37 protein-coding genes and 2 pseudogenes are annotated in these 51,101 nt (G+C 71.5%); 20 read left to right on the top strand and 19 right to left on the bottom strand.

The window, feature by feature from the left end:
- Positions 1-38: 38 nt before the first annotated feature.
- Positions 39-842, bottom strand: coding sequence for an IclR family transcriptional regulator (locus ACFWEE_RS28515; RefSeq protein WP_386893381.1), 804 nt, complete (start codon positions 840-842; stop codon positions 39-41).
- A 186-nt stretch (positions 843-1,028) separates the two neighbouring features.
- Entirely contained in the window at positions 1,029-2,054 is a 1,026-nt protein-coding gene (locus tag ACFWEE_RS28510) for an acetylxylan esterase (RefSeq protein WP_386893379.1), read from the bottom strand.
- A gap of 606 nt (positions 2,055-2,660) precedes the next feature.
- On the opposite strand from ACFWEE_RS28510, the gene ACFWEE_RS28505 reads away from it, so the two are divergent.
- From ACFWEE_RS28505 to ACFWEE_RS28470, 8 genes are all read left to right on the top strand, one after another.
- A complete protein-coding gene (locus tag ACFWEE_RS28505) occupies positions 2,661-3,680 on the top strand; it encodes a LacI family DNA-binding transcriptional regulator (protein ID WP_386893378.1) in 1,020 nt (339 codons plus the stop codon).
- Positions 3,681-3,765: 85 nt separating this feature from the next.
- On the top strand, positions 3,766-5,064 hold the full coding sequence (locus tag ACFWEE_RS28500) for an extracellular solute-binding protein (RefSeq protein WP_386893376.1): 1,299 nt from the start codon (positions 3,766-3,768) through the stop codon (positions 5,062-5,064).
- Positions 5,061-6,059: a carbohydrate ABC transporter permease gene (locus ACFWEE_RS28495; RefSeq protein ID WP_386893375.1), complete on the top strand. Its 999-nt coding sequence runs from the start codon at positions 5,061-5,063 to the stop codon at positions 6,057-6,059. Before ACFWEE_RS28500 ends, ACFWEE_RS28495 begins: the two co-directional genes overlap by 4 nt.
- Position 6,060: 1 nt before the next feature.
- Complete coding sequence (locus ACFWEE_RS28490; RefSeq protein ID WP_386893373.1) at positions 6,061-6,981, top strand: carbohydrate ABC transporter permease; 921 nt, start codon at positions 6,061-6,063, stop codon at positions 6,979-6,981.
- Positions 6,982-6,988: 7 nt separating this feature from the next.
- The gene (locus ACFWEE_RS28485) at positions 6,989-8,065 is read left to right on the top strand and encodes a glycosidase (RefSeq protein WP_386893371.1); all 1,077 of its coding nucleotides are present in this window, start codon (positions 6,989-6,991) and stop codon (positions 8,063-8,065) included.
- On the top strand, positions 8,062-9,306 hold the full coding sequence (locus tag ACFWEE_RS28480) for a Gfo/Idh/MocA family protein (RefSeq protein ID WP_386893370.1): 1,245 nt from the start codon (positions 8,062-8,064) through the stop codon (positions 9,304-9,306). Before ACFWEE_RS28485 ends, ACFWEE_RS28480 begins: the two co-directional genes overlap by 4 nt.
- Positions 9,303-10,958 carry an alpha-amylase family glycosyl hydrolase gene (locus ACFWEE_RS28475; RefSeq protein WP_386893368.1) on the top strand — a complete coding sequence of 552 codons (1,656 nt, stop codon included), beginning with the start codon at positions 9,303-9,305 and terminating at the stop codon, positions 10,956-10,958. Before ACFWEE_RS28480 ends, ACFWEE_RS28475 begins: the two co-directional genes overlap by 4 nt.
- Positions 10,942-12,327: a phosphomannomutase/phosphoglucomutase gene (locus ACFWEE_RS28470; protein WP_386893367.1), complete on the top strand. Its 1,386-nt coding sequence runs from the start codon at positions 10,942-10,944 to the stop codon at positions 12,325-12,327. The genes ACFWEE_RS28475 and ACFWEE_RS28470 overlap by 17 nt, the downstream gene beginning before the upstream one ends.
- A 591-nt stretch (positions 12,328-12,918) precedes the next feature.
- Here the strand turns inward: ACFWEE_RS28470 and ACFWEE_RS28465 are convergent.
- Positions 12,919-14,631: an MFS transporter gene (locus ACFWEE_RS28465; RefSeq protein ID WP_386893366.1), complete on the bottom strand. Its 1,713-nt coding sequence runs from the start codon at positions 14,629-14,631 to the stop codon at positions 12,919-12,921.
- 474 nt (positions 14,632-15,105) lie between these two features.
- On the opposite strand from ACFWEE_RS28465, the gene ACFWEE_RS28460 reads away from it, so the two are divergent.
- Positions 15,106-15,921, top strand: a complete 816-nt coding sequence (locus tag ACFWEE_RS28460; protein ID WP_386893364.1) for a TetR/AcrR family transcriptional regulator — start codon at positions 15,106-15,108, stop codon at positions 15,919-15,921.
- 96 nt (positions 15,922-16,017) lie between these two features.
- On the opposite strand, the gene ACFWEE_RS28455 is transcribed toward ACFWEE_RS28460, so the two are convergent.
- Positions 16,018-17,487, bottom strand: coding sequence for a non-reducing end alpha-L-arabinofuranosidase family hydrolase (locus ACFWEE_RS28455; protein WP_386893363.1), 1,470 nt, complete (start codon positions 17,485-17,487; stop codon positions 16,018-16,020).
- A gap of 627 nt (positions 17,488-18,114) precedes the next feature.
- On the opposite strand from ACFWEE_RS28455, the gene ACFWEE_RS28450 reads away from it, so the two are divergent.
- The 3 genes from ACFWEE_RS28450 (at position 18,115) to ACFWEE_RS28440 (ending at position 22,553) form a co-directional block, all read left to right on the top strand.
- Positions 18,115-19,578, top strand: a complete 1,464-nt coding sequence (locus ACFWEE_RS28450; RefSeq protein WP_386893362.1) for an endo-1,4-beta-xylanase — start codon at positions 18,115-18,117, stop codon at positions 19,576-19,578.
- 227 nt (positions 19,579-19,805) lie between these two features.
- Positions 19,806-21,335, top strand: a complete 1,530-nt coding sequence (locus ACFWEE_RS28445) for a glycoside hydrolase family 43 protein (RefSeq protein WP_386893360.1) — start codon at positions 19,806-19,808, stop codon at positions 21,333-21,335.
- Positions 21,336-21,497: 162 nt separating this feature from the next.
- Positions 21,498-22,553 carry a LacI family DNA-binding transcriptional regulator gene (locus tag ACFWEE_RS28440; RefSeq protein WP_386893359.1) on the top strand — a complete coding sequence of 352 codons (1,056 nt, stop codon included), beginning with the start codon at positions 21,498-21,500 and terminating at the stop codon, positions 22,551-22,553.
- 114 nt (positions 22,554-22,667) lie between these two features.
- On the opposite strand, the gene ACFWEE_RS28435 is transcribed toward ACFWEE_RS28440, so the two are convergent.
- From ACFWEE_RS28435 to ACFWEE_RS28415, 5 genes are all read right to left on the bottom strand, one after another.
- Complete coding sequence (locus ACFWEE_RS28435) at positions 22,668-24,461, bottom strand: CocE/NonD family hydrolase (RefSeq protein ID WP_386893357.1); 1,794 nt, start codon at positions 24,459-24,461, stop codon at positions 22,668-22,670.
- The gene (locus ACFWEE_RS28430) at positions 24,458-25,957 is read right to left on the bottom strand and encodes an alpha-N-arabinofuranosidase (protein WP_386893355.1); all 1,500 of its coding nucleotides are present in this window, start codon (positions 25,955-25,957) and stop codon (positions 24,458-24,460) included. Before ACFWEE_RS28430 ends, ACFWEE_RS28435 begins: the two co-directional genes overlap by 4 nt.
- 102 nt (positions 25,958-26,059) lie before the next feature.
- On the bottom strand, positions 26,060-26,950 hold the full coding sequence (locus tag ACFWEE_RS28425) for a carbohydrate ABC transporter permease (protein ID WP_386893354.1): 891 nt from the start codon (positions 26,948-26,950) through the stop codon (positions 26,060-26,062).
- Positions 26,950-27,972, bottom strand: coding sequence for a carbohydrate ABC transporter permease (locus ACFWEE_RS28420; protein WP_386893353.1), 1,023 nt, complete (start codon positions 27,970-27,972; stop codon positions 26,950-26,952). The genes ACFWEE_RS28425 and ACFWEE_RS28420 overlap by 1 nt, the downstream gene beginning before the upstream one ends.
- Positions 27,973-27,982: 10 nt before the next feature.
- A complete protein-coding gene (locus ACFWEE_RS28415; RefSeq protein WP_386893351.1) occupies positions 27,983-29,275 on the bottom strand; it encodes an ABC transporter substrate-binding protein in 1,293 nt (430 codons plus the stop codon).
- A gap of 391 nt (positions 29,276-29,666) precedes the next feature.
- Here ACFWEE_RS28415 and ACFWEE_RS28410 point away from each other — a divergent pair, with 391 nt between their 5' ends.
- On the top strand, positions 29,667-31,232 hold the full coding sequence (locus ACFWEE_RS28410; protein ID WP_386893350.1) for a xylan 1,4-beta-xylosidase: 1,566 nt from the start codon (positions 29,667-29,669) through the stop codon (positions 31,230-31,232).
- Positions 31,233-31,574: 342 nt separating this feature from the next.
- Complete coding sequence (locus tag ACFWEE_RS28405; RefSeq protein ID WP_386893348.1) at positions 31,575-32,294, top strand: class I SAM-dependent methyltransferase; 720 nt, start codon at positions 31,575-31,577, stop codon at positions 32,292-32,294.
- Between the two features lie 817 nt (positions 32,295-33,111).
- Here the strand turns inward: ACFWEE_RS28405 and ACFWEE_RS28400 are convergent.
- Entirely contained in the window at positions 33,112-34,014 is a 903-nt protein-coding gene (locus ACFWEE_RS28400; RefSeq protein WP_386893346.1) for a helix-turn-helix transcriptional regulator, read from the bottom strand.
- A 163-nt stretch (positions 34,015-34,177) separates the two neighbouring features.
- Between ACFWEE_RS28400 and ACFWEE_RS28395 the strand changes: the two genes are divergently transcribed.
- Positions 34,178-35,584, top strand: a complete 1,407-nt coding sequence (locus tag ACFWEE_RS28395; RefSeq protein ID WP_386893344.1) for an MFS transporter — start codon at positions 34,178-34,180, stop codon at positions 35,582-35,584.
- A gap of 496 nt (positions 35,585-36,080) precedes the next feature.
- Complete coding sequence (gene panD, locus ACFWEE_RS28390) at positions 36,081-36,506, top strand: aspartate 1-decarboxylase (RefSeq protein ID WP_386893342.1); 426 nt, start codon at positions 36,081-36,083, stop codon at positions 36,504-36,506.
- Positions 36,507-37,027: 521 nt separating this feature from the next.
- On the opposite strand, the gene ACFWEE_RS28385 is transcribed toward panD, so the two are convergent.
- The 6 genes from ACFWEE_RS28385 to ACFWEE_RS28360 form a co-directional block, all read right to left on the bottom strand.
- A complete protein-coding gene (locus ACFWEE_RS28385; RefSeq protein ID WP_386893340.1) occupies positions 37,028-38,449 on the bottom strand; it encodes a diaminopimelate decarboxylase in 1,422 nt (473 codons plus the stop codon).
- Between the two features lie 98 nt (positions 38,450-38,547).
- Positions 38,548-39,960, bottom strand: a complete 1,413-nt coding sequence (locus ACFWEE_RS28380) for a tetratricopeptide repeat protein (RefSeq protein ID WP_386893339.1) — start codon at positions 39,958-39,960, stop codon at positions 38,548-38,550.
- Positions 39,961-40,117: 157 nt separating this feature from the next.
- Entirely contained in the window at positions 40,118-40,915 is a 798-nt protein-coding gene (locus ACFWEE_RS28375) for a family 1 encapsulin nanocompartment shell protein (protein ID WP_386893338.1), read from the bottom strand.
- The gene (locus tag ACFWEE_RS28370) at positions 40,915-42,009 is read right to left on the bottom strand and encodes a Dyp-type peroxidase (protein ID WP_386893336.1); all 1,095 of its coding nucleotides are present in this window, start codon (positions 42,007-42,009) and stop codon (positions 40,915-40,917) included. The genes ACFWEE_RS28375 and ACFWEE_RS28370 overlap by 1 nt, the downstream gene beginning before the upstream one ends.
- 287 nt (positions 42,010-42,296) lie before the next feature.
- The gene (gene gndA, locus ACFWEE_RS28365) at positions 42,297-43,754 is read right to left on the bottom strand and encodes an NADP-dependent phosphogluconate dehydrogenase (protein WP_386893335.1); all 1,458 of its coding nucleotides are present in this window, start codon (positions 43,752-43,754) and stop codon (positions 42,297-42,299) included.
- A gap of 145 nt (positions 43,755-43,899) precedes the next feature.
- Positions 43,900-44,475 (bottom strand): DUF5709 domain-containing protein, encoded by a 576-nt coding sequence (locus ACFWEE_RS28360; RefSeq protein ID WP_386893333.1) that lies wholly within the window; start codon positions 44,473-44,475, stop codon positions 43,900-43,902.
- A 573-nt stretch (positions 44,476-45,048) separates the two neighbouring features.
- Here ACFWEE_RS28360 and ACFWEE_RS28355 point away from each other — a divergent pair.
- The 3 genes from ACFWEE_RS28355 (at position 45,049) to ACFWEE_RS28345 (ending at position 47,950) form a co-directional block, all read left to right on the top strand.
- The gene (locus ACFWEE_RS28355) at positions 45,049-46,674 is read left to right on the top strand and encodes a carboxylesterase/lipase family protein (protein WP_386893332.1); all 1,626 of its coding nucleotides are present in this window, start codon (positions 45,049-45,051) and stop codon (positions 46,672-46,674) included.
- 126 nt (positions 46,675-46,800) lie between these two features.
- A complete protein-coding gene (locus tag ACFWEE_RS28350; protein WP_386893330.1) occupies positions 46,801-47,397 on the top strand; it encodes a DinB family protein in 597 nt (198 codons plus the stop codon).
- An 85-nt stretch (positions 47,398-47,482) separates the two neighbouring features.
- A complete protein-coding gene (locus tag ACFWEE_RS28345) occupies positions 47,483-47,950 on the top strand; it encodes a DUF5959 family protein (RefSeq protein WP_386893328.1) in 468 nt (155 codons plus the stop codon).
- Here ACFWEE_RS28345 and ACFWEE_RS28340 read toward each other — a convergent pair.
- From ACFWEE_RS28340 to ACFWEE_RS28330, 3 genes and pseudogenes are all read right to left on the bottom strand, one after another.
- Positions 47,932-48,121, bottom strand: a pseudogene (locus tag ACFWEE_RS28340) (hypothetical protein); the annotation flags it as partial. The gene ACFWEE_RS28345 and the pseudogene ACFWEE_RS28340 sit on opposite strands and share 19 nt — an antisense overlap.
- Positions 48,122-48,349: 228 nt before the next feature.
- Entirely contained in the window at positions 48,350-49,336 is a 987-nt protein-coding gene (locus ACFWEE_RS28335) for a GNAT family N-acetyltransferase (protein ID WP_386893326.1), read from the bottom strand.
- A 42-nt stretch (positions 49,337-49,378) separates the two neighbouring features.
- Positions 49,379-49,669 (bottom strand): annotated as a pseudogene (locus ACFWEE_RS28330) (transposase); the annotation flags it as partial.
- A 234-nt stretch (positions 49,670-49,903) separates the two neighbouring features.
- On the opposite strand from ACFWEE_RS28330, the gene ACFWEE_RS28325 reads away from it, so the two are divergent.
- Complete coding sequence (locus ACFWEE_RS28325; RefSeq protein ID WP_386893325.1) at positions 49,904-51,064, top strand: S1 family peptidase; 1,161 nt, start codon at positions 49,904-49,906, stop codon at positions 51,062-51,064.
- The last annotated feature ends 37 nt before the right edge of the window (positions 51,065-51,101 follow it).

Genomic DNA, 51,101 nt, shown 5'->3' with positions numbered 1-51,101 from the left:
GCCCCCGCCCGGCCGCACCGCCCCCTTCGCCGTGCCCGTCAGAGCGCGCCGAGCGCCTGACTGATGGCGTCGGCGGCCTCGATGACCTCGCGGACGAGGGCGAGACGCTGCCCCTCGGTCCGCTGCCCCGCGGCCTCGGAACGCTCCCCGAGCAGCGAGGCCGGACCCCACAGGGAGATGGCGGCGACCACGTCACCCGAAGCGTCACGGACGGGCGCGGCCAGCGACGCGCGGCCCAGGGCGCGCTCCTCGGCCTCGACGGCGTACCCGGTCCGCCGGACGGTCTCGATCTCGGTGTCGAGGAGGTCGTGACTGGTGGTCGTGTACTCCGTGTGCGCGTCGAGAGGATCGCCCAGCAGCCTGCGGCGCTCCTTGGGGGAGAGACCGGTGAGCAGGCACTTGCCGATGCTCGTGGCGTGCAGCGGGGCGGTGTGTCCCGCCTGCGTGTACGACTTCGGGGCGCGGGGGCCCTCGAAATTGCCCAGGAACATCAGCTCGCCCCCGCGGCGTACGGCCACGTTGGCTCCGAGCCCGGTGCTGGTGGCGAGGGCTTGGAGCACCATGCGGGCCGCCCGGTGCACGGGGTGCCGGTTGGTGGCGGTGGCGGCGAGGGGGAGCAGGCCGAGGCTGAGCCGGTAGAGGTTGCTGACCGGATCGCGTTCGACCATGTCGAGGCGCTCCAGGGTGGACAGCAGTCGAGAGGTGGTCGACGAGCCCAGCCCGGTCAGCTCGGCGACGTCGGAGACACGGAGTTCGGGCCGTCCGGAGTCGAGTGCGCGCAGCACCGAGACCGCTCGTTCGACACTCTGGTTCGTCCCGGCGTCAGTCCCCCGCGTGGCCATGACCCTCCTCGTTTTGCAAACGGCTTGCACTATCTGCATCAGCATATCGCGCATGATCGAAGCCCGTACGTGGAAACGGCGACCGCGTCAGTTCCGCCGCGCCGGGCGGAGCCCACGCCGGCGGCGTCGCGGAACTGCCAGGTCGCCGGGCGAAGATGTCCGGTCGGCCGGACCCGGTGAGCGCGGTCAGGCGGCGGGGTGCGGTGCCTCCGTCCGGCCCGCCGTCGACAGGAAGTGCCGCTGCGCCTCTTCCAGGGCCGCTGTCTCGGCCCGCTCGCCCGGGTGGTCGAAGTGGCCCGCCCGCAGGACGAGGAGCTCGCGCGGTCCTGCCAGTGCGTTGTGGATCGCGAACTGCCCCGGCGGGGGTACCGACGGATCGAAGAGGGCGGCGGCCACATGGACCGGGATGCGAAGGTGACGGGCGGCGGTCGCGGCGTCGAAGTACGCCAGGACGTCCAGCACCGCGGGGTCCTCGGCGAGTCGCGTACGCACCGACTCTCCGCTGCCCGTGCACGGCAGCGTCACCCGTAGCGGATGGTTCCCGAAGGTCGGCACCGTGAGGCCCGCCGCATGGAAACGGTCGTCCCAGGGAAGCGCCAGCGCCCCGATGCCGCCGCCGAAACTCGTGCCCAGGTAGGTCAGCCGCGCGGCGGCCTCGGGCACCAGCCGCTGCAGCGCGGTGGCAGCGCACCAGACGTCCGCCACGCACCCGCCGATGAGATACGACTCCCGGGAGCCGATGCCCTGCAGCACGTGCCCGGCCGAGTTGGGGGGCACGCCCGGCAGCAGGCTCCGCGTTCCGAGCCCGCGCAGACAGGGCCAGATGGTCGCGGTCCTTGCCGGGGCCTGCCAGGGGTCCGGCGCCTCGCGGCCTCCGTAACCGTGCGTCGACACACAGCCCTGCGTGACGCCTCCGTCGGCCGGGACGGTCAGCCAGCCCCCGATCCGGATGCCGTCGGTCGACAGGTACGAGACGTCGGCGATCCGCACACCGTCCACCGTGGTCCAGGGCCCCTCGATCCGGGGATCCGGGTCGACGCCCAGCGCACGCGCGTGGCGCTCCCGCCAGAAGCCGGCGAAATCGTCCGGCCCTTCGGGAGCCTCCACCGCGAGGAGGCGCGGCAGGTCGTGTCCGTGGGTGGGGTCGAAGGGGAAATCATGCTGGAGCGGGCTGAGTTCACCGTCGTGCGAATTGAGCGGATGGGTGGGCACGATCTCTCCTCGTTCGGTGTGCGGTGGCCGGCACGCCGTTCTGGAACGGTTCCCGGCACGACGTGCCGTGGTCGGCGGACCCTGGTCCCCGGTACGGGCCGCGCCTGCCGGCCGGGTGGTCACGGCGTTCGTTCCGGCGAGGACGGCGGCGAGTCGGCCCCGGGGCGGCCCTTCGGGGTGGCGGAGCGGGGGAGGACCTCGCGATGCCCGCCGGCGCGATCCCCGTTGCGATGATCATCGCCCGCGCGACCATACGGCGGCCCACCAGTACCCCGCAACAGGTCGTGGCCCGGTTTTCCGGGCGGACTTCTCCCTGTGTGCTCATCGGCGCGGCTCGACGTGGTGCGACGCGACGTCCCGCACCTGCCCGCCGTTCGCGCACCGGTGCGCGCTTCCTTCGCCGCCGCCTCGCGCGCATACCCGAAAGACGCGTCGCTGCGGTAGGGCGTAGATCACCCTCGCAGGGCCATTGACGCCCCTGACTCAAACCGGTTTAGTGAGGGCCAGTTGATCACTTAAACCGGTTTAGAGGCCGGATGATCCGATCAAAAACACTTCAACCCGCTTTGCCCGCTTGCCGGGAAGGCGGAGAGCGGAAGGCGCGCCATGGCCCGCAGGCCCACCATCGACGACGTCGCACGGCGTGCGGGTGTCTCGCGCAGTTCCGTCTCGTTCGCCCTGAACGACCGGCCCGGGATCGCCGAGGAGACCAAGGCGCGCATCCTCGCCGCCGCGGCCGAACTCGGCTGGACGCCGAGCCGCCCGGCGCGGGCCCTCTCGCTCGGCAAGGCGGGTGCCTTCGGGCTCGTCCTCGCCCGGGAACCCGACCTCATCGGCGCCGACCTGTTCTTCCCCGCGTTCATAGCGGGTGTCGAGGTGGTCCTCGGGGAGCGCGGCGACGGGCTCATGGTGCACCTCACCACCCCCGAGCGGGAGCGGTCCGTGTACGAACGGCTGGCCGCCGACCGCCGGGTGGACGGGGTGCTCCTCACCGACCTGCGCCACGACGACCCCCGCCCCGCCCTTGTCCACCGGCTCGGACTGCCGGCCGTGGTGGTCGGGCAGAGCGAGTGGAGCGACGGCCTCAGCTCGGTGAGCCTCGACGACCGGCCCGCCTACGTGGAGGCCGTACGGCGCCTGGCGGAGCTGGGACACCGGCGCATCGCCCACGTCGAAGGACCCCAGGAGTTCCGCCACGCGCACCGGCGCCGGGAGGCCTGGCAGGAGACGCTGCACTCGCTCGGCCTGCCCGAAGGGCCCGTGCGGTCCGGCGGTTTCACGGCGGAAGGCGGTGCGCGGGCCACCCGCGAGCTGCTGGCGCTCGCCGAACCGCCCACCGCGATCGTCTACGGGAACGACCTGGCCGCCACGGCCGGGCTCTCCGTGGCCCAGGAACTGGGCGTTCCGGTACCGGACCGCCTCTCGGTCGTCGGCTACGACGACACCAGCCTCACCCGCTACACCCACCCGCCGCTCTCCTCGGCCCGCGCCGACGCGCGCGGCTGGGGCGAGGCGGCGGCCCGCGCCCTGGACCGGGTGCTGGCCGGCGGGGAGGTGGCGCACGTCGTGCTGCCGCCCGCCGAGTTCGTCCCCCGCGCCTCGATGGGCCCGGCGCCCCGTGCCTGACGGCCGGGCCGGCGGCCCGGTGGGGGTGCGGCAAGGAATGTCCGTCCGGCGACGAGGCCGGGCGTGAACAGTTCGGAGAGTTTGCATGCTGAGGAGAACGGCGTACTCGCTGCTCGTACTCGCCCTCGCGAGTGCCGCGACAGCCTGCGGCCGGTCGGCGCCGGACGGGGTGACCGCGGCGAACGCGCGCGGCCCCATCACGGTCTGGCTGTCCAACAACGCCCAGGAGGTGGCCTGGGGTGAGAGCATGGTCGCCGCCTGGAACAAGAGCCACCCGGACCAGCACGTCACCGCCCAGCAGATCCCGGCGGGCAAGACGTCCGAAGAGGCGATCAGCGCCTCGATCATCGCGGGCACCAGCGCCTGCCTGGTCTTCAACACCGCGCCGGCCTCGGTGCCGACCTTCGAGAAGCAGAACGGCCTCGTACCGCTCAGCGACTTCCCGGACGGCGACGCCTACATCCGGCAGCGCGGCGGCGCACTCACCGACCAGTACACGTCGCAGGACGGCAAGTTCTACCAGCTGCCGTGGAAGAGCAACCCGATCATGATCCTCTACAACAAGAAGATCTTCGCGAAGGCCGGTCTCGACCCGGAACACCCGCAGCTGGCCACCTACGGCCAGTTCCTGAAGACCTCCCGCACCCTCGTGCACAGCGGCGCCGCCAAGGCAGCGATCTGGCCCGCGCCCAGCAGCGAGTTCTTCCAGTCCTGGAACGACTTCTACCCCGCCTTCGCCGCGCAGAGCGGCGGCAAGCAGCTGATCGAGGACGGCAAGCCGCAGTTCGACTCACCGGCCGGCCGCCAGGCCGCGGCCTTCTGGCGCACGATGTACGCCGAGAAGCTGGCGCCCCAGGAGGCGTATCCCGGTGACGCCGTGAACGACGGGAAGGCCGCCATGGCCACCGTCGGGCCGTGGGCGGTGGCCGCGTACAAGGACAGCGTCGACATCGGCGTCGTACCCGTACCGACCGCGGCGGGCACGTCGCCGGACGACACGTACTCCTTCAGCGACGAGAAGTCCGCCGCCATGTTCAGCGCCTGGCGCAACCGGGCCACCGCCTGGGACGTGCTGAAGTTCGCCACCTCCGCCCAGCAGGACGGGAAGTTCCTCGACGCGACCGGGCAGATGCCGATGCGCGAGGACCTGGCCTCCCGCTATCCGGACTTCTTCGCGGAGAAGCCCGTGTACACGGCGTTCGCACGGCAGGCCCAGCACGTCGTCGAGGTCCCCAACGTGCCGGGCTCCGTCGACATCTGGCAGGCGTTCCGCGACGAGTGGACGAAGTCCGTCGTCTTCGGCGAGGAACCCACCGGAACCGGACTGCGCAAGGCCTCGGACAAGATATCCAAGCTGCTCGACGAGTACGGAGACCCGTCATGACGAAGCTCCGTCCCACCGCGACCGCGACCGCGACCGCGACCGCCACCGCGACCGTCGGCCCTGGCGCGACCACGACCGTCCCCATCGGCGCGGGCGCCTCCGGCCAAGCGGCCGGAATCCGCCACCGGCGGGTGCGCTCCAGGACCGGCGCGCTCTTCGTGACGCCGTACGTCCTCTTCCTGGTGTTCGTCTTCGCGGTCCCGATGGTCTACACCCTGTGGATCTCCGTCCACCGCTTCTACTTCACCGCCCCCGGAACCCACGTCGACTCGCCGTGGGTCGGACTCTCCAACTACCGGGACGTCTTCACCGACCCGGTCGTGGGCCGCGCCTTCCTCAACATCGCCGTCTTCCTCGTGATCAACGTGCCGCTCACGGTGATCCTGGCGCTCGTGCTGGCCTCCGCGCTCAACTCCAAGATCCGCTTCCGCGCCTTCTTCCGCGCCGCCTACTACCTGCCGTACATCACGGCGAGCGTCGCGCTGGTCGCCGTGTGGCAGTTCCTGTTCGGCTCGGACGGCTTCGTCAACAACCTCCTCGGCTCGCACGCGCCGGACCCCTCGTGGCTGGTCAACTCGCACCTCGCGATGCCGATGATCGCCTTCTTCGTCACCTGGAAGCAGCTCGGCTTCTTCGTGATGCTCTACCTCGCCGCCCTCCAGAACGTCGGCAAGGAGCTGTACGAGGCGGCCTCCGTCGACGGGGCGGGCCGGGTACGGCAGTTCTTCGCGGTGACCGTGCCCGGAGTACGGCCCGCCACGACCCTCGTGCTGATCTACGCGATCATCACCGGCGCCAACCTCTTCAGCGAGCCCTACCTGCTGACCGGCGGCGGCGGCCCCGACCACGCCTCCACTTCGCCCGTCCTCCTCATGTACCAGAAGGGCATCGAACAGGGGCACCCCGACTTCGCCGCCGCGCTGGGCGTGGTCCTCGTCGCCTTCGTCCTCGTCATTTCGCTGGCCGCGCGCAAACTCTCCGAGAGGGGCAACTGACATGAGCGCCTCCCACCCCGCCACCGCCCCGGTCACCCCGGTGACGGACCGGCCCTCCTCGGACCTGCCGGACCCCACCGGGCGGACCGGCAGGCGCCGCCCCTGGGGAACGGCCGCCAAGTACACCGTTCTCTCGCTCGGTGCGGTCGCCTTCCTCTTCCCCTTCTACTACATGGTCGTCGGCTCGCTGCGGAAGACGACCACCGGCGACCTGTCCTCCGCCGTGCCGAGCGGGCTCACCGGCAGCAGCTACACGGCCGTCGACGGAGCGATCTCGCTGGGCCGTTCGCTGCTCAACTCCGGGATCATGACGATCGGCGTCCTGCTGTGCACCCTCGTCCTCGGGGTGCTCGCCGGCTACGCACTGGCCCAGCTGCACTTCCGCGGCCGGGGCACGGTCTTCGCCTCGCTGCTGCTCGTGCAGATGGTGCCCTTCCAGCTCCTGACGCTGCCGCTCTACGTCCTCGTGGTCCGCGACTACGGACTGGGCGACAACTACCTCGGGATGATCCTCCCGTTCGCGATCAACTCGACGGCCGTCTTCCTCTTCCGCCAGTTCTTCCTCCAGCTGCCGCAGTCCCTCTTCGAGGCCGCCCGCCTCGACGGCGCGGGCGAACTGCGCATCCTGTGGAAGATCGCACTGCCGATGGCACGGCCCGCCGTGCTGACGGCGATGCTGCTGACCTTCATCGGGCCGTGGAACGAGTTCCTCTGGCCGTTCCTGGTCACCAAGAACGCCGACATGCAGCCCCTGGCGGTCTCCCTCGCCAGCTTCCTGTCCAACCTCCAGGGCACGGTCGCCAACCCGACCGGCGCCCTGCTGGCCGGCGCCTGTGTGCTGGCCGCCCCCGCAGTGGCCCTGTTCGTCCTGTTCCAGCGCCACTTCACCTCGACCGACATCGACTCCGGAGTAAAGGGCTGATCCCCGCATGAGCACCACCAGCACCACCTCGGCCATCCCCTACCGCCTCGTCCGCAAGGGCCTGGTCATGTCCCCGCTGCCCGGCGAGGCCGACGAAGCGGAGGGAGTCCTCAACCCCGCGTCGGGACGCACCCCCGACGGCCGTCTGCACCTGCTTCCGCGCCTGGTCGCCGAGGGCAACGTCTCCCGCGTCGGCCTCGCCGAGGTCACCTTCACCGACGGCGTCCCCAGCGGCGTCGAGCGGCGCGGCGTCGTCCTCGCGCCCGACGAGGGCTGGGAGCGCGGCACCAACAACGCCGGGGTCGAGGACCCCCGCGTCACCTGGGTCCCCTCGCTCGGCAAGCACGTCATGTCGTACGTCGCCTATGGCCCCCTCGGCCCCAAGCCGGCCCTCGCCGTGTCCGAGGACCTGACGACCTGGACCCGCCTCGGCCCGATCCAGTTCGCCTACCAGCCTGACCTCGACACCGACCTCAACCTCTTCCCGAACAAGGACGTCGTCCACTTCCCGGAGCCCGTACCCGGCCCCGACGGCGAGCCCGCCTACGCGATGCTGCACCGCCCGATGTGGGACCTCGGCTGGTTCCGCCCCGGCGAGGGCGTCCACCTGCCCGCCGGGATCACCGACGAACGGCCCGGCATCTGGATCTCGTACGTGCCCGTCGCCGAGGTCGAGGCCGACATCCGCGCCCTGACCCGCCCGCGCGACCACCGGCTCGTCGCCCTGTCCGCGTACCCGTGGGAGGACCTGAAGATCGGCGGCGGCCCCGCCCCGATCCGTGTCCCCGAGGGCTGGCTCCTCATCCACCACGGCGTCTCCGGTCACATCGAGGACCCCTTCGCCCAGAACCAGAAGGTTTCCTACGCGGCGGGCGCGATGATCCTCGACCCCGCCGACCCCGCGAAGGTCCTCGCCCGCTCCGACGAGCCGCTGATGGCGCCCGAGACCGAGGAAGAGCGCTCCGGCACCGTCCCGAACGTCGTCTTCCCGACCGCGATCGAGGAGATCGACGGCGAGTTGTACGTCTTCTACGGCATGGCCGACGCCCACATCGGCGTCGCCCTCCTGGAACGCGCGGCATGACCTCGGCGCCGGCCCCCCTCGGCCTCGGACTGGTCGGCTGCGGCGGCTTCGGGACGTACGTCCTGGACGCCGTGGCCGGCCTGCCCGGGCTGCGCCCGGCCGCCGTCGCCGACCCCGACCCCGCACGGGCGAGGGCGCTCGGCGAACGGCACGGCGTCCCCGCGTTCGGCTCCCTGGAGGAGCTGCTGGAACGCGCGGACGTGGCGGCCGTCGCCATCGCCACCCCGCCGGCCGCGCACGCCGCGATGGCCACCGCCGCGCTGCGCGCCGGCCGGCACGTGTTCTGCGAGAAGCCGCTCGCCACCACGGCGCGGGACGCCCGCGCCGTGGCCCGCGAGGCCGAACGCGCCGGGCGGGCCCTGGTCGTCGACCACGTCCTGCGCTACAACCCGCTGCTGCGCGCCCTGGAACGGCTCACGGCCGAGGAACTGCTCGCCGCCCCGCACCGGTTCATGTTCGAGAACGACGCCTCCGACCAGGACCTCGGCCCCGGCCACTGGTTCTGGGACCGCGAGCACAGCGGCGGGATCTTCGTCGAGCACGGCGTCCACTTCTTCGACGCGGCGCGCGCCCTGCTGGGCACCGACCCGGTCAGCGTGCGCGCGACCGCCGTACGGCGGCCCGGCGGACCGGTCGACATGGTCAGCGCCGATGTCCTCCACCCCGGCGGCGTCCTCGCCTCCCACTTCCACTCCTTCACCCACGCGCACCGCTGCGAACGCCAGTCGATGCGCCTGGACCACGGTTTCGCCGAGACCAGGATCGAAGGCTGGATCCCGGTCCGCGCCGAGATCTCGGCCTGGACCGACGAGGCGGGCGCCCGAGCCTGGGAAGAACTGCCGGAGCGGGCCGCCGACCTGCTGCACGTGGACGGCTTCCGCCCGCACGGCGGAGAACGCGTCACCGTCACCGTCGAGCGCGACGCCGGGAACTCCGCCACCGCGAGCGGACGCGGAGAGGTACGCACCGTGCCCCACCACGTCCGGGCCGTCCTCGACCTCGGCGGCGAAGCCCGTAAACCGCACGCCTACCGCGAGAGCGTCCGCGCCGCCGTCGCCGACCTGGTCCGCGTCGCACGCGACGGAGGCACCCCGGTCGCCGACGCGCTCGCCGGGCTCACCGCCGTCGCCGTCGCCGAGGCCGCCACCCTCGCCGCCGACACCGGCACCGAACAGCCCGTACCCGCCCCCGGCATCGCCCCACGCCCCATCGCACCACCGCACCTCCAGGAGTCCTCATGAGCTGGTGGCAGGACGCCGTCTGCTACGAGTTGTACCCGCGCGCCTTCGCCGACTCCGACGGCGACGGCACCGGCGACCTCGCCGGAGCCACCGCCCGGCTCGACCACATCGCCGGGCTCGGCGCCGACGCCGTCTGGATCACGCCGTTCTACCCCTCGCCGCTCGCCGACGGCGGATACGACATCGCCGACCACACCGGCGTCGCCGCCGACCTCGGCAGCCCCCAGGACTTCGACGAACTCACCGCCCGCGCCCACCGCCTGGGCCTGAAGCTCATCGTCGACCTCGTGCCCAACCACACCTCCGACCAGCACCCCTGGTTCCAGGAGGCGCTGGCGGCAGGACCCGGCTCCGCGGCGCGCGACCGCTACCTCTTCCGCCCGGGCCGCGGACCGGCCGGCGAACTCCCGCCCAACGACTGGCAGTCGGCCTTCGGCGGCCCCGCGTGGACCCGCGTACCGGACGGCCAGTGGTACTGCCACCTCCACGCGGCCGAGCAGCCCGACCTCAACTGGCGTTCCCCCGAAGTGCGTCAGGCCTTCACCGGCATCCTGACGCACTGGCTGGACCGGGGCGTGGACGGCTTCCGCGTCGACGTCGCCCACGCCCTGTTCAAAGCCGAGGGCCTTCCCGACGCCGGCCCCGGACAGCACCGGGACCCGCTGCGCAACCACCTCATGCCCTACTACGACCAGGAGGAACTGCACCCGCTCTACCGCGAGTGGCGCACCCTCCTCGACACCCACCCGGCACCGCCCGGCGCGGTAGCCCCGCACGAGCGGGTCATGGTCGCCGAGTCCGCCGTCTTCGACCCGACCCGGCTCGCCCGCTACACCCGGCCCGACGAGATGCACCAGGCCTTCAACTTCGCGTTCCTCGAAGCCGCCTGGGAACCGGGCGAGCTGCGCCGCGTCATCGACGCCTCGCTCTGCGCACCCGGCGGCGGGGCCGTCACCTGGCTGCTCTCCAGCCACGACGCGGTCCGCCCGGTCACCCGCCTCGGCTCCGCCGCACGTGCGAGGGCCGCCGCCCTGCTCATGCTCGCCCTGCCCGGCTCCGCCTACCTCTACCAGGGCGAAGAACTCGGCCTGCCGCAGGCCCGCATCCCCGACGACCGCATCCTCGATCCGCTCTGGGAGCGCTCCGGCCACACCGAGCGGGGCCGCGACGGCTCCCGCGTCCCGCTGCCGTGGTCCGGCGACCGCGCCCCGTACGGCTTCACCACCGCGGACCCCGACCGCACCTGGCTGCCGCAGCCGGACGACTGGGCGCCCCACACCGTCGCCGCCCAGGAACACGACCCCCACTCCACCCTCACCCTGTACCGCGAGGCCCTGCGCCTGCGCCGCGACCATCCCGCGTCCGACCCGACGGCCCCGCCCCACTGGCACTCCGCGCCCGGCGACCCGTACCTCGCCTTCCGCCGCTCCGGCCTGACCTGCGTCGTCAACCTCGCGGACCGGCCGCTGTCCTGGACCACCCTCGGCGTGACCGGCCGCCCGGTCCTGGCCAGCGGACCGCTCGACGGCGACGCGATCCCGCCCGACACCGCCGTGTGGCTCCTCGACACCACCCCCGAACCGCAGTCCCTCGAAGTGCAGTCCCTCGAAGTGCAGTCCCCCGAAGGAGACGGCCATGGCCGCGCCCACTGAACCCGCCCCCCGCACCGACCTGTCCGGGCTCGTGAAGGCGTACGACGTACGCGGCGTCGTACCCGACCAGTGGGACGAGACCACCGCCGAGCTCTTCGGCGCCGCGTTCGTCCAGGTCACCGGGGCGCGTGCCCTCGTCACCGGCCATGACATGCGCGCCACCTCACCGGGCCTCGCCCGCGCCTTCGCACGCGGAGCCACGGCCCAGGGCGCCGACGTCACCGAGACCGGCCTCTGCTCGACCGACCAGCTGTACTACGCCTCGGGCGCGTTCCATCTGCCCGGTGCGATGTTCACCGCCTCGCACAATCCGGCCCGGTACAACGGCATCAAGATGTGCCGGGCGGGAGCCGCGCCGGTCGGCCAGGACACCGGTCTCGCCGAGATCCGTGCCCTGGTGGAGCGGTGGTCCGAGCACGGGGCGCCCGCGCCGGCCGCCGTCGGGGGCACGCTCACCGAGCGCGACACCCTCACCGACTACGCCGCCCACCTGCTCGGTCTCGTCGACCTCACGGCGATCCGGCCGCTCAAGGTCGTGGTGGACGCGGGCAACGGCATGGGCGGCCACACCGTGCCGACCGTCCTCGCGGGGCTGCCGCTCGACGTCGTACCGATGTACTTCGAGCTCGACGGCACCTTCCCCCACCACGAGGCGAACCCGCTCGACCCGGCCAACATCGTCGACCTCCGGGCCCGGGTCCTCGCCGAGCGCGCCGACCTCGGGCTCGCCTTCGACGGGGACGCCGACCGCTGCTTCGTCGTGGACGAACGCGGCGAGCCGGTCTCACCGTCCGCCATCACCGCGCTCGTCGCCTCCCGCGAACTCGCCCGCAGGCCCGGCGCGACCGTCCTGCACAACCTGATCACCTCGTGGTCCGTCCCCGAGGTCATCCGCGAGAACGGCGGCACCCCCGTCCGCACCCGCGTCGGCCACTCGTTCATCAAGGCAGAAATGGCCCGCACCGGCGCCGTCTTCGGCGGCGAACACTCCGCGCACTACTACTTCGCCGACTTCTGGAACGCCGACACGGGCATGCTCGCCGCCCTCCACGTCCTCGCCGCCCTCGGCGGACAGGACGGCCCCCTGTCCGCCCTCACCCGCCGCTTCGACCGGTACGCCGCCTCCGGCGAGATCAACTCCACCGTCACCGACCAGTCCGAGCGCTTCGCCGCCGTCCGCGCCGCCTGGCGCGACCGCGACGGGGTCACCCTCGACGAACTCGACGGCCTCACCGTGAGCGGCCCCGACTGGTGGTTCAACCTCCGCCCCTCCAACACCGAACCCCTCCTCCGCCTCAACGCCGAAGCCCGCGAACCGCACACCATGCGGACCCTGCGCGACGAGGTGCTGGCCCTCGTCCGCCGCTGAGACGGCGGGGACGGACTGCCCTTCTCCCGCTGTTTGATGAGGGAGCGAGTCCCCGGGGCGCGCGCTGTCATGGGGACCCCCTGCGCTCCCACGGGGGTCGGCGGCTGCGTTCCTCGGCAGGCTCCCGCGCGGGTAGTGCTTCGCGGCAGCGATCGGCCATGGGCCAGCGCGGTACGCTCCCCGAACTCCCGACCGGGCGTGGTGATGGGGAGCGACATCTACACCTATGCGGGGGGAGATGGGGCGGAGAGCGTGCGCGACGAGGATCGGCAAAGAGATTGCAAAGCCCTTGAGCCGGGCCAGGTCGCGAAGGGTCCTCTCCGCGCGAGCGGAGGTGAACCGCAGTCGAGGCGCGAGCAGCCACCCCCGATGAGGTCCTCTCCGCGCGAGCGGAGGTGAGCCGGTGAAGGAAGACCCCTTCAGGTCGCCGCGCCTGGTCCTCTCCGCGCGAGCGGGGGTAAACCCCGGTGCGCTCCCTGCACGTCGCGCACGAGCCACCACTGTCTCAACGCGCCCGTCTCGGTGTGGTCCCGCCGGAATGGAGCCTGGCCGGTCCGCCGCCGGGAGCAGCGGATCGGCCAGGCGGCCGTCTCAGTGGGCGGGGGTCTCCTCGGGGCGTGCGTGGCGGGGGAGCAGGAAGGCGAGGAGGAAGGTGAGGACGAGCATGCCGTCCACGATCCACAGCACGGTCTTCATCGCCGAGCCGAAGCCTCCGCGGAAGGCGGAGGACGCGGTGTCCTGGAGAACGGCGGGCACCTTGGCGGCGGCTTCGGGTGAAGTGACGGCGGAGCGGGCGTCCTTGTCCAGGCGGGTGCAGGAGGAGGGGGTCGCGGCGGAGTCCTTGGCGACGGCGCGGTCAGCGGCGCACCGGCGCAGGTCCGCGACGACACGGTCCTGGGTCGCGGGCGTGATGTGGACGGCGCTGAGCCGGTCGCGCAGACCGTCCGCCTGGTGGTCGACGGAACTGGCGATCGAGCCGCCCAGCAGGCCGAAGAACGCCGTACCGAGGATGGCGACTCCGAAGGCGCCGCCGAGCTGCTGAATGGCGGTCATCGTGCCGGACGCCGAGCCCGTCTCGTGCTGCTCGACGCTGGCGAGCACCATGTCGAAGAACGGGGCCATCAGCAGGCCCATGCCGGTGCCGGTCACGAGCAGGGCGGGCAGGAGCTGCCACGGGCCGACGCCGCCGCCTACGGCGTCGAGCGTGAGCCAGACACCGAACACGCCGAGTCCCATGACCAGCGCGCCTGCCTGCAGCACGGTCCGGCCGAACCGTGCCACGGCCTGGGCCAGTCCGAATCCGACGATCATGCCGCCGGACCAGGGCACCATCACCAGGCCCGCCTTGAGCGGTGAGTAGCCCAGTCCGATCTGGGTGTAGAGGTTGAAGACGAGCATGAAGCCCTGCATGGCCGAGAAGAAGACCAGCCCGAGGACCATGCCTCCGCTGAACCCGCGCTTGCGGAAGAGGCTCGGGACGACCAACGGGTCCCGCCCCGCCTTGCTGCGGCGCGACTCGTACAGGGCGAAGGCGACGAAGACGGCGACCGAGGCGGCCAGCATCGCGAACGTCCAGGCGGGCCAGTCGTACTCGCGGCCCTGCACCAGCGGGAAGATGACGAGCAGCGCGGCGAGCGAGACCAGGAGCATGCCGGGGATGTCCAGGCGCGGCTTGTCGCCGGCCTGGGTCCTGGGCAGGTAGCGCAGGGCGCCGAGGAAGGCCGCGGCGCCGAGCGGCAGGTTGATCAGAAAGATCATCCGCCATCCGGTGCCGAAGTAGTCGGCGTCCACGAGCCAGCCCGCGAGGATCGGCCCGCACACCGCGGACAGTCCCATGACCGGGCCGAACAGGCCGAACGCCTTCTGCGACTCCTTCGGCGGGAACATCTCCTTGATCATGCCGAGCCCCTGAGGCAGCATCACGGCGCCGAACAGTCCCTGGACGACCCGAGCCGTGATCAGCATGCCGGGCGAGGTGGCTATCGCACACAGCAGCGAGCCCGCGGTGAAGCCGGCGGCACCCACCAGGAACATCCGGCGGCGGCCGTGTATGTCTCCGAGGCGCCCGCCGGTGACCAGCCCGACGGCCATCGAGAGGGTGTACGCGGCGGCGAGCCATTGCAGCGTGGACGCGCCACCGCCCAGGTCGGCCCGCATGGAGGGACCTGCGATGTTGGTGACTACGGCGTCCAGGAGATCCATCACCTCGGCGGCGAGGATCACGAAGAGCGCGACCCAGCGCCACCGGTAGGGCGCCGGGGAGTCGGTGGGCGTCGGGGACGACGCAACACCGGTGGTGGACATCGGATCTCCTCGTGGAAGGGCAGCGCCGGTCACGGTCGGACAGGGCGCCTGATGGTCGTGCTGATGGCATGCCGCAGCGGAGAACACGGCTCGCGGGAGAACAGTGTTCAGTCAGAGAACGGCGTTCATTAAGATATAGCGCAACGGTCGGCCCCGGGACAAGATATATCGCGTTCTGTGGGCAGGGCGGGCGGGGCAGGGCAGGGGGCAGGTATGGGGAGTGGGTGAGGGTGTGTGCCGCCCGGCGGCTGCGCGCGACAGGGCCCGACGGCACGCGTTCGCGGCGCAGGCGGTCCCTGGTGGTCCGTCGCCACGCGGGCGTTCGCGCCTCTCCGGAACGCGGACCCGCCATGGTCTCGGTGGGGGGCTTCGGGGGGCTCCGTACCGTCCGGCGCGGCGATCGCGCGTCACGCGGCCGGGCGGGTTCCGCCGACGGAAACCCGTTCCGTCGCTCCCGGTGCCTAGGCTGTGTCCATGACCGACCCGGCCACCGGTACCCCCGAGCCTCCTCCGCCCTCTCCCTGGGAGCGTGGGCGTACCGCGCGTGCCCAAGGAGCTCCCGCGCGCCTGCCGCTGTCGCGCGACCGGGTCGTCGACGCCGCTTTCACCGTGCTCGACCGTGCGGGACTCGACGGCCTGTCGATGCGTCAGGTCGCGGCCGAACTGGGCGTATCGGCCTCGGCCCTCTACGCCCACGTCAGTTCCAAGGACGACCTCCTGGAACTGATGTACGCCCGCCTCTTCGACGGTTTCTCGATCCCCTCGCCCGATCCCGCCCGATGGCAGGAGCAGGTGCGTGACTACGCCCGGTCCGCACGGCAACGCCTCCTGGCCCACCGGGACATGGCCCGGATTTCGATGGCGCACGCCCCCTTCACCGCCGAACTGCTGCCGCACGTCGAAGCCGTGCTGGCGGTCTTCCGCGTCGCGGGCCTGCCCGACCGCATCGCGGCCCGGGCGGGCGACATCATCTCCACCTACATCGACGGCTTCGTCCTCGAGGAAGGCCTGTGGCGGGACCGGGATCGGAACCGGGACCGGGATCGGGGCGCGGGCCGCGAAGGTGACGACCCCTCTCCGGCCCCGTCCGACCGGCGCGAGATGGCGGGGGAGATGCAGACCTACTTCGCCTCCCTGCCGGCGGCGGAATTCCCCCATCTGCGCGCCCTGTCAGGGCTGCTGATGACGGACTCCTCCGAGGAGAGGTTCGACGTCGGCCTGGAGATCATCCTGAGGGGCCTCGCGAGCTACCTGCCGGACCCGAAGCGACGTCAGAACCCACAGGTTTAGTGCCGCGGACGGGCGGTGCTGCGCGGACGCCGTGCCGCCGCCCGGAGCCGTAGGCAGACCGGCCCGGTGCGTGACCGGGCCGGTCGCGCCGTCCGGTCAGTGCTGCAGGGTCAGCAGGCCCGGACGGTAGGGCAGGAGGCCGTAGTCGCCGCCGGAGCTGGGGCTGCGGCCCTGGTAGAGCAACTGCAGGTTGCAGGGGTCGACGGTCATGGTCTGATCGGCGCTCGTGCGGATCAGTTCGCCGTGGCTGATGTCGTTGGTCCAGGTGGCGCCGCTGTTGGCCTTACCGGCGAACGGGTTGCTCTCGGTCGCGGCCTGGGGTGTCCACGACCCGTTCAGACCGGTGGCCGTGAACGAGCGGAAGTAGCGGCCCTGCGAACCGATAGCCTCGACGATCATGAGGTACCGGTTCTGACCCTGCAGCTTGTAGACCTGCGGCGCTTCGAACAGGTTGTTCGTCGTGTCACTCATGACCACGGTGGAGGACGACCCGAAGCTGCCCGGGAAGTTCCCGATCGGCATGGAGGCCCGGTAGATCTTGCCGTTGTCGCCGGCGAAGAACAGGTACATGTTCGTCCCGTCACCGATGATCGTCTGGTCGATGGGTCCGGTCCCGGAGTCGCTGATGCTCCCGGAGAAGAGCACCTGCGGGGCTGACCAGCCGTTGGGGTTGGTGGGGTCGCTCGACGTCCGGTAGGAGAAGGCGGTCCCGCCCCACTGGTAGGTGAGCACCCAGATGCTCTTCGGCGCGAAGTAGAAGAGCGTGGGTGCGACGGTCGCGGACGACATCGTGTTCTGGCCGGCCGACGCCATGTCCGACCAGTTGGTGAACGGGCTGAAGTTCATCGAACCCCAGCTCGACCCGGTGTCGTGCGTCGTCGCGTAGACGAGCTGCTTGCCGTTGTAGGGGACGACGGTGAAGTCCTTGAGCGAGGCCCACCCCTGCTTGGGCTGCGCCAGAGCGCCCGTCGACGCCCAGCGGTAGGCCGACGGAAGGTCGCACGTGCCGGAGGTGTCGCCGCCGCCGACCTTGACCAGCTTCCACTGCTGGTTGGTGCCGCCCCAGTCGTCGTACTGGACGACGTTCGCGTTGTCGGCGGTGGAGGCGCCCTGTACTTCGAGAGCCTTGCCGCTGTGCCGCGAGATGAGCCTCACGTAGCCGTCGGAGCTGTCGGCCAGCTTCCACTGCTGGTTGGTGGCGTTCAGGTCGGTCCACTGGACGATCGAACCGCCGTTCGCGGTGGACCAGTTGTAGACGTCGAGCACCTTGCCCGAGTGGACGGACTTGACGCGGTAGTAGCCGTCACCGGAGTCGGTGAACTGCCACTGCTGCTGCTTCTGGTCGTTCCGGGTCCACTGGTCGATACGGGCGCCGTCCCCGGTCGCCAGGTTGTAGACGTCCAGGGCCTTGCCGCTGTTGCGGTTGACCAGTACGTACGAGGCGCCGGAATCGACCGTCGCCGCTTCGGCGGGCTGGGCCCCGAGGAAGCCGGCCACGAGCAACAAGGGTGCGAGGAGCGCGAGCAGGCGTTCCGGGCGGGCCGGGAACGCGTGGCGGAACCACATCAAAGGACCTCCTGGGAGGGGTCGGGGTGAGGTGACCCGACGGGCCGCGGTGCGGGTGCGGGAAGATCAAAGCTCTTTCGAAACATTGCGCAAAAACTTTGTTCTCGTGACGCCACAAGCTAGGAATGTGAGCGCTCGCAGTCAAGGTGTTGGGCAAATCTGTCTGGGATTCAGTCCGCCCGCGCCGGTGCGCACCGGTGTCGAACCTTGTGCGGAAAGCCTGTTGGCGGCCCGAGTCGGTCATGGGTGGCCGTGTCGGACGCCTGATGTGGGCTCGCTTATTGTGCGAAACTTTTCGAAGTGTTAGCGCAAACAATCTGTGCGCGAGGTATTGACGAGTCACCGTCAATACCTCAATCATCCCTGTCTGGGACACCGGACGTGGTTCGGCACGTCCCACCCCCGTCGGCTCCCGGCTGTCTCTGCCGTCCGGCAGATCCGCGCACAGCCGATCGGCGGATCCGGCACGACAGATCCGTGCACGACACGTACGACAGATCCGTGTACGACACGCACGACGGACGCGCGCACCCGCCGGTCTGCCCGTCCGCCGACCGCACGAGAGCGGACGACGCGGCCTTTGCGCTTCGTTCCTTCCGCAATCCCCCTATTTTTGGAGGCACAGCCATGGGCTCCTACTCCCTACCGAGATCCGCTCTCGGCCGGCCGCTCCGCGTTCTGCTGCCGGCGCTGCTCGTCGGCGTCCTGGGGGCGTCCGCCGCGCTGGTCGCACCGTCCAACGCGCACGCCGCCGAGACCACGCTCGGCACCGCGGCGGCGCAGAGTGGCCGCTACTTCGGCACCGCCATCGCCTCGGGCAGGCTCGGCGACTCGGCGTACACCTCGATCGCGTCCCGCGAGTTCAACGTGGTGACGGCCGAGAACGAGATGAAGATCGACGCCACCGAGCCGCAGCGGGGCCAGTTCAACTTCAGCAACGCCGACCGCGTCTACAACTGGGCGGTGCAGAACGGCAAGCAGGTGCGCGGCCACACTCTGGCCTGGCACTCCCAGCAGCCCAGCTGGATGCAGAGCCTGAGCGGCAGCTCGCTGCGCCAGGCGATGAACGACCACATCAACGGCGTGATGGCCCACTTCAAGGGCAAGATCGTCCAGTGGGACGTCGTGAACGAGGCCTTCGCCGACGGCAACTCGGGCGGTCGCCGCGACTCCAACCTGCAGCGCACCGGCAACGACTGGATCGAGGTCGCCTTCCGCACCGCGCGCGCCGCCGACCCGTCCGCCAAGCTCTGCTACAACGACTACAACATCGAGAACTGGAACTGGGCCAAGACCCAGGGCGTGTACAACATGGTCAAGGACTTCAAGTCCCGCGGCGTGCCGATCGACTGCGTGGGCTTCCAGTCGCACTTCAACAGCGGCAGCCCCTACGACAGCAACTTCCGCACCACCCTGCAGAACTTCGCCGCCCTCGGCGTCGACGTGGCCGTCACCGAACTCGACATCCAGGGCGCCTCGTCCACGACCTACGCCAACGTGGTCAACGACTGCCTGGCCGTCTCGCGTTGCCTCGGCATCACCGTCTGGGGCGTGCGCGACTCCGACTCCTGGCGATCGGGAGACGCGCCGCTGCTGTTCAACAATGACGGCAGCAAGAAGTCCGCCTACAGCGCCGTCCTCAACGCGCTCAACAGCGGCTCGTCCGGCGGTGGCGACGGCGGTGACGGCGGCGGTGACGGCGGCGGCCAGAGCGGACAGCTCAAGGGTGCCGGTTCCGGCCGCTGCGTGGACGTGCCCAACTCCGCCACCGCGGACGGCACCGCGGTCCAGCTGTACGACTGCCACAGCGCGGCCAACCAGCAGTGGGAGCTCACCTCCGCCGGTGAACTCCGGGTCTACGGCAACAAGTGCCTGGACGCCGCGGGCAGCGGCAACGGTGCCAAGATCCAGATCTACGGCTGCTGGGGCGCCGACAACCAGAAGTGGCGCCTCGGCTCCGACGGCTCCGTGGTCGGCGTCCAGTCCGGACTCTGCCTCGACGCCGTGGGAGCAGGCACCGGCAACGGCACGCAGCTCCAGCTCTACACCTGCTCGAACGGCAGCAACCAGCGCTGGACCCTGTCGTCCTGACACGGTCCGCCGCCGCCCTCCTCTTCCGAGAGGGACGGCGGCCGACCGCCCGGAGGGCCGCCGCCGTCACGGCGGCGGCCCGTACCGCGTGGACCGCCGCCCCGCCCGCGAAGTCGCCCCGGGGCGCGGCACGCGGAGCCCGGGACGGACGGACGAGCGAGAACCGAACCGCCGCCCGGATTGGCCTCACCGCGCCGGGCGGGCCGAAGGGAAGCATTTCTGTGCACATGTACGACAACCCGGTGATCAGCGGGTTCCACCCCGATCCGAGCGTGTGCCGGGCCGGTGACGACTACTACCTGGTGTGCTCCAGCTTCGAGTACTTCCCCGGGCTGCCCCTCTTCCACAGCAAGGACCTGGTGCACTGGGAGCAGATCGGCAACGTGCTCGACCGGCCCGGACAACTGCCCCTGCCCCTCCCCGGATCCAAGGCGTCCGGGGGACTCTACGCCCCCACGATCCGCCACCACGACGGCCGTTACTGGGTGATCAACACCAACATCGACGGGGGCGGCAACTTCGTCGTCTCCGCCGAGCGGCCCGAGGGGCCGTGGAGCGACCCCGTGTGGATCGACCTGACCGGGATCGACCCCGACCTGGCATGGGAGGAGGACGGCACCTGCTGGTGCGCCTTCTCCGGTCCCGAAGGCGGCATCAACCTGGCCAGGATCGACCCGGTCACGGGCGAAGTGCTGGAGGGGCCCTTCCCCACGTGGTCGGGGAGCGGCCTCAAGTTCCCCGAAGCGCCGCACCTCCACCGCGTCGGCGACTGGTGGTACCTGCTGATCGCCGAGGGCGGCACGGAACGCGGCCACAGCGTCTCCGTCGCCCGCAGCCGCTCGCCGCGCGGCCCCTGGGAGGGCGCGCCCGGCAACCCCCTGCTGTCCCACAGCGGCACCGCCCGCTCCATCCAGAACACCGGCCACGCCGACCTGGTGCAGGCCCCCGACGGCAGCTGGTGGATGGTGCTGCTGGGCGTCCGCCCCCGCGGCTTCACGCCCGACGTGCACGTGCTCGGCCGCGAGACGTTCCTGACCCCCGTGGAGTGGCACGAGGACGGCTGGCCCGTCGTGGCGCCCGTTCCCGAGCGCCACGCGGCCCCGGGCGGCGCCTGGCACCCCGTACCGGCCCCGCCCGCCCGCGACGACTTCGGCGCGGGCGTCCTCGCGCCGCACTGGATCTCGCCGTTCGCCCGCCCGGAAGGCTCCTGGTCGCTCACCGAGCGATCCGGCCATCTGGTCCTCCACGCCACCGGTCCCACCCTGGACACCCCCGGGTACACCTTCGTCGGCCGCCGCCAGCAGCACCACGACTGCCGCGCCGGCACCCTGACCGACCCGGGCACGGGACGCGGGGGACTCTGCCTGCGCCTGGACGAGGCCCACCACTACGAACTGGAGGCCGGGGACGCGGAGGTCACCGTCGTCGCCCGCATCGGGCCGCTGCGCCAGACCCTGGCCCGCAGGCCGGTCCCGGCCGGGCCGCTGCACCTCACCGTGACGATCCGGACGTCCGACCTCATTCCCGCGTCGCCCCACCTCACCGACGGCGGCACCACGGGCCCCGACACCATCGGCTTCTGGCTCGGCGATCCCGACGCCCCCGGCGCCCGTCCGATCGCGGAACTGGACGGGCGCTACCTGTCCACCGAGGTCGCCTGCGGCTTCACCGGCCGGGTGATCGGCATGTACGCCACCCGGGGCTCGGTCGCCTTCGACTGGTTCGAGTACGCACCGGCCCCGGCACCGTCCGTGTGACGCCGGGGGCGGGCGGACACCGCACCCCCGGTGCGCCCGCACCCGGTCCGCCCGCCCCCGCCGGAAGCGCTTCCCCGGTCCCCGGCAGGACCCTTCGGCAGGTGGGCTAACCTTTCCCCCATGCCGCCTCGACCAGCCGGATCGCGTCCCACACTGTCCCTGGTGGCCAAGACCGCCGGTACGAGCATTCCCACCGTGTCCAAGGTGCTGCGCGGCGGCACGGACGTCTCGTCGGAGACCCGCGCGAAGGTCATGGAAGCCGTGCAGGCCGTCGGCTACACCCGCCCGGCCGGGGCCAAGGGCGAGACCGCACGGGAAGAGGGCGGCCTCTCCCACGCGCTCGACCTCGTGGTCACCCACTTCGAGGGATCGTGGGCGAACCTGCTGATAGCCGGGGTCGGACGCGAAGCGGCGGCAGCGGGAATCGACGTCGTCCTGACCCTCGCGGAACCGGACGGCGACTGGGTGTCGCGCCTGCTGAGAAGGCGCACCATCGGAGTGATCGGAACATTGGTCGATCCCGCGTCGCGGCAGTTCGGCGCACTCTTCGCCGCGGGCGTCCCCGTGGTGCTCATCGACCCGATGAGCACGCCCCCTTCGGGAGTGGCGAGCATCGGAGTGGCGAACTGGGAGGGTGGCCGCATGGCCTGCGACCACCTCCTCTCCCTCGGCCATACGCGGATGGGGGTGGTCGCAGGACATGCACGCCACCTCTTCAGCAGGGCGCGCGTCGACGGTTTCCGTGCGGCGGCCGACACCACGGCCGTCGGCGACGCCACGGTGTCGGTGGCCCACGGCGGATGGAACCGCGCCAAGGCGGCGTCCGCCACCCACACCCTGCTCGACGGCGACCCGGGGATCACGGGCATCTTCGCCTGCGCGGACTCCATGGCACTCGGCGTCTACGACGCGGTGGCGGCCCGGGGCCTGCGGATACCCGAGGACATCAGCGTCATCGGGTTCGACGACCTCCCCGAGGCGCAGTACATCACCCCCGGCCTGACGACCGTCAGACAGCCCAGTACCGAGCTGGGCGCCGCGGCCGTCAAACGTCTGATCGAGCTCTCCCGGGGCGAGAACGCCGGTGTCCGGTCGCCCTCCCGCATGGAGCTGGCCACGGAGCTGGTCCTCCGCGCCTCCACCGGACCCGCCCCGGTGCCGTCCACCGGGCCCGCCCCGGTGCCGTCCACCGGGCCCGGCCCGGTGCCGTCCTCCTGATACCGGTACCGGCGTCTCCCACCCGGCCCGTACCGGCGCCGTCCTCCTGACCTGTAACGGCGCCGTCCTCCCGACCCGTACCGGCGGATCGCCGGAGGACCGCCCCCTCCCGCGTCAGCGCGGTGCCGGCGTCACGGCCTGGAGGACGAGACGGCTCGGACGGGCGGCGCCATGACGGATCGTGTACTCCGCCGCGGTGGGCTCGGCCGGCTCCCCGGACGGAGCGAAGGCATTGAGCCCGATGTCCCAGCGGGGCGACGAACTCGGCGCGACGTCGACGCGCACCCGGTGGCCCGGCAGGAACGTGTGCGCCGTCGACCAGAGGTCCACGACGAACTCGTGGTCCCGGCCCGGCTCCAGCGGCCGTCTCTCGCCCACGCCCGTGACCGGGTCGACCGACCGCGCCGACCCCCGCTGCACGCCGTCGGCGACGACACGGCTGCCGCCCTCCGGGGGTTCGTCGCACAGCCGCACGACAACGTCCGCGTCCGTTCCGGTGGTCGCCAGGTGGACGACGGCACGGACCGCGCCCATCACCGTGAGTTCCTCGGCGAGCGGCGCGGTGCGCCACGAGGCCACGTCCTGCCGCGCCTCGATCGCCGTCTGGTCGGCGGGGCCCGCCTCGAACGGCCCGAACAGGAGCACCGCACCGCCGCACGTCGGCACCGCGGACGCGGGATCGCTGGTCAGCAGCCGTTCGCCGGTCCCGGCAGGCGCCGTCGCCAGCACGCCCCCCTCGTTCAGATACAGCTCCAGCGTCCGCGTGCCGGGCGGGGGGAACTCCTCCGGTTCGATCCACCGGTTCGCGCCCATGAGGAACACGCGCACCGGCGGCACCTCCGCCGCGCCGCCGCGCAGGGTGGCGTCGAACCACCGCACGTGCTGCGCGGTGAGGTCCCCGCCGTGGAGACCGTCGGCGGACGCGCCCGGTCCGAAGTCCACACCGGCCGTCCGGCCCGAGAGGTTGTCGTGCGTCCAGGGGCCGATCAGAAGGCGGGGCACCGGCCCGCCGGTCTCCTTCGCGCGGCGCACCAGCCGTCGGTGGAGTTCCAGGGTCGACCCGAGGAAGACGTCGAACCACCCTCCGATCAGGAGGACCGGGACGTCGACCGCGTCGATCCGGTCGACGATCTTCCCCTCGCGGTGACGCGCCGACCCGAGCGGCTCCCGCAACAGGTCCAGGCCCCACCCGGCGATCGCCTCGACGTCAGGTCGCCCGTGCGGAGTTCCGGCCCGGAACGCGTCGCCGCCCGCGATCGCCCGCTCGGTCGCCTCCCACCGATTCCGTTCGGCCTCCCGGTCGTCGGCGGAACCGATGCGCGCGATCATGTCCGGGGCGATCGCGTAGTGCGTCCACGCCAGCGTGCTGCCAATCTCCGGCACCCCGCCGCGGAACCGGAAACCGTCGAGCGCGGACATCGCCGGCGTCAGCGCGGGAGCGATCGCCCGCAGCGCCGGTGCGCCCCCGAGCAGCGCGCTGAACTGGGTGTCCGAAGCGTAGGAGGCACCCCACATTCCGACGGTCCCGTCGCATTCGGGAAGCGCCGCGAGCCACGCCACGGCGTCGGCGCCGTCGGCCACCTCCTGCGCGCAGGGGACGAAGTCGCCTTCGGAACCGAAGCGGCCCCGGACGTCCTGGAGCGCGACGAGGTAACCGGCGGCGGCGAGGCGTTTGACGTCGATCGTCCCCTCGTGCTCCTCACGGGCCACGTCGTAGGGGTGACGGGTCAGCAGGGCCGGCCACGGGCCGGTCCCGTGCGGAACCAGCAGGAGGGTGCGGAGGCGCGCGCCGTCGCGCACCGTGCAGACCACCTCGCGGCGGTCGGCGATGGGGTCCGGCGGGTCACCCGCCGGACCCGGGCACGGGAGGGCGAACGGCTCCTGGACGGGGCTCGTGCCCTCGCTCATCGCAGGGCGACCGCCGTCCACGACGTCGGGGGCAGTTCGATGGTGAGCAGGCCGTCGACGAGCACGGCCGCGGTGTTCGCGACCGGGGTCACCCTGTCCCGGTGGGCCAGCGTGTTCCGGGCGTACACGTCGGGGTCGGCGAGCGTGACCGCCTCCGTGACGCGCGAGGAGCCGAGGCTGCGTACGTCGACCGTGACCTGCGCGGCTTCCGCCAGGTCACGGTTGACGAGAAAGACCGCTGCCCGGTCCTCGTCCGCCGTCGCGACGGCGTCGACGACGGGCACCTCCCCGTAGCGCGCCGTCTCGTAGATCGGTGCCTCGATCCGTGGGCGGATCACTTCGCCGGAGGCCAGCCGGCTCGTGATCGAGAACGGGTAGAACGTCGTCTGGCGCCAGGCCGGGCCGCCGGGTTCGGTCATGATCGGGGCGATCACATTGACCAGCTGGGCGAGGGACGCCGAGGTGACGCGGTCGCTGCGGCGCAGGAGAGTCATCAGCAGGTTGCCGACGACGACCGCGTCCGCCACCGAGTAGGCGTCCTCCAGGAGCCGGGGTGCGTGACGCCACTCGTGCTGGGCCTTGTCGGACTCCTGGTGCTCCTTGAGATACCAGACGTTCCACTCGTCGAAGGAGACGTCGATCTTCTTGGTGGAGCGCTTCTTGTGCCCCACGTGGTCGGCGGTCGCGACGACGGTGTCGATGAAGAAGTCCATGTCGGTCGCCGAAGCGAGGAAGGAGCCGAGGTCGCCGTCGTGCTCCTGGTAGTACGCGTGGCAGGAGACGTAGTCGACGTGGTCGTAACTGTGCTCCAGTACGGTGCGCTCCCAGTCGCCGAAGGTCGGCATGGCGGAGCCTGAGGAGCCGCAGACGACGAGTTCGAGGTCCTTGTCGGCCCTTTTCATCGCGGCGGCGGTGCGGGCGGCCAGCTTGCCGTAGTCGTCCGCCGTCATGAACCCGGTCTGCCAGGGCCCGTCCATCTCGTTGCCCAGGCACCACATCCGCACGTCGTGCGGCTCCGGTGTGCCGTTGGCGATGCGCAGGTCCGACAGGGCCGTGCCGGAGGGGTGGTTGGCGTACTCCAGCAGGTCCAGAGCGGGCAGGATGCCCCGGGTGGCCACGTTGACGGCCAGCATGAGTTCGGAGTCGGTGAGCCTGAGCCATCGGGCGAACTCGTCGAGGCCGACCTGGTTGGTTTCGAGCGAACGCCAGGCGAGGTCGCGGCGCACCGGGCGTGTCTCGCGCGGGCCGACGGCGTCCTCCCAGCGGAACCCGGAGACGAAGTTGCCGCCCGGGTAGCGGATGGTGGTGCTGCCGAGTTCCCGGACGAGTTCGACGACGTCCATGCGGAACCCGTCCTCGTTCGCGCTCGGGTGACCGGGCTCGTAGAGCCCCGTGTACACGCAGCGGCCGAGGTGTTCGACGAACGAGCCGAAGGTGCGCCGCCGTACGGGCGCGACGACGGCCTGTCTGTCGAGTTCGATGTGGGCGCGAGGCAATGCGGCGGTCCTTTCGCGGAGATGGCGCGGGGCTGGGCGGATTTGGCCGGGCAGCGTCCCGCCCCCCGCCAGGAAGGTCCGGGCGGGGTCCTGGTGGCGGGGTCAGCCCTTCACGGCACCGGTGAGGCCGCCGACGATGCGCTTCTCGAAGACCGAGAAGAAGATCAGGGCGGGCAGCATGGCGAGTGAGGTGAAGGCGAGGACCTTTGCGGTGTCCGTGGAGTACTGGGAGGAGAACACCTGGACGCCGAGCGGCAGGGTGTAGTTGGCCTGCGAGTTGAGGACGTACAGGGGCAGGAGGTAGTTGTTCCAGCTGCCGACGAATCCGAGGATGCCGACGGTGACCACGCCGGGCAGCGACAGCGGGATCACCATGCGGAAGAAGAACCCGAGCCGGCTCATGCCGTCGATCGCGGCGGCTTCCTCGATCTCGTTGGGGATGGCTCTGAGGAACGGCACCAGGATGATCACGGTCGTCGGCAGGCCGAAGGCGATCTGCGGGACGATCACACCGAGCAGGTTGTCGACGAGACCGAGGTCCTTGACGACGAGGTACAGCGGAGTGATCGCGATGACCATGGGGAACATCAGGCCGGCGGCGAACAGGGAGTACATCGCGCCCTTGAGCCTGAAGTCGTAACGTGCGATCACGAAGCTCACCATCAGGCCGAGGGCGACGATGCCCGCGGTGCTGGCGATCGCGACCACGAGGGAGTTGGCGAACTCGCCCCAGAAAACCGACGACTTCAGAATGCCCGTGTAGTTGCCGACCACCCAGGGGTGCGGCAGGGCCGCCGGATCAGTGGTGATCTGCGCGTTGGTGCGAAATCCACCGAGCACGATGTAGAGCACGGGTGCGACGCAGACGCCGACGAAGAGCAGCGCGACGAAGTAGGTGACGGGGCTGCCCCACTTCTGCGGAGTGCCGCGGCGGCCGGCGGCTGCCGTCGGCTCCAGCGCGGGGGAGGTCCGGAACGTGGTCTTCGCGCTCATCACAGGGTCCCTTCGGTGACGGCGCCCCGGAGGTCCCGGCGCAGGACGGTGCGCTGGTAGATCAGCGCGACGACGAGCGAGATGACGAACATCACTACGGCTACGGCGCTGCCGTAACCGTAGTTGCCCGCGTTGCGGCCCTGGGCGAGCATGTAGATCGCCATGGTCGAGGTGCCCGCCGTGCCCGAGACGTACGGTCCCCAGATGATGTAGACGAGGTCGAACAACTGCAGGGAGCCGATGATCGACAGGAAGGCCCAGATGCGGATCGTCGGTCCCAGCAGCGGCAGCGTGATGCGGCGCTGGATCTGCCAGAAGGAGGCACCGTCGATCTGGGCGGCCTCGAAGATCTCGTCGGGGATCGACTGCAGCCCGGCGAGCATCAGGATCACCGCGAAGCCGACGTACTTCCACGTGATGATGGCCACCAGCGTCCAGATGGCGAGGTCCGGGTCGGCTATCCAGTCGGCCGTCAGGGAGCTCAGGCCCATCCGGTGAAGGAGGTCGTTGGCGGCGCCGTTGCTCTGGAGCATCAGGCCCCAGCCGGTGCCGACGATGATCTCGGAGATGATGTAGGGCACGAAGACCAGGACGCGGATGACCGAGCGTCCGCGGATCTTCTGGTTGAGCAGGAGCGCGAGAACGATCGCCACCGGACCCTGGACGACCAGTGAGAGCACCAGGATCAGGCCGTTGTGCCACAGGACGTCGTGGAACGCGGGGTCGGTGAGGATCAGCTCGTAGTTGTTCAGGCCCACCCAGTCGGTGGGGGCTCCGTAGCCCTTCCACCGGTAGAAGCCGTAGTAGGCGGCGAGCGCGACCGGGAAGATCACGAACGCCAGGAACGTGAGGACCGCCGGCGCGGACAGGACCGCTATTTCGAGTCGCATCCTGGCACGGCCCCGGCGGTGCGCAGCCGCTCGCGGCGGAGCCGGGGGCACGGACGTGGCGGCGTCCCCGGCTCCGTGCGTGCCCTGCGACTGGCGGCCGTCGGCCGTGTCAGTACCCAGGGTGTCGCTCATGTCTGCTTACTCAGCCCTTCTCGGCGGCAGCTTTGACGTCCGCGACGATGTCGGATGCGGATCCCTTTCCGGCCATGAGGTTCACCACGGCGATGTTCATGGCGTTGCCGACGTTCTGGCCGTATACGGTGTCGAGGAACTGCATCGAATAGGCCGCCTTGTTGAAGGTCTCCAGTGCCGAGATGTTGTAGGACTCGGTGACGACGCCCTGGGCCTTCTTGTTCACCGGGACGGTGTCGAACGCCTGCGCGTAGGACTCCTGTTGCTCCTTGGTCACGACGAACTGGAGGAAGGACAGGGCTTCCTTCGGAGCGTTCCTGGAGAGGGAGTAGCCGCCGGCGCCGCCCATGATGGCGGTCGGGTCGCCCTGGCCGCCGGGCACGGCGGGGAAGGGGAACCATCCGAGGTCGGCAAGCGGCTTCTTCTGCGGGGTGAGGTCCCTGACCACACCGGGTTCCCAGTTGCCCATGAGCTCCATGGCCGCCCTGTGGTTGGCGATCATGCCCGCCGAGGAGCCGGCGCCCTGCTGCGAGGTCGCCGTCAGGAAGCCCTTCTGGAAGGGCTGCTCCTTCAGGAGTACGGCCAGGTCGTCCCCGGCCTCGGCCCAGCACGGGTCGTCGAACGTGAGCGACTTGGCGGCCTTCTGCATGGTCTCCTGGCTGCACTCGCGCACGACGAAGTTGTAGTACCAGTGCGCGGCCGGCCAGGCGTCCTTGGCGCCGACCGCGATCGGCGCCACCCCGATCGCCTTCAGCTTCGCGACGGCGTCCTTGAGTCCGTCCATCGTCGTCGGCGTCGAGGTGATACCGGCCTGCTTGAACAGGTCCTTGCTGTAGTAGATGCCCTCGGGCTGCGTGTCGAGCGGCATCGCGTAGACCTTGCCGTCGATCGAGACACCTTCGAGGGCCGCCTCGCCCACGTTCTCCCTGTCGGTACCGGTCAGTTCCAGCGACTGGATCTGCCCGGCCTCGACCATGGCCTGCATCTTGCCGCCACCGCGCTGGAGGAAGATGTCGGGCGCGGAGTTCGAGTTGAGCGCGTTCTGCAGCTTGCCGTCGAGGTCCTCGTTCTGGACCGACTGGATCTTGATCGTGACGTCCGGGTGCAGGGCTCGGTACGCCTTCGCGGCGTCCTTCCAGTACTGCGCACCGCGGCCTTCCATCGCGTTCGTCCAGAGCGTCACCGTGCCCTGGCCGTCGGACGAAGCGCCGCCGCCGCCGTCACCGCCGGCGCAGCCGGCAGCGACGAGTGCGACGCACAAGCCGATCGCGGCAGCGCTCGCGCTGCGGGTTCTCCTCGTCATCGTGGGAACTCCCTGATCTGTTGTGAGTGGTTCAAGTGCGGTTGGTTTTGCGCAAATTCATGGGGCGTCCGCGAAGCCGGAGCCAGGTGTACCGCCTGAAATGAGCATGAGGCAACGGATAGTTTTCGCAAGATGCGCGATCGTTATCGATCGCGCCGGCCATCGTGCGCGAGTATGAGCGGGTGCCGCGACGATCAGGGACGTACCCGGTCGCGGTCATCCGGGCCACGCGCGCCGCCAGGACGCCGGAGACCGGCAGGCGGACCGCTCGACGTCTTGACACCGTTTTCTCGATCTCCCTACGGTGCGCGGCACGTTGAGCGAGAGCCGGTCGTTCCGCCCGTCCGTCCCGGCGCGTCCCGCACCACACCACGGGAAAGGAACCCCCACCATGCGGATCGTCGTCCCCCGGCAGCCGATTGCCCGGCTCTCCGAAGCCTGGCGCCAGTGCGTCGGCACGGGCCGCCTCGACCTCGCGCTGCGGCGCGACTACCAGGAATCGCTCGATCTCGTCCAGCGGGAGATAGGTTTCCGGTACATCCGGGGACACGGTCTGCTCAGCGACGGCATGGGCGTCCACCGCCCCTACGACTACGCGGGCGAGCGGCGCGTGCGTCACGCCTTCACGTACGTCGACCAAGTGGTCGACGCCTACCTGGAGATGGGGATCGCGCCCTTCCTGGAACTCGGCTTCATGCCGTCCGGGCTCGCCTCCGGCGAGGACACCGTTTTCTGGTGGAAGGGCAACGTCACTCCTCCTCGCGACGAGAAGGAGTGGGCCGACCTCGTCCGCGCCGTCATCGGGCACCTGGTCGACCGCTATGGCATCGACCAGGTGCGCCAGTGGCCGATCGAGGTGTGGAACGAGCCCAACCTGGTGCCGTTCTGGGCCTCGGACCAGGACGCCTACCACCGCCTCTACGAGGTGACCTCGCTGGCCGTCAAGGAGGTCGATGCCCAACTCCAAGTCGGTGGACCCTCATTGGCGCCGGGCTACGAGGACGGATGGATCCAGCGCTTCGCCGAGTTCGTCGACTCCCACGACGTGCCCATCGACTTCGTGAGCCGCCACGCCTACTCGTCCGGCCCCGTCCAGTCCGTGCCGTTCGGCGCGCACCAGACGCTCATGCCCGCGTCGGCGCTGCTCGAGCAGTTCGGCGCCCCGCGAAGGCAGTTGGCGGGCACCGGACTCGCGGACCTGCCCCTGCACATCACCGAGTTCAACTCCTCGTACCGGCCGGACAACCCGATCCACGACACCGCGTTCCACGCGGCGTACCTGGCACCAGTGCTGGTGAACGGAGGCGACCTCGCTGACTCCTTCTCGTACTGGACCTTCAGCGACGTGTTCGAGGAAGTGGGCATCCCCACCGCACCGTTCCACGGCGGATTCGGTCTGCTGACACACCGGCAGATCAAGAAACCCACCTACCACCTGTACGCGTTCATGGCAGAGATGGGCGAGCAAGTCCTCGCCCGCGGCGAGGACCACCTGGTGACCCGACACGGCGACGGACGCGTCACGGTGCTGGCCTGGGCGCCGGCCGACCCCGCCGGCGGTGAACCCGTGAACGGCCACACTGTCCGGCTGTCCCTGCCCGTCGGTGCTCCCGACACGCCCAACTCCGCCTTCGTCCGACGCCGTTCCGTCAGCGAGGACGCCGGCAACTCCTGGGCGGCCTGGTGCGAGATGGGGCGACCGCTCGCGCCCGGCAAACGCCTGCTCGACGCCCTGCGCGAGGCCGCCGAGCCGGCCCGCTCGCACTGGAGCGTGCCCGTCACCGCCGGGCGCGCCGACGTGGACCTCGTCCTGAGCCGCCACGAGGTGACGTTGGTGGAGCTCACGCCGGTCGTCGACGAGACGCCGGAATGGTGGAGCGAGGACCGGCTGTTCGGCCTCGGTGGCGAGTACGCCGAGTACGCCGAGTACGCCGAGGACACCGCGAACGGGTCGTGAACCCCGCGCCGCCGGCCCGCCCGTTCGTGGGCCGGCGGCATGCCGGGACCGCGCGGCTCGCCCGGGGCGGCTGTCCTGCGGCTGTCCTGCGGCTGTCCGGTGGCCGGACATGCCAGGCTGTGGGCATGGTCGCCCCTCGGTACCGGCGCCCGGGACGGAACACCCTTCCCGGGCGGCTCGGAGCCTGGCGGGGCGTCCGCCGGGGCCCGTCACTCCGACGGCCCCCGCACACCGATCCGTCCGCATGCCGGTTCGTTCGCACGTCGGTCCGTTCGCACACGGATTCGCCCGCGTGCCGACCCACCCGCATGCCGATTCGCCTGCACAGCGCGAGGAGATTCCATGACCGTATCCGACCGTTACCGCACCGCCTGGGAAGGCTTCTGGGAGCAGAGTTCAGGCGAGCAGGGCGAACCCTTCTGGGACGCGGATCCGGCCCTGACCGCACGCCGCGACCTCGAACACCTCGACCCGTACGCCGACCCGACCCTGCCGGTCGCCGACCTCGGGTGCGGCAACGGCACCCAGACCCGCTTCCTCGCCACCCGTTTCACCCCCGCCGTCGGCGTCGACCTCTCCGCCGCCGCCATCGCCCACGCCCGCCGGACCGATCCGGGCGGAGCCGCAACGTATGAGCAACTCAACCTCGTCGACCCGGTGCAGGCCGGCAGGCTGCACGAGCGCCTCGGCGACACCAACGTCTACATGCGGGCCGTCCTGCACCAGAGCGACCCCGAAGACCGCCCCGCGGTAGCCGCCGCCATCGCCCGGCTGGTCGGCGCGCACGGCCGAGCCCTGATCCTTGAGCCGACGGGCCAGGCCAAGGCCGTCATCGCCGCCGTCGCCGCTCAGCCCGGCGGCCCTTCCGCCAAACTGCGCCAGGTCATCGAACATGACCTGCGCCCGGGCGAAGTCGCCGAGGGTGAGGTTGCCGCCCTGCTGCGGGCAGCGGGACTCACCATCCTCGGCGAAGGCGCCACCGCCCTCACCATGAGCGAGACCCACCCCACCGGCTCCCCGGTCGAACTCCCCGCCCGCTGGTTCGTCGCCGGCCGCCCCTGAACCGGATCCTGTACGGCGGCCCCCTGACGCGGGAACTGGGTTCCGTGACACGGGGTTCACCTCGGCGCGTGACCGTTGCCGGAGGTGGCGTGTGTGATCGACGGGGCGTGAGGGCTGGAGCTTCTGAACCTCGCCTCGCCAGAGGAGCGCCGACGGTGAACCGGCTGGTGATGAAGCCGTAAAGTGAGCAGGCGACCTCCCACAGCTTCTGGAACACCGCTCCGGTGCCCAGGAGATGGCATCACCCGCCGACAACCGCCCGAGCGGGCACGATGGTTACGGGCGAGCCTTACACTCGCTTCGCTACGACAATAGGGTGGGAAGCATGGGCAGCGAAGCTCGGCAAAGAGACTGCAATGCGGTCGGATAAGGGCAGGTCGCGAAGGGTCCTCTCCGCGCGAGCGGAGGTGAGCCGAACAACGCGTCCATCGGGCAGTGGTCGGCCGCGTCCTCTCCGCGCGAGCGGAGGTGAGCCGCAGGCGATCCTCAAGCAGGAGGACTCCCGCCTGTCCTCTCCGCGCGGGCGGAGGTGAGCCGTACGGGCCGGTCATGGTGCTCGATCCGACGGGGTCCTCTCCGCGCGGGCGGAGGTCGGCGGCTTGAAACAGCCACTGTCGCCTGAGGGCATGCTCGCGAAGAGACCGGTTCGTCCTTCGTGGAAGAGCCTCAGGCTGGTCCGGCTCGGGATGGTGACGTCGTACGTCGAAGTCCCGTACGCCGGTCCGCACGCCGGTCCGGGGCCGATGATGTCGAATCGGCGAGCACGCACCCGTGCGGGTTCGATGGTCTCTCGGGTTACTCGTGGCCCAGGTCGTGATCAGGGCCGGGAGTGCGGTCGGCCACCTTGGACGGTCGATTGCGGGTCGGGGCCGGGAGCTGTCATGTCGAGCAGGAGCATGGCGTCGTGGTCGGGTGTGCCGGGGTCGGCGGTGTAGGCGCCGAGGCGCTGACCGGGTGTGCCTTCGATGTTCATGCTTTGGCCGCTGAGGGTGAGGATGCCGACCTGCGGATGGTTGAAGGTCTTCTGGATCTTCTTTCGTCCGATGACCTCGTAGCGGTCCCACAGCTTCGCGAAGTCGGGGCTCTTCAGAAGAAGCTCGCCGACCAGGCTGGTGAGATCGGGAGCGTCGGGGTTGAGGCCGGCTTCGGCACGCAGCCGTGCCACGCAGCCGCGGACCTGGGTGTCCCAGTCGGGGAACAGCTGCCGTGAGTTGGGGTGGAGGAAGAGGTAGCGGGCCAGGTTCCGCTGTTTTACGGGCCAGTCGGCGATGCCCGCGTACAGCGCCAGCCCGCCGGGGTTCCAGGCGAGCAGGTCCATGCTGCGGCTCACGATGTAGGCGGGATTCGGCCGCATCGTCTCCAGCAGCAGCGTCAAGTGCGGGGCAACGGTCCGGCTCGGTGCGGGAGGCGGCTCGGGGGCGAAGCGCGCGGCCCGTGCCGCCAGCTCGCGCAGATGGTGGTGCTCGGCATCGTCGAGGTGAAGGGCTCGGGCCAGAGCATCGACGACCGCAGGGCTGGGGCGCGTCTCCTTGCCGCGTTCGATGCGGGTGTAGTAGTCGATGCTGACCCCCGCGATGGTCGCCAGCTCCTCGCGGCGCAGGCCGGGAGTGCGCCGCACGCCGGACCCGGGGGTGAGACCGACACTCTCGGGGCTCGTCTGGGTGCGGCGGGCACGCAGGAAGCGCGCCAGTTCGTCGCCGTTCGTCTGCTCGGATGCCATGGTTCCAGTGTCGCTCCGCGGCCCCGGACGGGCGGGCCACGAGGGGGGCCCTGCCACACCCAGGCTGGCCACGCCCCGGCAAGGCTCGGCCTGCCTGCGCGCGACGGAACCAGGCACGGTGGGTCAGGTCACCCCCTCCACCGTTCACCAGGAGCGTCCTCCCATGCCCACCCCCCTCGCCCCGACCGCCCCCAGGGCGGAACAGGCCGCAGCCACGCCGCGTCCGCACCGTCCCGGTGCCGGTGTGGCGCTGGGGGCGGCACTCCTGGGCTTCTTCGTGATCACGCTGGACGCCCTGGTGGTCAACGTGGCACTGCCGTCCATCCGGGACAGCCTCGGCGGTGGCATCACGGGGCTGCAGTGGGTGGTGGACGGCTACACCCTGATGTTCGCCGCCTTCCTGCTCTCGGCGGGCTCACTGACCGACCGGATGGGGGCCCGGCGTACGTTCGGGGCGGGGCTGCTCCTGTTCGTCGCGGCCTCCGCGGTCTGCGGTCTGGCACCGAACCTGGGCCTGCTGATCGGCGCGCGTCTGGTGCAGGGCGCGGGTGCCGCGGTGATCGTCCCGTCCTCCCTGGCCCTGATCCGGGAAGCCTTCCCGGACGCGCGCGAGCGGGCGAAGGCGATTTCCGTCTGGGCCCTGGGCGGCTCCGCCGGATCGGCGGCGGGACCAGTCGCGGGCGGGCTCCTCAGCCAGCTCGACTGGCGGCTGATCTTCTTCGTCAACGTACCCGTCGGCCTGATCGCCCTGGCCCTGCTGCTGCGCACCGAACACTCGCCCCGCGCGGCGAAGGCGCCGTTCGACTGGACCGGGCAGCTCACGGCCGTGATCGCGATGGGCGCCCTGACCTACGCGGCGATCGAGGCCGGTGGCGAGGGCTTCACCGCTCTGCGGGTGATCGTCGCACTCTTGCTGGCGGTGGCCGCCGCCGTGGTCTTCGCACGGGCGCAGGCCCACGGCCGTCACCCGATGGTCGGCACGGCCCTGCTCCGCGACCGGACCATGGTGCTCGCCTCCGCCATCGGCTTCGCCCTCAACGTGGGCTTCTACGGAATGATCTTCCTGCTCAGCCTGTACCTCCAGCAGGCCAAGGGGATGTCCGCGCTCGCCACCGGGCTGGCGTTCGTGCCGATGACGCTGCTGACGGCCACCGTCAGCCCCACCGCGGCCTGGTTCGCTTCCCGTTTCGGCTCCCGCATGCCGGTGATCACCGGACAGGTCGCCATGGCGGCGGGGCTGGTCCTGCTTGCGCTCGTACCCGCGTCGGCACCGGTCTGGCTGCTGGTCGCCGCGATGATCCCGGTCGGCGCGGGCGGCTCCCTGGCGGTCCCCGCCCTGACCTCTCTGCTCCTCGACCACGTGGCGCCCGAACGGGCCGGTACGGCCACCGGCGTACTCAACACCTCCCGCCAGGTCGGCGGCGCGCTCGCCGTCGCGATCTTCGGCGCGCTCATCGCCCACCCCGACCGGCTCTCGACCGGCCTCGACACCAGCCTCTGCATCGCCGCCGTCGCGGTTCTGCTCACCACCGCAGCGAGCTTCCTGCTCCGCCCGGTGGCCCGTACCTGAGCAGAAGAAGGCGACAGGTGGGACCAGAGCCCGCCGGACGACGCCGCCGGGGCGTGGCCGAGAACCATGGCCTCGCGGGGGGCTCGCCGTCTTCTTCCTTCTCCATCCGGACCGCCGCCGCTGCCGGGCGGCTCGGCAAGCACCGGCCGGCCGACTGACCCCTACACACGCACACTGGGGGAGCGGCCGGATTTCTCAGTCTGGATCATTGCCCGGCGGAGCGAACGCAGAATTGCCGCCGAGCCGGCGGGCGACGGTGGGCGCGGGCGGCCCCGGAGGTGCTGCGAAGGTCTGACGCCGTAGCGGTGGAGGTCCGGGAGGGCTCACGAAGCCTCTCGCCATACCTGATGATCTGTCGGTCACGTCGGCAAGTGGTCAGCATGAGTCCAGAAAAACCTGGGGAATGCTGCCCGGACATGCGAATCGTTGTAGGGTGGGCGGACAGCACTTGACCTGCGAAAACGCAGGCAGGGAGCCTAAGTTCAGGAGTTCATCGATGATCCGCACCATGTTCAAATCCAAGATTCACCGCGCCACCGTGACCCAGGCCGACCTGCACTACGTGGGATCGGTCACGATCGATGCCGAGCTGATGGAAGCCGCCGACCTCCTCCCCGGTGAGCTGGTGCACATCGTCGACATCACCAACGGTGCCCGCCTGGAGACCTACGTCATCGAGGGCGAGCGGGGTTCCGGTGTGATCGGGATCAACGGTGCTGCCGCGCACCTCGTCCACCCCGGCGACCTGGTCATCCTGATCAGCTACGCGCAGGTCGAGGACGCCGAGGCGCGCACGCTGGTTCCCAGCGTGGTGCACGTCGACGCGGACAACCGGATCGTCGAGCTGGGGAACGACGCCTCGGCGCCGGTACCGGGTACCCCCACCGAGCGCAGCCCGCACGCGGTCCCGTCGGCCCGCTGACGCCGACCGGTCCGCACTCCGGCGGCGGTACGGCCGGCCGCCGGGCGGAACGCGGGGCGTCGGGACCGGCCGGGGCCGATCGGGGGCGGACCGGGCGTGCGAGGTGTGGTCCCGGCAGGCGCGGGCAGCCGCAGCGGGAGACGGTGGGGATGAGCCCCACTCGTACCGTACGCACCATGGGAGGGTCGCGATGACCCAGCCGTACCCCGATCCCGTCCATCCGTCGCCCGTGCCGAGCCCGCTGCCGGTGCCCGGGCCGCCGACGCCGGTGCCGACTCCGCCGCCGGTGCCGCCGGGGCCCGGGCCCGTACCGCCCGGCCCGGCTCCGGACCCGATTCCGCAGCCTCCGGCGCCGGGCCCCGAACCGGTACCGGAGCCCGAGCCGTCCCCGCAGCCCGCGGGCTGATCCCGGGCTGCGGGCCCGTCCGGCGCGACGTGCCGGGCGGGCCCGCCCGGGAGGCCCGCCCGGGAGGGCCGCCCTGGCGGGCCGTCCTGGAGGGCTTCCGCGGGCGAACCCGCCGTCACACCAGGGCGCTGCTGCCCGTCCCTCTGCTCGACGCGCTGTTCACACCGCCGAGGCCCACCAGCGCGTCGGCGTGCACGAGCCCGTTCTCCGCCGCGATCGATTCCAGCGTCTGGGCGTCGCGCACCGGCGCGAAACGCACCCCGTCGTCCCCGTCGCACCCGTCGTCGCCGTCGCCCCCGTCCGTCGTGCGGAAGCCGTACACCGCCGGCCGCGGCAGGCTGTTGTACGCCCACGGCGCCGAGAAGTAGTAGGCGCCCGTGTCGTAGAGCACCACGAAGTCGCCCTCGCGCAGCTCCGGCAGCTCCTGGCCGTGCGCGACCACGTCCCCTGCGAAGCAGCAGGGACCGGCGACGTCCTGTACGAGCGTGGGCCCGCCCTTGGGCAGGCCGTCCGGCCCGAACGCCCCCACGCGCAGCGGCCAGGACCCGGGCATCAGGACGGTACGGGTCGCCGTCTGCGCGCCCGCGTGGGTCAGGGCGATGCGCCGACCGCCCGCGTCCTTGGTGTACTCGACCAGCGCCCCGATGAACCCGTTCTTCGCCAGCAGCGACCGGCCGAACTCCGTCACCAGCGCGTACCGCCCGTCGAAGAGGCCCGGTACGGCGCTGCGCAAAGCGGTCACGTAGTCGCCGTGCGTGGGGCGTACCTCGTCGTCCGCGAAGTTCACCGGCAGCCCGCCCCCGATGTCGAGGCTGGTGATCCGGCGCTCGCCGACGCGCGCGTTGATCTCCTCGGCCAGCCGGTACGTCTCCGCGACCCCGGCCGCCAGCAGCTCCAGCGGGCAGCCCTGGGAGCCCACGTGGGCGTGCAGCCGGGTCAGCCAGGGGCGTTCCGCGAAGGCGCGCACGACCGCCGCGCGGGCCCCGGGGTCCCGCAGCGGGACGCCGAACTTCGAGGTCGCGGTGGCCGTGCTCATCGCCCCGATCGCACCGGCCCCGAGCTGCGGGTTCACCCGCAGCCCGAGCACCGAGGGGGAGGTCGACCAGCGCAGCGCGTCGATCCGGCGCAGCTCGTCGAGGCTGTCGGCGTTGACGGCGATCCCGAGCGCGAGCGCGAGCCGGATCTCCTCACGGGTCTTGGCGGGGGAGTCCAGCACGATCATGGAGGGCGCGAACCCGGCGTCCATGGCCAGCCGGAGCTCCCCGGGGCTCGCCACCTCGCACCCCATGCCGTACGAGGCGAGCAGGCGCAGCACCGGGACGAGCGAGCAGGCCTTCGCGGCGAAGGTGTGCAGGACCTGCGGGGCCCCGGCGAACGCCTCGCGCAGCGCCTCGACCGAGCCCCGCACCCCCTCGGTGTCGATGAATCCGACGACGGGCTGCGTCTCGCCGAGCAGACCGTCGGCGACCGCGCGCCGCACGACGGGGGCGAACTTCGGGGCGGGCCGGGCGCCGGTGAAGGAAATCGTCTGAGTCATACGGCGAGAATGGCCGATCGGCAGGTCTCCCGTCATCGGCACCGGGCCGGACCGGAGGTGAACCCTCGTGGTGCCGGGCCCCGTCCGCCGCCGCGGCCCTACTGTCCGGCGCCCCCCAGGATCGGGCGCGGGCTCACCGGCGCCGGGCCCAGGGTCGTGGAACCGGGGGCCGCCCGGTGGCCGAGGCCGGTCCGGTACGCGTCGAGGGCGGCCTCCGTGCGCCCCGCCCGGCGCAGCAGGTCGCCGAGGAGCCGGCAGATGTCCGCCAGGTCCCCGGCCGCCCCGGCGCGTTCCAGCAGGGCCAGCGCCTTGACGTAGTGCTCCTCGGCCGTGTCGGTCTCGCCGTCCTCCTCGTGGATCAGCCCGAGGAGCCGGTGGGCTCCGGCAGCGTGCACCGCGCCCCGGTCCGGCTGGAGCTCGCCCAGCAGGCGGTGCAGCAGGTCCTCGGCCTGGCGCGCCTTGCCCCGGCGGCGCAGGACGTCCGCGAGCTCCACCTCGACCTGGGCCGTGTAGAGGGCCGCCCGCTTCGAGGCCAGCATGTCCCGGGCGGCGAGCAGTTCGCTCTCGGCTCCGGCGAGGTCGCCGCCCTGGGCGCGTACGTAGCCGCGCATCCAGTGGCAGTGCGCCATCTCCGTACGGATCTGGAGCTGCTGGTAGATCTCCGCCGCCCGGGCCAGCGAGGCGTCGGCCTCGGCGGTGCGTCCGGCCGCGATGAGGGACCTGGCCACCCCGCGGTGCATGCCCGCCACCAGTTCCGGATCGTCGACCCGGGGGGCCAGCGCGAGCGCCAGCTCGCCCGCCTGCGCCGCCCGTGCGTGGGCGCCCATGTCCATGTAGGGCGCGATCGACGCCGTGTACAGCAGCAGGAGCGCGCCGGGGTCCGGGAGGCCGGAGGAGTTCAGCTCCTCGATGGCGCTCTCCAGCAGGTAGCAGGCGTAGCGGAGTTCGCCCGCCAGCAGGTGCGCGACGGCCCGGCCCCGGACGGCTCGCGCCCGCTGGGGGAGCGGGGCGTCCGTGAGCAGGCCCTCGGCCGCCTCGAAGTGCCGCCGGGCGGTGGGGAGATCGCCGGTCTCCAGGGCGCATTCGCCGAGCCCGAGGGCCGCCGACGCGCTCTCCTGGTCGAGTCCGAGCCGCTCGGCCTCGGCGAGCAGTTCGGTGAAGTCGGCCACCGCGTCCTCGGCGGCGCCGGTCGCCAGGGTGCGCTGTGCTTCGACCAGGCGCAGCCGCAGTTCGGTGGCGAGGTGGGCGGGGCGCCCGGTGGCGATCTCCTCGTAACTCACGCCGAGCCGCTCGGCCAGGTGCCGGACGGCCGCCTCGGAGGGCCGGACCCGGCCGGCCTCCAGGGTGGATATGTAGGCGGGTGTGTACGAGGGTTCGGCGAGCTCGCGCTGGGTGAGACCGCGCTCCGCGCGCAGCCGGTGGACGCGCCGGCCGATCGTTGTGGGGTCGTCCACCGGTCCGCGTTCCGTCCGACGCCCGGTCGGGCTCTTCTCCGCCACGTGGCCCCTCATTTCGCCTCGTACACACCCCGACCGCGACCGGTACGGGAGACGAGTATCGACCAGATCGTCCCGGGGCGTGGGCGAGGGGTGCGTCCTCGGGGCAATTGCCCGGTGAGGACGGGTGCGTCACCGTGTACGGAGACGGTGCGGCGGCGACCCGGAGGCGTCAGGCGATGAGCGGGACCACGGCCTCCGGGGTCAACAGCCGGAAGGTGAAGGCCTGCTGGAAGTAGAGGTGCACGTCGGTGGCGTCGTGGCTCTGGTAGCCGATGGACAGGTCCTGGCCGAGCCGCAGTTCGAAGTCCCCGCCCCGGGTGGAGAGCAGCACCCCGCCCCTGATCGCGGGCGCCCACAGGATGGGGTCGTCCAGCTGGCGGCCGATGTGCGTGGCCACCGGGTAACCGTGGTCGGAGGTCTCCGTCGCCTCGGTGAAGGCGTCGGCGCCGAGCAGCAGCCGGTACGGGCCGTCGACACCGGCGAGCCGCAGCCGGGTCAGCGCCTGGCTGACGGCCGCCGGGTAGTCGCGCGCGTCGGCGGGCAGCGGCAGCGGATCGTGCGAGGAGCCGTCGCGCAGACCGGTGATCCCGGCCGCCGGGTACCCGTCGATGACCGCCATGTCCTCGGCGAACGCACAGGTGCGCGCCGCGTCCTTGACGGGCTGCCAGTCACTGTCGTCCGAGCCGCGTTCCACGTCGTCCACGGCCTGCCGGGTCACGGTGAACGGCACCCGCCATTCGATCACGGGCATCGACGTACGGGCCCGCGCCAGCACGTCCGGGGTGGGCGGGTCGATGGGCCGCAGATGGCCGTCGCCGACCGCCGCCAGGGTGGGGCCCTCCGGGTCCGTGACGTCGACGACCCTGCGGCCCGCGACATGGCGGCTGAACGTCCGCCGCGCCTCCTCCTCGATCTGCTGCCAGGCGGCTTCGGTGACGGGGGCGAGTTCTCGGTGCAGATTGTTCATCACTGGGCGCTTTCTTGCAGGCTGCCGATGCGCAGCGAACCGTCGCCCGGGAGGGCGGGGAGTCCGGAGTCGTCCGGGAGCGTCGCCGTGGACGGGACCGGCGGGGCGGCGGCCGTCTCCGGCAGCGGCCGGGCGCCCACGGCGGCGGGAGGCGGGGGCGGGTCGTCGAGGAAGCCGGCGTCGGGGGCGTAGAAGAGCGTGCCGGTGACGGCCGTGGAGAAGTCCAGGATGCGGTCGTGCGTACCGGGCGGGTCACCGAGGAACATGTTGCGGAGCATCTGCTCGGTGACGCCGGGATCGGCCGCGTACCCGATGAAGTACGTGCCGAACTCGCCCCGCCCGAAGCTTCCGAACGGCATGTTGGCGCGGAGGATGTCCCGCTCGGTGCCGTCCGGGCCGGTGACGGTGTTGAGGGCGACGTGCGAGTCGGCGGGCTGGACGCCCTCGGGGAGTTCGACGTCGTCCGCCTTGGTACGGCCGATGACCCGCTCCTGCTCCTCGGTGCTGAGCGCCTTCCAGGCGGTCAGATCGTGCAGGTACTTCTGCACGACGACGTAGCTCCCCCCGGAGAACGCGGGGTCCTCGTCGCCCACCAGCGCGGCGGCCCGGGCGTCGTCGCCCACCGGGTTCTCCGTACCGTCGACGAACCCCAGCAGGTCACGGTGGTCGAGATAGCGGAACCCCTGCGTCTCGTCCACGATCCGGACCGCCCCGCCGAGGCGGTCGAGCAGCTGCGCGGCCCACTCGTGGCAGACGTCCGCCCGCTCGGCCCTGATGTGCAGCAGCAGGTCGCCCGGGGTGGCCGGGGCGGTGTGGCGCGGTCCGCGCAGCTCCTGGAACGGATGGAGCCGGGCCGGACGCCCGCCGCCGAAGAGCCGGTCCCAGGCGTGGGAGCCGAAACCCAGCACGCAGGAGAGCCCGGCGTCCGGGAAGCGGAAGCCCAGGGACCGGGCGATCGAGGCGACCTCCGGCAGCACGGAGCGTACGGCTTCCTCACCACCCGGCTCGACCGTGCCGACGAGGATCAGCGCCGCCTCGGTGAGCGGCGCCACCACCGGCTGCACCTTGACGGGGTCCGGAACGGCATCGGGCATCGGGCGCACTCCAGGGGGTGGCGGGGCGGGAATCGGGGACGGGGGCTACTGCCACTCACCCACAGGAGCGATCCGGCCGCACCCGGGCGCGGCCCGTCCGGGCGGGGGACCACGACGCCCCGTACGCGCACCCCCCGGCGCCCGGTGCACCGACCCGGCCGCGGTGCGCCGTAACGCGCACCGCCTGGGGCGGCGCCTTGGCGCAACCGCCCCGGGCCTCCGGCGCCCCGTACGCGCACCGCCCCGGCCCTTGCCGCACCGGCCGCGCCCCTGCCGGGCCGGAGCGTTCAGCCCGCTTCCACCTCCGAGCGGTCGCCGCCCCACAGGGTGTGGAACGACCCCTCCCGGTCGGTACGGCGGTAGGTGTGCGCTCCGAAGAAGTCCCGCTGCCCCTGGGTCAGCGCGGCCGGCAGCCGCTCGGCGCGCAGCCCGTCGTAGTACGCGAGGGCCGCCGCGAACCCGGGCGTCGGCACCCCCTGCAGCGCCGCCTGGGCGACCACCGCCCGCCAGTCGTCCTGGGCCGCGCCGATCTCCCGGGCGAAGTCCTTGTCGGAGAGGAGGCTCAGCAGCTCGGGCCGGCTGTCGAAGGCCGCCCTGATCCGGTCCAGGAAGGCCGCCCGGATGATGCAGCCCGCCCGCCAGATCCCCGCGACCGCGCCCAGGTCGACGTTCCAGCCGTACTCCTCGCTGCCCGCCCGGATCTGGTGGAAGCCCTGGGTGTACGAGACGATCTTGGACGCGTACAGGGCCTGCTCCACCCGGTCCGCGAACGCCGCCGCCTCCGCCTCGGGCAGCGGAGCAGGGGCGGGCCCCGCGAGGTCACGGGCCGCTTCGCGCAGGTCGGCGTGGCCGGAGAGGGACCGGGCGAACACCGCCTCCGCGATGCCCGAGACGGGAACCCCCAGGTCGAGGGCGATCTGCACGGTCCAGCGGCCGGTGCCCTTCTGCTCCGCGCGGTCCTGCACGACATCGACGAACGGCTTCCCGGTGGCCGCGTCCGTGTGGGCCAGCACCTCCGCCGTGATCTCGATCAGGTACGAGTCCAGCCGCCCGGTGTTCCAGTTCCGGAACACTTCCGCGATCTTGGCGGGGGAGTAGCCCGCGACCCCGCGCAGCAGGTGGTACGCCTCGGCGATGAGCTGCATGTCCGCGTACTCGATGCCGTTGTGGACCATCTTCACGAAGTGCCCCGCGCCGTCCGGGCCGATGTGGGTGGTGCACGGGGTGCCGTCCTCGGCACGCGCCGCGATCTTCTCCAGCAGCGGTCCCAGCGATTCGTACGACTCCGCCGAGCCTCCCGGCATGATGCTCGGGCCGTTCAGCGCACCCTCCTCACCCCCGGAGATGCCCGTGCCGACGAAGTGCAGCCCGCGATCGCGCAGCTCCTTCTCGCGGCGCCGGGTGTCCTCGAAGTGGGCGTTGCCGCCGTCGATGATGACGTCGCCCTTCTCCAGCAGGGGCGCGAACTCCTGGATCACGGCGTCCGTGGGCTCACCCGCCTTCACCATGACGACCAGCCGCCGGGGCCTCTCCAGGGCGTCGACGAACTCCTTCGGCGAGCGCGCGGCGACGAAGTCGCCCTCGTCGCCGAACTCCTCCACCAGGGCGTCGGTCTTCGCGGTCGTGCGGTTGTGCACGGCGACGGTGAGACCGTTGCGGGCGAAGTTCCGGGCGAGGTTGCGGCCCATCACCGCGAGTCCTGTCACGCCGATCTGAGCGGTGCCGGTCGGGGTGGTGCCGGTCATGGGGGTGCTCCTGGCTGTCTCGGGGGTGGTGCTCGGCAGGGTGTCCTCGGTGGCGGTGGGGCGGTGGCGGTGGGGCGGTGGGGCGGTGCCGCGAGGGCCGGTAGGTGTCGGGACGCGCGGCCCTCTTCCGCCCGCCCACCGGGGTTCAACGGATGCGGGCTGGATCGTCCCCGGAGGCGTCGTCGGGGGCGGCGGCATCGGAGGCGGGACCGGTGCCGACGGCGTCCGGACCGGTGCCGGGCGAGGTGTCGGGGTCCCACTCGGGCAGCCACGGCTCCTCGTCGGGGACGACGTGCATGGCCGCCTCCTCGGCGGAGGCCGCCGCCCCGTCGACACCGACGTCGCTCGCGGTCAGCGTGGCCGGCACGGTCCCGTCCGCCTGTTGAGTGATCCGCCCGGCACGGTCCGTACCCACCTCCTCGTCCCACGGCTCGCCCTCGCCGTCGGACAGGTCCCCGGCTCCGTCGCCGTCGCTCGCGGCCACCTCCGGCAGCTCGCGGGAGAGCCTGCGGTCGAGCGACTCCCCGTCGTGCCCCTCGGACGCCGTGGTGCCGACGTCCTCCACGGCCCACGGCCGCTCCGGCGGCGAGTAGCCCTCGTCCAGGGCGTCGCTGAGATCGGAGTCCACGAGGGAGTCCTCGATGTCCAGCTGTTCGTCGGGGTCGGACGCCTCCTCCGGCTGGGGCTGATAGACGTCGTCCCCCCGGTCGGTGTCGCTCATTGCGTGTCCTCTCGCCGATGGCGGAGCCGTACCGTCCCCTGCCGCAATTGCACTCCGGTCGCGCGCCCGCCGCAAAGGGAAGATCTCCGCAGGCGCCGTGGTGCCGGCGCCACGGAAGCGCGTATGCCCTGATCCAGGCCGCCAAAGCATCCCGCGCACCCCTCGGCGGGGCACTGTCGGGCCCGGCGGCGAGGAGCCGGGCCCCCACACCCTCCGAGCCGTTCCCGCCACTCGGGACGCTCCGTACGCCAGGGCTGAGCGCACCCCCGGAGCGCTCCCGGCACGGCCACGGGCCTTCGCCGTGCCGTCCCTCTCCAGGATCCGCGGCCTCCTCACCCGCCGCCACGGCAGCGGCCGGGCGGCCGGAGCGCGGCGGGCACGATGCCGTACGCCTCCGGCCGGCGTGGGCGCCGACGCACTCATTCACATCGCAGACGCGTCAATCGCTCCGATTCCGGTGTTGGCGCGCGCCCCGTACCCGTCGGCACGATGGGGCCCCGGCCCGGTGGTGGCCGGGTGACGGCAGACGGCCGGGCGACGACGAGCCGCCGGGCGACGACTGGGGGAGTACCGGTGCACGTGTTCACGACGAGGTCCGGCGCGGTGCGCGGGCGGCCGGCCGGGCTGGCGCCCCACGTCACGGCCGTGCTCGGCATCCCGTACGCGGCACCTCCGTTCGGACCCCGCCGGTTCCGTGAGCCCCGTCCAGCGGCGGGATGGGACGGCGTCCGCCCCGGCCTCACCTTCGGTCCGGTCGCCCCGCAGACGGCCGAACTCCCCGGCGCGCCCGGCTGGAAGCCCGGGGACGAGGACGTCCTGACGGTCAACGTCTGGACGCCGGGAGGTCCCGGCGACGCGCTCCCCGTCCTGGTCTGGATACACGGCGGCGCCTTCGCCTTCGGCTCCTCCGCCCAGCCCGACTTCGACGGCGCCGCCCTCGCCGGGCTCGGCCTGGTGGTGGTGAGCTGCAACTACCGCCTGGGCTTCGAAGGGTTCGGCCACGTCCCGGACGACGTCCCGGGCGGTGTCCCCTCCGCACCGGGCTCCACGGACGGGGACGTCTGCCCGGACAACCGGGGACTGCTCGACCAGATCGCCGCTCTGGAATGGGTACGCGACAACATCGACGCCTTCGGGGGCTCCGCCGACCGGGTCACCGTGGCCGGCCAGTCGGCGGGTGCCACCTCGATCGCCTGCCTCATGGCCATGGACCGCGCCCGGGGACTCTTCCGGCGCGCGATGCTGCACTCCGCCGTCAACTCCTGCGCCACGGCCGCATCGGCAGCCCGCACCACCCGGGAGATCGCGGAGGCGGCCGGAATCCCCGCCACCCGGGAGGCACTGCTCGCGGCATCCCCGCAGGCGCTGCTCGCCGCGTCCGACGCCGTGGTCGAGGCGTGCCGGCGGAACCCCGCGACCGGCCGACGCCACCACGACCCGGCCGTCTACGGACCGGTCGTCGACGGCACGCTGCTGCGCGCCGACCCGCTGACCGCCGCGTCCGAAGGCCTCACGGCGGACGGCGTCGACCTCCTCGTGTGCCGCACCACGGAGGAGTACACCCTCTTTGAGGCGGTCGGCAGCAGCGCCGACATCGGTACGGAGGCCCGACTCGCCACCTTCGCGCGGGACTTCGGGCTTCCCGCCGCCCTGGTCCGGGGGTACCGGGACCGTGCTGCGGGCGGATCCCTGCGCGATACCTACCTGGCCATCCAGGGCGACCTGCTCTTCGCCGAGTACGGCGACCGGCTCGCCGAGGCCCACGCGCGGGCGGGCGGCACGGCCTTCCTCGCGCACTTCGACCGCAGGTCCGGCGGGTGCCCGGACCGGCCGGTGCGGGCGTGGCACTGCGCCGACGTTCCGTTCGTCTTCGGCACGCTGGACGACGAGAACGTCCACTTCCTCGTCGGCGGGCCGCCGGGCGACGCCGACCGTGAGCTCTCCGCGCGCATGATGCGGTCGTGGGCGGACTTCGCCGGGTGCGGCGACCCGGGGTGGGCCAGGCTCGGGGCGGAACCCGGTACGGAACCAGGGGCGGAATCCCGGGCGGATCCCGCTGCGGGCGTCCACCCGCGCGTGCATCACTGGCGTACGGGTGGGGAGCCCGGCGGGCCGGGCCCATCGCCCGAACGGGCGGCGTACGAAAGGGAGTTGCGCGCGCTCTGGCGCGAGGCGGGACTGCCGCTCCTGACCCCGTGACCGGCCCGCCGCCCGGCATGCCCCGGTGCTGCGGATCTGAGGACCTGTGGACTCCGTGGACCTGTGAAGACGGAGGCCGGGACAAATGCCCGACGGGATGTCGGCGCGGGGTGCGAGACTGCCCGGATGAATCGATCACAGCCCAAAGACGATCTGCAGTCCTACCTCCAGGAAGCGCGCGACGCGATCCTGCTGAAGCTGGAGGGCATCTCGGAGTACGACGTCCGTCGCCCCCTGACCTCGACCGGCACCAACCTGCTGGGGCTGGTCAAGCACCTCACGGGGGTCGAACTGGGTTATTTCGGCCAGGCGTTCGAAAGGCCCTTCGAGGAACCCTTCCCCTGGCTCGACGGCGACGCCGAGGACAACGCCGACATGTGGGCGACCGAGGACGAGAGCCGCGAGGAGGTCGTCGCCCGCTACCGTCGTGTGTGGCAGCACTCGGACGCCACCATCGCCGCGTTGCCCCTCGACGCACTCGGCACCGTGCCGTGGTGGTCCGAGGCGAATCGCGAGGTGACGCTGCACAAGATCCTCGTGCACGTGACCGCCGAGACCCACCGGCACGCCGGCCACGCCGACATCGTCCGGGAGTCCGTCGACGGAGGCGTCGGATACAGGTCCCAGGGAGACAACCTCCCCGCAGGCGACGCCACCTGGTGGAAGGAGTACGTGGACCGGCTGGAGCGGACCGCGAGGGCCTTCCGCACCGATCGGGGCTGAGGCTCCTGAGGAAATGACCCCGTGCGAGCTGGATGGTCGTGCGCGTGCATCATGACGGCAGTCGATGGGAGCGTAGGGAGCGGGGATGGCCGAGGGCGGCGCTGTGGATCTCATGTGCCTGACCGATGGAGAGAGCAGCCTCCTGGTTCGGGTGCTGGGCCGGCACATGCCCGGGGTGTTGCCATGGCACGACTTCCTCGACGCTGAGATCGTCGTCACGAGCGATTTCGCCCAGGGACGCTTGGATGTGTGCCTGGCCCGGGACGATCTGGTCAGTTGGTCACAGGTCCTGGACGTGCTCGCCGCCGGAGGGGAAGCCGCGTGGATGGATGACGGACGAAACCCCGAGATCCGATTCGAACCGCCCGGCCAGAACGGGATCTCCGTCGTCGTGGTGGAGGACTTTGCCCGTACAGGGACGTCGGTACGGATTCCGGTGCGTCTGACCCATGGATGGGCCGATGACCACCACCAACGGCTGCGGCGGGTCAGGGAGGCCTGGCCGCAGGAAGTCGCGGAGACCTCGCCCGGTGCCTATGAGTGGCAGCGCTGAACCGGCGTCAACCGGCGCCGGCAGGTCAGCGCGCAGACCAGGGCGAGAAAGGCTTCATGGATGTTGCCGCGGATCTCCCAGCGAATCCGCACGCGGCGGAACCGAAGCAGGTGGGCAAAGGGCCCGCTCCACCACCCAGCGTTGGATACCGAGTCCGGAGCCGTGCGCGGTGGCGTCGGTGCTGGGAATGCTGGAGGAGCGGGAGCCGGCTGCCCGGGTGCGGGTGGAGGGCCCGCGGGAAGAAGCCGCGCGGCCGGCTGGGGTGTTGGAGGCCCCGGAGATCGAGTTGGACCGGCGGGTGATCGGATGCGTCTGATCGTCCGCAAGGAACGTCCGCACCCCGAAGCCGAGCTATTGCCGAATCCTGGGGACTGACCAGACAGCCCAATGGCCGGTCGATCAAGCAAGCGGCTTGCGGTACCGGACGTACTCGTTCTGCCGCCGGAACCCCACGCTCTCGTAAAGGTCGTAGGACTGGTGCGGATTCGCCGTGCCCGTGAACAGCCTGGCGGTCGTCGCGCCGTGCTCACGAAGGCTCCGCAGCCCTTCCAGCAGCAGGACCCGGCCGATTCCGAGGCGTCGCTGGTCCGTCCGGATACTCAGCTCTTCGACCTCGCCCACGGTGTGGTCGTGACGGCGGATGGAGCAGAGGGCGACGCCGACCATGTCCTGCCCCCTCCAGGCAGCCCGCCAGCATGCCGGGTCGGCGGTGTCGACGAAGTCCTGGAAAGGCCATTTCTGAGTGAAACCGCTGTCCGCATAGGAATCGACGACCGTCCTCCAGGCCGCACGGTAGTGGCTTGCCCCGATCGGCCCCGTCCGTACCCCGGCCGGCAGCTCGCTGCCCCGCTCGGGCAACTGCTGCAGATCGCCCAGCTCCATCTCGACCAGGCTGAAGACGCGCCGGTAGCCGAGGGCGAGCAGCAGCGCCGTGGCGTCCTGCTCGGAGGCCGCGGCGTTCGCGCCGATCACTGCCGTCCGCGCCGTTCCATGCTGTTCGACGAGTTGGCGGATCCGCTCTTCGGCCCAGCTCAGCATGGCTGAGCCGATGCCCTGGCCGCGATGGTCGGGCAAGAGGTAGCCGCGGTGCAGGTAGAGCCACGTATCGTCCCGCTCCTGCCACCACCGGATCGTCGAGTAGCCGACGACGTTCCCGTCGAGGACCACCAGGATCTGGTTCTTGGACGGCTCCTCCAGCTTGGCAGAAGCTTCGGCCATTTCGGCCGCTGTCGGGAGCCCTTCCACAATCGAATGGACATCGACCCGGTCCCGTTCAGCACAACCCAGCCGCACCGCGGCCATGACGCCGTGGTCTTCGTCGCCGCGATACGGCCGGAACCCGAAGCCGACCGGAAGGTGGTCCTTTCCTGCCGTGCCATTCAACATGACCGGATGATCTCGAACTTCGAGGCAGGTCCGCCACCCTGTTCACGCCGCGGTCGTCTGCGGCCGTTCAACGAGCCGGCCGCGTTCGAAGCGGGCCCCGGCGCGGACGAGGGCGACCAGGTGGGGTGCGTTCACGGCTCGCCGGACTGCGACGGCCGCGTGTTCCTTGTCCTCGGCGTCGCAGATGTCCTGGATGGCCCTCTTCGCCGCGGGCTGAGCTGACTTCGGGAGGCTGCCGAGGCAGTTGGCCGGTTTGTGAATCCAGCACCTTCGGTGGCGGGTTTCGGGGAAGACCTCGTTCAACGCGTTCCAGAAGCCCAGGGCTCCGTCGCCGTCGACACCGCCCCTTCTCGCGGTGTTCGCACTTACCCGGAGTTCCTAAGTCCCTTGTTCTGTTGAGTAGTTGGCCTCCCAGCGAATCCCGTACTTGGCATGGACCTGACCATTTCGTTGCGTTAGGGTCGTTGGGTGCCGCGTTGAGAGCGCTCTCAATCGGTTACCCCGCGAGCGCTCGCGGACGCCTCCTGTTCCACCCCCACACACCGGAACACCAGAAGGGGCACTGCCTTGAAACACCTGACAATCCTGCGCGCCGGCCTGTCCGCGCTCCTCGTCGTCGGCGCCTGGGCGACGATCGGCCCGGCCCCGGCGTCGGCGGCCGACACCGCTCCCCCCACCAGCGCCGCCGCCTCGCAGCCGGCCTCGGCCGGACTGCTCGCCGCCATGAGCGAGGACCTCGGGCTGACGCCCGCGCAGGCCAGGGCCAGGCTCGCCGCGGAGAAGACGGCGACCGCCCAGGAACCGGTCGCCCGCCGCGCCGCCGGAGCCTCGTACGGCGGGTCCTGGTTCGACGCCGGGACCGGCAGACTGACCGTCGGAGTCACCGACGCCGAGGCCGCCGCGGCCGTACGGGCGACCGGCGCCGACGCCAAGCTCGTCCCGCACACCCAACGCGCTCTCGACCGGGCCAAGTCGGCCATCGACGCGCTCACCGCACCCCGCGGCGTGGCGAGCTGGCACGTCGACGCGGAAGCCGGATCCGTCGTCGTGGAGGTCGCCGCCGCTTCGGCGAATGACCGGGAGGTCCGCTCCTTCCTGACGAAGGCCCGTACCGCGGGTCCTGTGACGGTACGTCAGGCGCCCTCTGTGCCGCAGACGTTGTCCGCCGGGACGGTGGGCGGCGACCCCTACTACACCGGCAACGTCCGCTGCTCCATCGGCTTCTCGGTGAACGGCGGGTTCGTCACCGCCGGGCACTGCTCGGGGGCCGGCGCGGCGGTTCGGGGCTGGGACGGATCGGCCATCGGCAACTTCCAGGGATCGACCTTCCCCGGTGACGACTACGCCTGGGTGAACGTCGCCAACGGCTGGTGGACGGTGCCGGTGGTCCTCGGCTGGGGCACCGTCTCCGACCAGCTGGTACGCGGCTCCGCCGAAGCCCCGGTCGGTGCCTCCATCTGCCGGTCCGGCTCCACCACCCACTGGCACTGCGGCACCGTGCTGGCCAAGAACGAGACGGTCAACTACAGCCAGGGCGCGGTGTACCAGATGACGAAGACCAACGTCTGCGCCGAAGGGGGCGACTCCGGCGGCTCGTTCATCAGCGGCGACCAGGCCCAGGGCGTCACCTCCGGCGGCTGGGGCGACTGCACCAGCGGCGGCGAGACCTGGTACCAGCCGATCAACGAGATCCTCAGCCACTACGGCCTGACCCTCACCACTGCCTGACCCTCACCACCGCGGGACGCGCGTCACGGCCTGACGC

The sequence above is a fragment of the Streptomyces sp. NPDC060184 genome (genome assembly GCF_042728795.1).
In the GTDB taxonomy this organism is placed as follows: Bacteria; Actinomycetota; Actinomycetes; order Streptomycetales; family Streptomycetaceae; genus Streptomyces.
Note: the sequence above shows the minus strand (reverse complement) of the source record. Positions and strands in the feature narration are given on the sequence as shown.

What these genes read in the sequence shown, in the direction of transcription:
- ACFWEE_RS28515 (WP_386893381.1), bottom strand. Translation starts at nt 842, where the DNA reads ATGGCCACGCGGGGGACTGACGCCGGGACGAACCAGAGTGTCGAACGA.
- ACFWEE_RS28505 (WP_386893378.1), top strand. Translation starts at nt 2,661, where the DNA reads ATGGCCCGCAGGCCCACCATCGACGACGTCGCACGGCGTGCGGGTGTC.
- ACFWEE_RS28500 (WP_386893376.1), top strand. Translation starts at nt 3,766, where the DNA reads ATGCTGAGGAGAACGGCGTACTCGCTGCTCGTACTCGCCCTCGCGAGT.
- ACFWEE_RS28495 (WP_386893375.1), top strand. Translation starts at nt 5,061, where the DNA reads ATGACGAAGCTCCGTCCCACCGCGACCGCGACCGCGACCGCGACCGCC.
- ACFWEE_RS28490 (WP_386893373.1), top strand. Translation starts at nt 6,061, where the DNA reads ATGAGCGCCTCCCACCCCGCCACCGCCCCGGTCACCCCGGTGACGGAC.
- ACFWEE_RS28485 (WP_386893371.1), top strand. Translation starts at nt 6,989, where the DNA reads ATGAGCACCACCAGCACCACCTCGGCCATCCCCTACCGCCTCGTCCGC.
- ACFWEE_RS28480 (WP_386893370.1), top strand. Translation starts at nt 8,062, where the DNA reads ATGACCTCGGCGCCGGCCCCCCTCGGCCTCGGACTGGTCGGCTGCGGC.
- ACFWEE_RS28475 (WP_386893368.1), top strand. Translation starts at nt 9,303, where the DNA reads ATGAGCTGGTGGCAGGACGCCGTCTGCTACGAGTTGTACCCGCGCGCC.
- ACFWEE_RS28470 (WP_386893367.1), top strand. Translation starts at nt 10,942, where the DNA reads ATGGCCGCGCCCACTGAACCCGCCCCCCGCACCGACCTGTCCGGGCTC.
- ACFWEE_RS28465 (WP_386893366.1), bottom strand. Translation starts at nt 14,631, where the DNA reads ATGTCCACCACCGGTGTTGCGTCGTCCCCGACGCCCACCGACTCCCCG.
- ACFWEE_RS28460 (WP_386893364.1), top strand. Translation starts at nt 15,106, where the DNA reads ATGACCGACCCGGCCACCGGTACCCCCGAGCCTCCTCCGCCCTCTCCC.
- ACFWEE_RS28455 (WP_386893363.1), bottom strand. Translation starts at nt 17,487, where the DNA reads ATGTGGTTCCGCCACGCGTTCCCGGCCCGCCCGGAACGCCTGCTCGCG.
- ACFWEE_RS28450 (WP_386893362.1), top strand. Translation starts at nt 18,115, where the DNA reads ATGGGCTCCTACTCCCTACCGAGATCCGCTCTCGGCCGGCCGCTCCGC.
- ACFWEE_RS28445 (WP_386893360.1), top strand. Translation starts at nt 19,806, where the DNA reads ATGTACGACAACCCGGTGATCAGCGGGTTCCACCCCGATCCGAGCGTG.
- ACFWEE_RS28435 (WP_386893357.1), bottom strand. Translation starts at nt 24,461, where the DNA reads ATGAGCGAGGGCACGAGCCCCGTCCAGGAGCCGTTCGCCCTCCCGTGC.
- ACFWEE_RS28425 (WP_386893354.1), bottom strand. Translation starts at nt 26,950, where the DNA reads ATGAGCGCGAAGACCACGTTCCGGACCTCCCCCGCGCTGGAGCCGACG.
- ACFWEE_RS28420 (WP_386893353.1), bottom strand. Translation starts at nt 27,972, where the DNA reads ATGAGCGACACCCTGGGTACTGACACGGCCGACGGCCGCCAGTCGCAG.
- ACFWEE_RS28415 (WP_386893351.1), bottom strand. Translation starts at nt 29,275, where the DNA reads ATGACGAGGAGAACCCGCAGCGCGAGCGCTGCCGCGATCGGCTTGTGC.
- ACFWEE_RS28410 (WP_386893350.1), top strand. Translation starts at nt 29,667, where the DNA reads ATGCGGATCGTCGTCCCCCGGCAGCCGATTGCCCGGCTCTCCGAAGCC.
- ACFWEE_RS28405 (WP_386893348.1), top strand. Translation starts at nt 31,575, where the DNA reads ATGACCGTATCCGACCGTTACCGCACCGCCTGGGAAGGCTTCTGGGAG.
- ACFWEE_RS28400 (WP_386893346.1), bottom strand. Translation starts at nt 34,014, where the DNA reads ATGGCATCCGAGCAGACGAACGGCGACGAACTGGCGCGCTTCCTGCGT.
- ACFWEE_RS28395 (WP_386893344.1), top strand. Translation starts at nt 34,178, where the DNA reads ATGCCCACCCCCCTCGCCCCGACCGCCCCCAGGGCGGAACAGGCCGCA.
- panD (WP_386893342.1), top strand. Translation starts at nt 36,081, where the DNA reads ATGATCCGCACCATGTTCAAATCCAAGATTCACCGCGCCACCGTGACC.
- ACFWEE_RS28385 (WP_386893340.1), bottom strand. Translation starts at nt 38,449, where the DNA reads ATGACTCAGACGATTTCCTTCACCGGCGCCCGGCCCGCCCCGAAGTTC.
- ACFWEE_RS28380 (WP_386893339.1), bottom strand. Translation starts at nt 39,960, where the DNA reads ATGAGGGGCCACGTGGCGGAGAAGAGCCCGACCGGGCGTCGGACGGAA.
- ACFWEE_RS28375 (WP_386893338.1), bottom strand. Translation starts at nt 40,915, where the DNA reads ATGAACAATCTGCACCGAGAACTCGCCCCCGTCACCGAAGCCGCCTGG.
- ACFWEE_RS28370 (WP_386893336.1), bottom strand. Translation starts at nt 42,009, where the DNA reads ATGCCCGATGCCGTTCCGGACCCCGTCAAGGTGCAGCCGGTGGTGGCG.
- gndA (WP_386893335.1), bottom strand. Translation starts at nt 43,754, where the DNA reads ATGACCGGCACCACCCCGACCGGCACCGCTCAGATCGGCGTGACAGGA.
- ACFWEE_RS28360 (WP_386893333.1), bottom strand. Translation starts at nt 44,475, where the DNA reads ATGAGCGACACCGACCGGGGGGACGACGTCTATCAGCCCCAGCCGGAG.
- ACFWEE_RS28350 (WP_386893330.1), top strand. Translation starts at nt 46,801, where the DNA reads ATGAATCGATCACAGCCCAAAGACGATCTGCAGTCCTACCTCCAGGAA.
- ACFWEE_RS28345 (WP_386893328.1), top strand. Translation starts at nt 47,483, where the DNA reads ATGGCCGAGGGCGGCGCTGTGGATCTCATGTGCCTGACCGATGGAGAG.
- ACFWEE_RS28335 (WP_386893326.1), bottom strand. Translation starts at nt 49,336, where the DNA reads ATGTTGAATGGCACGGCAGGAAAGGACCACCTTCCGGTCGGCTTCGGG.